General features: G+C 44.6%; 49 protein-coding genes and 2 tRNA genes (1 of these 51 running past the window's edge). 23 read left to right on the forward strand and 28 right to left on the reverse strand.

All coding sequences use genetic code 11. The features are described from left to right. Nucleotides 1–325: 325 nt before the first annotated feature. The 16 genes from KWJ01_RS19795 to KWJ01_RS19870 form a co-directional block, all read right to left on the reverse strand. Nucleotides 326–1,411, reverse strand: a complete 1,086-nt coding sequence (locus KWJ01_RS19795; RefSeq protein WP_224998844.1) for a DegT/DnrJ/EryC1/StrS aminotransferase family protein — start codon at nt 1,409–1,411, stop codon at nt 326–328. Nucleotides 1,412–1,630: 219 nt separating this feature from the next. After that, nucleotides 1,631–2,584: a glycosyltransferase family A protein gene (locus tag KWJ01_RS19800; RefSeq protein ID WP_224998845.1), complete on the reverse strand. Its 954-nt coding sequence runs from the start codon at nt 2,582–2,584 to the stop codon at nt 1,631–1,633. A 131-nt stretch (nt 2,585–2,715) separates the two neighbouring features. After that, nucleotides 2,716–2,907 carry a hypothetical protein gene (locus KWJ01_RS19805; RefSeq protein ID WP_224998846.1) on the reverse strand — a complete coding sequence of 64 codons (192 nt, stop codon included), beginning with the start codon at nt 2,905–2,907 and terminating at the stop codon, nt 2,716–2,718. Nucleotides 2,908–3,142: 235 nt separating this feature from the next. Next, nucleotides 3,143–4,024 carry a glycosyltransferase family 2 protein gene (locus KWJ01_RS19810; RefSeq protein ID WP_224998848.1) on the reverse strand — a complete coding sequence of 294 codons (882 nt, stop codon included), beginning with the start codon at nt 4,022–4,024 and terminating at the stop codon, nt 3,143–3,145. Further along, on the reverse strand, nt 3,978–4,967 hold the full coding sequence (locus KWJ01_RS19815) for a glycosyltransferase (RefSeq protein ID WP_224998849.1): 990 nt from the start codon (nt 4,965–4,967) through the stop codon (nt 3,978–3,980). The genes KWJ01_RS19810 and KWJ01_RS19815 overlap by 47 nt, the downstream gene beginning before the upstream one ends. Next, a complete protein-coding gene (locus KWJ01_RS19820) occupies nt 4,951–6,081 on the reverse strand; it encodes a glycosyltransferase (RefSeq protein ID WP_224998850.1) in 1,131 nt (376 codons plus the stop codon). The genes KWJ01_RS19815 and KWJ01_RS19820 overlap by 17 nt, the downstream gene beginning before the upstream one ends. Nucleotides 6,082–6,089: 8 nt before the next feature. Next, on the reverse strand, nt 6,090–7,037 hold the full coding sequence (locus KWJ01_RS19825; RefSeq protein WP_370634736.1) for a sulfotransferase: 948 nt from the start codon (nt 7,035–7,037) through the stop codon (nt 6,090–6,092). Continuing rightward, nucleotides 7,019–8,299: an ABC transporter ATP-binding protein gene (locus KWJ01_RS19830; protein WP_224998852.1), complete on the reverse strand. Its 1,281-nt coding sequence runs from the start codon at nt 8,297–8,299 to the stop codon at nt 7,019–7,021. The genes KWJ01_RS19825 and KWJ01_RS19830 overlap by 19 nt, the downstream gene beginning before the upstream one ends. Nucleotides 8,300–8,693: 394 nt before the next feature. Then, a complete protein-coding gene (locus KWJ01_RS19835) occupies nt 8,694–9,497 on the reverse strand; it encodes a glycosyltransferase (protein ID WP_224998854.1) in 804 nt (267 codons plus the stop codon). Continuing rightward, nucleotides 9,494–10,450, reverse strand: a complete 957-nt coding sequence (locus tag KWJ01_RS19840) for a glycosyltransferase family 2 protein (RefSeq protein ID WP_370634737.1) — start codon at nt 10,448–10,450, stop codon at nt 9,494–9,496. Before KWJ01_RS19840 ends, KWJ01_RS19835 begins: the two co-directional genes overlap by 4 nt. A 15-nt stretch (nt 10,451–10,465) precedes the next feature. Then, nucleotides 10,466–11,755: an ABC transporter ATP-binding protein gene (locus KWJ01_RS19845; protein ID WP_224998855.1), complete on the reverse strand. Its 1,290-nt coding sequence runs from the start codon at nt 11,753–11,755 to the stop codon at nt 10,466–10,468. Nucleotides 11,756–11,868: 113 nt separating this feature from the next. Beyond that, nucleotides 11,869–12,789 (reverse strand): ABC transporter permease, encoded by a 921-nt coding sequence (locus tag KWJ01_RS19850; protein ID WP_224998856.1) that lies wholly within the window; start codon nt 12,787–12,789, stop codon nt 11,869–11,871. After that, the gene (locus tag KWJ01_RS19855) at nt 12,734–15,127 is read right to left on the reverse strand and encodes a tyrosine-protein kinase family protein (protein WP_224998857.1); all 2,394 of its coding nucleotides are present in this window, start codon (nt 15,125–15,127) and stop codon (nt 12,734–12,736) included. The genes KWJ01_RS19850 and KWJ01_RS19855 overlap by 56 nt, the downstream gene beginning before the upstream one ends. An 8-nt stretch (nt 15,128–15,135) precedes the next feature. Next, entirely contained in the window at nt 15,136–16,245 is a 1,110-nt protein-coding gene (gmd, locus tag KWJ01_RS19860; protein WP_224998858.1) for a GDP-mannose 4,6-dehydratase, read from the reverse strand. A gap of 183 nt (nt 16,246–16,428) precedes the next feature. Then, nucleotides 16,429–17,214, reverse strand: coding sequence for a polysaccharide biosynthesis/export family protein (locus tag KWJ01_RS19865; protein WP_224998859.1), 786 nt, complete (start codon nt 17,212–17,214; stop codon nt 16,429–16,431). Nucleotides 17,215–17,266: 52 nt separating this feature from the next. Continuing rightward, nucleotides 17,267–17,725, reverse strand: coding sequence for an MgtC/SapB family protein (locus tag KWJ01_RS19870; protein WP_224998860.1), 459 nt, complete (start codon nt 17,723–17,725; stop codon nt 17,267–17,269). A 169-nt stretch (nt 17,726–17,894) separates the two neighbouring features. Between KWJ01_RS19870 and KWJ01_RS19875 the strand changes: the two genes are divergently transcribed. The 5 genes from KWJ01_RS19875 (at nt 17,895) to KWJ01_RS19895 (ending at nt 22,218) form a co-directional block, all read left to right on the forward strand. Then, nucleotides 17,895–19,184 carry a citrate synthase gene (locus KWJ01_RS19875; RefSeq protein ID WP_224998861.1) on the forward strand — a complete coding sequence of 430 codons (1,290 nt, stop codon included), beginning with the start codon at nt 17,895–17,897 and terminating at the stop codon, nt 19,182–19,184. An 83-nt stretch (nt 19,185–19,267) separates the two neighbouring features. Next, the gene (locus KWJ01_RS19880) at nt 19,268–19,558 is read left to right on the forward strand and encodes an acyl-CoA-binding protein (protein WP_224998862.1); all 291 of its coding nucleotides are present in this window, start codon (nt 19,268–19,270) and stop codon (nt 19,556–19,558) included. 73 nt (nt 19,559–19,631) lie between these two features. Beyond that, nucleotides 19,632–20,336 carry a 16S rRNA (uracil(1498)-N(3))-methyltransferase gene (locus tag KWJ01_RS19885; protein WP_224998864.1) on the forward strand — a complete coding sequence of 235 codons (705 nt, stop codon included), beginning with the start codon at nt 19,632–19,634 and terminating at the stop codon, nt 20,334–20,336. A gap of 53 nt (nt 20,337–20,389) precedes the next feature. Continuing rightward, entirely contained in the window at nt 20,390–21,646 is a 1,257-nt protein-coding gene (locus KWJ01_RS19890; protein ID WP_224998866.1) for a nucleoside recognition domain-containing protein, read from the forward strand. A 137-nt stretch (nt 21,647–21,783) separates the two neighbouring features. After that, complete coding sequence (locus KWJ01_RS19895; protein WP_224998868.1) at nt 21,784–22,218, forward strand: hypothetical protein; 435 nt, start codon at nt 21,784–21,786, stop codon at nt 22,216–22,218. A gap of 96 nt (nt 22,219–22,314) precedes the next feature. Here KWJ01_RS19895 and KWJ01_RS19900 read toward each other — a convergent pair whose 3' ends face one another. The 4 genes from KWJ01_RS19900 to KWJ01_RS19915 form a co-directional block, all read right to left on the reverse strand. Further along, nucleotides 22,315–24,603 carry a Tex family protein gene (locus KWJ01_RS19900; protein WP_224998869.1) on the reverse strand — a complete coding sequence of 763 codons (2,289 nt, stop codon included), beginning with the start codon at nt 24,601–24,603 and terminating at the stop codon, nt 22,315–22,317. 122 nt (nt 24,604–24,725) lie between these two features. After that, a complete protein-coding gene (locus KWJ01_RS19905; RefSeq protein ID WP_224998870.1) occupies nt 24,726–25,316 on the reverse strand; it encodes a hypothetical protein in 591 nt (196 codons plus the stop codon). A gap of 286 nt (nt 25,317–25,602) precedes the next feature. Next, on the reverse strand, nt 25,603–26,676 hold the full coding sequence (locus tag KWJ01_RS19910) for an agmatinase family protein (protein WP_224998871.1): 1,074 nt from the start codon (nt 26,674–26,676) through the stop codon (nt 25,603–25,605). Nucleotides 26,677–26,689: 13 nt separating this feature from the next. Continuing rightward, nucleotides 26,690–27,199 (reverse strand): histidine phosphatase family protein, encoded by a 510-nt coding sequence (locus KWJ01_RS19915; RefSeq protein ID WP_224998872.1) that lies wholly within the window; start codon nt 27,197–27,199, stop codon nt 26,690–26,692. A gap of 122 nt (nt 27,200–27,321) precedes the next feature. Here KWJ01_RS19915 and topA point away from each other — a divergent pair, with 122 nt between their 5' ends. The 3 genes from topA (at nt 27,322) to KWJ01_RS19930 (ending at nt 33,077) form a co-directional block, all read left to right on the forward strand. Further along, entirely contained in the window at nt 27,322–29,673 is a 2,352-nt protein-coding gene (gene topA / locus KWJ01_RS19920) for a type I DNA topoisomerase (RefSeq protein ID WP_224998873.1), read from the forward strand. A 197-nt stretch (nt 29,674–29,870) separates the two neighbouring features. Then, nucleotides 29,871–32,261, forward strand: coding sequence for a GAF domain-containing protein (locus KWJ01_RS19925; RefSeq protein ID WP_224998874.1), 2,391 nt, complete (start codon nt 29,871–29,873; stop codon nt 32,259–32,261). 108 nt (nt 32,262–32,369) lie between these two features. Further along, entirely contained in the window at nt 32,370–33,077 is a 708-nt protein-coding gene (locus KWJ01_RS19930; RefSeq protein WP_224998875.1) for an NAD-dependent deacylase, read from the forward strand. Nucleotides 33,078–33,081: 4 nt separating this feature from the next. On the opposite strand, the gene KWJ01_RS19935 is transcribed toward KWJ01_RS19930, so the two are convergent. After that, the gene (locus KWJ01_RS19935) at nt 33,082–34,155 is read right to left on the reverse strand and encodes an o-succinylbenzoate synthase (protein ID WP_224998876.1); all 1,074 of its coding nucleotides are present in this window, start codon (nt 34,153–34,155) and stop codon (nt 33,082–33,084) included. Between the two features lie 88 nt (nt 34,156–34,243). Here KWJ01_RS19935 and KWJ01_RS19940 point away from each other — a divergent pair, with 88 nt between their 5' ends. The 6 genes from KWJ01_RS19940 (at nt 34,244) to KWJ01_RS19965 (ending at nt 40,041) form a co-directional block, all read left to right on the forward strand. Next, on the forward strand, nt 34,244–34,768 hold the full coding sequence (locus KWJ01_RS19940) for an inorganic diphosphatase (RefSeq protein ID WP_224998877.1): 525 nt from the start codon (nt 34,244–34,246) through the stop codon (nt 34,766–34,768). A gap of 38 nt (nt 34,769–34,806) precedes the next feature. Next, nucleotides 34,807–36,048, forward strand: coding sequence for an S-adenosylmethionine:tRNA ribosyltransferase-isomerase (locus tag KWJ01_RS19945; RefSeq protein ID WP_224998878.1), 1,242 nt, complete (start codon nt 34,807–34,809; stop codon nt 36,046–36,048). 38 nt (nt 36,049–36,086) lie between these two features. After that, nucleotides 36,087–36,965: a mechanosensitive ion channel family protein gene (locus tag KWJ01_RS19950; RefSeq protein ID WP_224998879.1), complete on the forward strand. Its 879-nt coding sequence runs from the start codon at nt 36,087–36,089 to the stop codon at nt 36,963–36,965. A gap of 189 nt (nt 36,966–37,154) precedes the next feature. Continuing rightward, a complete protein-coding gene (locus tag KWJ01_RS19955; RefSeq protein WP_224998880.1) occupies nt 37,155–37,604 on the forward strand; it encodes a PA2169 family four-helix-bundle protein in 450 nt (149 codons plus the stop codon). A gap of 139 nt (nt 37,605–37,743) precedes the next feature. Further along, nucleotides 37,744–39,015 carry a tyrosine--tRNA ligase gene (gene tyrS, locus KWJ01_RS19960; protein WP_224998881.1) on the forward strand — a complete coding sequence of 424 codons (1,272 nt, stop codon included), beginning with the start codon at nt 37,744–37,746 and terminating at the stop codon, nt 39,013–39,015. Between the two features lie 99 nt (nt 39,016–39,114). Further along, nucleotides 39,115–40,041, forward strand: coding sequence for a diacylglycerol kinase family protein (locus KWJ01_RS19965; protein ID WP_224998882.1), 927 nt, complete (start codon nt 39,115–39,117; stop codon nt 40,039–40,041). On the opposite strand, the gene KWJ01_RS19970 is transcribed toward KWJ01_RS19965, so the two are convergent. From KWJ01_RS19970 to KWJ01_RS19985, 4 genes are all read right to left on the reverse strand, one after another. Further along, the gene (locus KWJ01_RS19970; protein WP_224998883.1) at nt 40,038–40,658 is read right to left on the reverse strand and encodes a 1-acyl-sn-glycerol-3-phosphate acyltransferase; all 621 of its coding nucleotides are present in this window, start codon (nt 40,656–40,658) and stop codon (nt 40,038–40,040) included. The genes KWJ01_RS19965 and KWJ01_RS19970 overlap by 4 nt on opposite strands. A gap of 53 nt (nt 40,659–40,711) precedes the next feature. Continuing rightward, on the reverse strand, nt 40,712–41,479 hold the full coding sequence (locus KWJ01_RS19975; protein ID WP_224998884.1) for a patatin-like phospholipase family protein: 768 nt from the start codon (nt 41,477–41,479) through the stop codon (nt 40,712–40,714). Between the two features lies 1 nt (nt 41,480). After that, a complete protein-coding gene (locus KWJ01_RS19980) occupies nt 41,481–42,326 on the reverse strand; it encodes an MBL fold metallo-hydrolase (RefSeq protein ID WP_224998885.1) in 846 nt (281 codons plus the stop codon). Nucleotides 42,327–42,387: 61 nt separating this feature from the next. Continuing rightward, the gene (locus KWJ01_RS19985) at nt 42,388–43,335 is read right to left on the reverse strand and encodes an acetyl-CoA carboxylase carboxyltransferase subunit alpha (protein WP_224998886.1); all 948 of its coding nucleotides are present in this window, start codon (nt 43,333–43,335) and stop codon (nt 42,388–42,390) included. A gap of 220 nt (nt 43,336–43,555) precedes the next feature. On the opposite strand from KWJ01_RS19985, the gene KWJ01_RS19990 reads away from it, so the two are divergent. The 3 genes from KWJ01_RS19990 to KWJ01_RS20000 all read left to right on the forward strand — a co-directional run bounded on the left by KWJ01_RS19990 (nt 43,556) and on the right by KWJ01_RS20000 (nt 44,560). Next, a tRNA-Asp gene (locus KWJ01_RS19990) sits at nt 43,556–43,629 on the forward strand. A gap of 25 nt (nt 43,630–43,654) precedes the next feature. Next, a tRNA-Asp gene (locus KWJ01_RS19995) sits at nt 43,655–43,728 on the forward strand. Nucleotides 43,729–43,852: 124 nt separating this feature from the next. Next, entirely contained in the window at nt 43,853–44,560 is a 708-nt protein-coding gene (locus KWJ01_RS20000) for a tetratricopeptide repeat protein (protein ID WP_224998887.1), read from the forward strand. Nucleotides 44,561–44,570: 10 nt separating this feature from the next. Here KWJ01_RS20000 and KWJ01_RS20005 read toward each other — a convergent pair whose 3' ends face one another. Further along, nucleotides 44,571–47,609 carry a PAS domain-containing sensor histidine kinase gene (locus tag KWJ01_RS20005; RefSeq protein ID WP_224998888.1) on the reverse strand — a complete coding sequence of 1,013 codons (3,039 nt, stop codon included), beginning with the start codon at nt 47,607–47,609 and terminating at the stop codon, nt 44,571–44,573. A 428-nt stretch (nt 47,610–48,037) separates the two neighbouring features. Between KWJ01_RS20005 and KWJ01_RS20010 the strand changes: the two genes are divergently transcribed. From KWJ01_RS20010 to ureG, 6 genes are all read left to right on the forward strand, one after another. Next, nucleotides 48,038–50,323: a S9 family peptidase gene (locus KWJ01_RS20010; protein ID WP_224998889.1), complete on the forward strand. Its 2,286-nt coding sequence runs from the start codon at nt 48,038–48,040 to the stop codon at nt 50,321–50,323. A 147-nt stretch (nt 50,324–50,470) separates the two neighbouring features. Further along, nucleotides 50,471–51,070: an urease accessory protein gene (locus KWJ01_RS20015; RefSeq protein ID WP_224998890.1), complete on the forward strand. Its 600-nt coding sequence runs from the start codon at nt 50,471–50,473 to the stop codon at nt 51,068–51,070. Nucleotides 51,071–51,445: 375 nt separating this feature from the next. Continuing rightward, the gene (ureA, locus tag KWJ01_RS20020) at nt 51,446–52,207 is read left to right on the forward strand and encodes an urease subunit gamma (protein ID WP_224998891.1); all 762 of its coding nucleotides are present in this window, start codon (nt 51,446–51,448) and stop codon (nt 52,205–52,207) included. A gap of 32 nt (nt 52,208–52,239) precedes the next feature. Next, nucleotides 52,240–53,961, forward strand: a complete 1,722-nt coding sequence (gene ureC, locus KWJ01_RS20025) for an urease subunit alpha (RefSeq protein ID WP_224998892.1) — start codon at nt 52,240–52,242, stop codon at nt 53,959–53,961. After that, a complete protein-coding gene (locus tag KWJ01_RS20030; RefSeq protein ID WP_224998893.1) occupies nt 53,961–54,641 on the forward strand; it encodes an urease accessory protein UreF in 681 nt (226 codons plus the stop codon). Before ureC ends, KWJ01_RS20030 begins: the two co-directional genes overlap by 1 nt. 3 nt (nt 54,642–54,644) lie before the next feature. After that, on the forward strand, nt 54,645–55,397 hold the full coding sequence (gene ureG / locus KWJ01_RS20035) for an urease accessory protein UreG (RefSeq protein ID WP_224998894.1): 753 nt from the start codon (nt 54,645–54,647) through the stop codon (nt 55,395–55,397). A 34-nt stretch (nt 55,398–55,431) separates the two neighbouring features. Here ureG and KWJ01_RS20040 read toward each other — a convergent pair whose 3' ends face one another. Then, on the reverse strand, nt 55,432–56,289 hold the full coding sequence (locus tag KWJ01_RS20040; protein WP_224998895.1) for an urease accessory protein UreD: 858 nt from the start codon (nt 56,287–56,289) through the stop codon (nt 55,432–55,434). Nucleotides 56,290–56,416: 127 nt separating this feature from the next. After that, nucleotides 56,417–57,671, reverse strand: partial view of an OmpA family protein gene (locus tag KWJ01_RS20045; RefSeq protein WP_224998896.1) — the 3' portion only. It continues 374 nt past the right edge of the window; only the last 1,255 of its 1,629 coding nucleotides appear in the window; its start codon lies beyond the right edge, outside the window; it ends in the stop codon at nt 56,417–56,419.

The raw sequence follows: 57,671 nt of genomic DNA on the forward strand, positions 1-57,671 counted from the left end.
AGGTACTAAATCGCGGGTTGGATCTTATCCAGCGGCGGCCATAGTTCACCTAAGCCGGTATGTTTTAAAGATACTACTGCTCTTCTTAGTTTTGTACTAACACCCAAAGCTAAAGGCGGCGGCCGCTTATCTAATAGCGTCTCATGAAATCTTTTTACTTCAAAAATATAAAACACTATAAATCATTCATTTATAAACTTATTTGTCAACACGGCCTAGTGAAATGAAGGGCATGATAGTTAGTCCTATCCAGAATAAAGCACCCTGCTTTTCGTACACAATTATCCGCACCTCCTTGTATATCTACCTGTACTTTTGACTTGCATTACCCGTACTTTAATGTTCTAAGAATGTAACGGCTAATCATGTCTATTTCAGCCTTATTCAATGAATAATACAAAGGAAGACAAAGCACACGTGCAGCAACATCTACTGTAACAAGCACTTCTGAAGCTTTCACATAAGGCAAGGTGGTAAGGCTGGGATAAAAATACCTGCGGGTGAAGATGCCATTTACCTCTAGAGATTTATGTACCTTTAGCAGTTGCTCTTCTGTTTCAAAGACAAGTGTATAATATGAATAATTATATACTGAGCCATCGGTGATCTTTGGTCTTCTGACCGGAATTTTTCCCAGCAGCATGTCATCATATTGCAGGCTATCTTCTCTGCGCTTGCGCAATATGTCATTGGCATAAGGTAAATTAGCCAATCCCATAGCTGCATGAAACTCTGAATTTTTACCATTGATGCCTACTGAAGCAAAGGTGTACGGACCGTTAAATCCAAAATTCCGTAGTAACGACATTTTCTTCAGAAGCTCTGCAGAAGGTGTAACAACAGCACCACCTTCCGTAGTATGATAAAGCTTAGTGGCATGAAAGCTGATCGTGCTTACATCGCCGTAAGTCAACACACTTTTACCTTTATACTTTGTTCCAAAACAGTGGGCGGCATCATAGATTACCTTAAGCTTATGACGTGCCGCAATTTTTGCAATAGCATCTATATCACAAGGATTGCCATATACATGGGTAGCCAGTATAGCCGTTGTTTTTTCTGTTATAGCCCCCTCTATTTTCCTTGGATCCAGATTAAGGGTTTCTTCATCTATGTCTACAAAAACAGGTTTACAGTGTTCCCACACAATTGATGAAGTAGTAGCCACAAAAGAAAAGGGTGTGGTAATGATCTCCCCCTGAAGTTCCAGTACTTTAATAGCAAGTTGTATGGCTATGGTACCATTAGTGAGGTAAAGTAAATGATCCAGCTGCAGATAATCTTTTAATTGCAGCTCTAACTCATTCACCAGTGGACCGTTGTTGGTAAGCCATTTACGCGACCAGATCTGATCTATGTATTTTTCATACTCTTCCCGCTTTGGAAGAAACGGTTCGGTTACATTTATCATACTTTAAGCAGTTCATTATCAAGGGTTGCTGCAGCCTTCATCTAGTGCCATCAGCTTAGTTTTTATACAGTAAAGCTACATACATTTTTTTTGCATCCGTTAATTAGTATTCTGATCTTCTATCTGTATGTTTTAACATTGTCCATCTATTGCCAGTAAGATGTAACAATACCACCCTAGCATAATAGGGTTAGAACAACTTAGATAACTTGATCCCGCTCAGTACTTGTGTTGTATCAGCGCTTTCAAACGGAGTGCATTTTTAAACCCGAGCACTATGGCCATTTTTTTAAATTGCGCCCCCCCAACAGGCCATTTATGTTTAAAACCCAACTGCTGAAAGGCTTCCTCTGCTTGGTAGCTTAAATCAGGAAACAGCTGGTGGTATTGGTAGATGAATAGCAAGAGGTTATTACCCAGGGCTTTTAGAATATTTTCATTAGTTAAATAGATGGCTACATTGCTTATATAGAGCTTATAGCTATCCAGCAATGATGCAGCTTTTGCCCTAGAAAACTTCCCCCCCTGGCTTTGACTCTGCGGATTGCTTTTTCGATAATAAACTGCTGTTTCTGGACAATATTTTATTGCACTGGCACCAGATAAGACCCTGCTAAAAAATTCCCCATCCTGGTTCAGGAGCAACGACTCGTTCCAGGGGCCCGCCTGGGCAATTAACTTCCTTGGAGTCAGCCATACATGATAGGGAAACATGCCTTTTCCCATCCATGCATCTGCCAGCCAGTTGAGCGGGTTATCATAGTTTTTATATAGGGTAGTACACCTTTCCTCTACTACCTGCTTATCTTCATACAAGCTTGCCCAGCGACAACTGAGTACTTCTCCGGACGCATCGGCGGGTAAGGCAGCAATCTGTTGTTCTATTTTATCAGGTGCCAGCAGGTCATCAGCATCTAAATACTGTATATACTCGCCAGTAGAGTGTTCATAAGCAAGGTTTCTGGCAGCGCAGGCTCCTTTGTTAGGCTGGGAAAAGACGTGTACGTTCTCGCTGCTTAATTTTTCTGCAAGCTGCAGGCTGTTATCAGTTGAGCCATCGTCTACAACAATAATTTCTATATTGGGGTAGGTTTGTGCCAGAGCAGATGCAATGGTTTCCTCAACATAAGGTGCTGCATTATAAAGTGGGATGAGTATGGATACCCGTTTCATGTAAGTCTTTGATTTTCTTAGCCGGAATTCCAGCGTTAAGTGTGTACGGCCCTATATCTTTGGTAACAACAGCACCGGCAGCAACAATAACTCCAGTACCAATCCGGGCACCTGGTAACATTAGTAACCACCTAGGCCCCTTTTTCGATAACCACCCCTTTTCTGGTAATTGGCCCCTTCCAGGGAATCTCCCTATTTTGCAGATAGGCGTGATCGTGGGTATAGATTACTCCATTTGGCCCTAGTGCTACATCATCTTCAATACAGATATCCGCACTTACATCCAAAATGGAGTTACAGCCAATGTTTACCCTGTTTCCCACCTGCAGTTGCCCCGCAGGGCCAGGCTCCCGTGCAAAGACGGAACACTTCGTAGAAAAGAAGATAAAAGAAGCTATATACAACTACTGTTTGCATAAAGAGCGAAGCACTGACTTATTTTTACTTTTCATTCTAATTTATACACCAAGTAACAATTGAGCTGGCCTTGAAAAATCAAGAATGTAGAGCTTAAACCAACATCACAGGTTTAATTGGCTGAAGCTATCGAAAGTTTAACTAGCTCCGTGGTAAAATATTTTTAATTGCCTGCAAAAATGTAATTCCTGCTTCCTTGCTCATTTTCTTTGCCATAGAAAACTGTTTATTTTTTATACCTCCCAAAATTGCTCTCGACTGCCAGTATTTTATTTTTGATATTGCTTGCTGCTTGTGCTCATCCGTAAGTGGGCATGCTCCTGAAGTTAAATACTTCATACTGGTAAGGGTATATTTAAACGGTTCATATGGATTATGCCTATACAAAAAACTTTCCTGCTCGTCATGCTCCCTGTACCAGATTAGGCCCTGTGGCATAAGCAACACTGAGTACTTCAGCGAAAGCCGGTGCCACATTTCAAAATCGCCTAACAAGCGTTCTCCACTAAAACCCCCTTCTGCTTCAAAAACTTCTCTTCTTAAAATTGAGGATAAAGGAGCCCTTGTAAAAATACCATACTGAAAGTAATGTGTATAATAAGCTTCCTGAGGCTTTAACAAAAAAGGATATATCCTTTGTTTATCAGGCGAGATCGTACATAAGCCGTAGCCCGCTTCGGGATTGGCTTCCATCATGCGCACCAGTACCTCCAGACCGTGGGGATAGATCAGATCATCGGCATCCAGGTACTTGAGGTAGTTACCCTTGGCATAGGAGGCTGCCCTATTTCTATTGGGGTAGTCTCCCAGGTTTTTTTCATTTACATACACCCGGATACGCGCATCCTGAGCTGCAAATGCCTGGGCAATGGCTACCGTGCTGTCTTTCGACTGATCATCTACGATAATCAGCTCCCATTGCTGATAGGTAGATGCCTGCAAACTTTCAATTGCGGCTGCAATGTACTTCTCCCGGTTATAGGAGGTCATCAATACACTCACTAAAGGGGTAATATTTTTCATATCGTAGGGCTGCAGCCTGTGGGGCCTGCTGGCAATGGGTACTGTGTAATAGTTCAAGGGCCGCTTCTCCCTGCTTTAGCGCATCGTAAAAATCCTGCTGCGCTTTCAGTGTGGCCCGTCTTCTATTAATGTTGTACGTGATCCATCTGGCAGGTACTCCCCATTTCACATTCCTATATACTATCTTCATTACATCTACTGGCCGTGCGCTAACAGCAGGTAACAGCCCAAAGAACTTATACACAAAAAAGAAAACGGTTAAACTTCTCCGGTACTGGTATGTGAAATCTACATGGTGGTAATGATAAACTTTAGAGGCCGGCGTATACACTAATGAAAAACCCGCCAGAAGTGCTTCTCTGGCCCACAGCATATCTTCCCCAAAGACCACCTCCTCAAAAGGAAGTGCCAGCAGCACCTCTCTTCTGTACATGGCATTTACATCATCCCAGGAGCACGCCCGTTTTTTTGCGGCAGGTAACAAGGCCTTAAATTCATCTGGAGAAAACGCTATCTTTCTTGCTTTTGGGAGCGAAACAGGCCTGAACCACTCATGCGGATTTTTATCGGCATGATGCGGCACTACCTGCAGGCCGCATACCCCTGCTACTTGTGGGTCTTTAAAATGCTCCAGCATTCGCTCCAGCCAATAAGCATCTGCAGCCCGAGCATCCTGAACTGTCATTACAACTAACTCTCCCCTTGCAAGCTGAACACCCATATTACGAGTTGCCCCATGATTGAAATACTCAGAAGCAATTGAATGAACCTGTACCTCAGGATATTTTTTGAGTAAAGCTAAAGTGCCATCAGTAGAACCTGAATCTATTACCAGTACCTCTACAACACAGAACAATGTTTGCATCCGTATGCCCTCTAAGCAAGCCTCTAATGTAGCAGCACCGTTTTTAACCGGTATAACTATACTAACTTTCGGTTCCATGGTTCTCCAGACTGTTTATAAATGTAGATACCCTAGACTGCCAAGTGGCAGAAACTAAAAAGGATACTACCTCTTCTTTTTGCAGATAGAAAGTAGACTCAATTTGTTGATCTAACATTTCCAGAAATTCATCATAAGTGTCTGCTATCGAAAGCAAACCATTATAATCATCTGCAATATTCTCATGATATCTTGTGGCTACTACTGGCAATCCTGCTGCCAAATATTCATAAATTTTCATGCTATCTGCATCCATTCCAGCATGTTTCCGATAGAGACTCAATCCTACCTTCATATTATGCATAAGTGCTGGAACCTTTTCGGCAGATTGCTTACCCAACCATTCTACATTAGGTTTTTGCGCTATCTGTTCCGAAAGTGTTGTTTGAAAATCTGCTCCTACAAGCGTAAATGTATACTCGGGTCGAGCATTGATTATATAGAACAACAAATCTGTGTCTATCCATCGGGAAAGTATTCCTACATAACCCACTCTTTTTGCCACTGAAGTTGTAGACCTACTTGCGGAAGTGAATCTGTCTACATCAACACCATTGCGCAATCGATATACTTTTTTTGCTCCTTTATTTAGGAACCATGTGTTCATGCTTCGAGAGGCAGATACAACAACATCTGCTTGTCGTGCAATAATTTCTAAAGATTTAATCAAAGCATCTTGCTTCTCCGTTGCCAGGTTAGGATCATCTATAAGATTGTGGTCAGCATCAAAGATAATCTCGCCGCTAAGTCCAAGCTCTTGCATCTGTTCATAAGCCCTAGGCCAATAGCACCAGCGAAGAGTTCGTTCTTTATGTGACTTAGTTTGTAAATTAATAAGAATGCGGAATATGCCTTTATTTAGCGCTCCAGAGCCTACTATCCAAGTGGGCACCAAGGGAGCATACAATACATCTACAACTTTCTCCTGCTTTCTTTTCTGCTTTATATGCGCCAATAAAGTAGCCGCACTCACCCGTCTTACGTTATAGACCTGGATAATCCTGCTTTCTTCTGCCAGTGCTTTAAGAATACAGGTATTTCTTCTATTAAAGCCAAGCTTTTGAAGGTTCTCCCAAGTATGATCAGCACCAAAATAATATACTACCATATTCATGGAGGTACTTATGCAATATTCTTGCTATAACGTTTACTAATCTTGTATTTGTCGTAGTACCTGTAAAAGGTATTGCGTATTTTAAAATAGAAGAATTCACTAACTGACAATTTCTGACTGGGGTTTTCGAACATGGGTTCGTACTTCATTCTTCTGAGCATTGAACCTGCAACAGATTCAAATAACTCTATTTCTCTAGGCGTTAGGCTTTTCTTCCATGCAGCTGAACGCTTACTTTCAACGCCTTTACCAATAAGGTTGTGCTGATTTTTTGTGTAGGAAGGTGTAAAAAAGCCATTTGCTTTCAGCATTTCCGGAGTGTAAGCGTGATGAGTGAAGGCACAAATCTTCTGCAATGTTTGTTCAGGGCGCTCCACCAAATCTTCGTAGTGCACGCGAAGTACTCGGTCTCCCAGGGCTTTTTCAATATTCAAATCCCTGATGAGGGTATCACGCCACAAGCGGCCAATCATGATTAAATCATGAAATCCCCAATCAAGTTTCTTTACAGAAGCAGCAAATCCTCTCCCATCTCTTACAATATGAATAAACTTAGCTTCGCTGAAGTGCAGGTTTAATACTGGAGCATGTTCTATATTACCAGGCGTATGGTCAATCCAGCTATCAACAGTAGCTACTCCATGCTGCTTTGCGTAATGCAAGGCCAGTGTATCCATTATCACCGAGAGGCTTACTCTATTCTGCATAAGTTTTAAGGGTTCTGAACAACACCAGATGCGATAACGAGGGTGGGTGCTAATATAGCTAATCACATCCCTGGAAAAAAACAACCCATGATCATCCGGAATCAGCTTTTGCAGCAGGCTTACTTTGAAATGCGATTCAGGTATCACAAAAGTGCCAGGAGCTGCACCCAGCATAGATGCCAGTAATGTAGTTCCGCTTCTACTACATCCTCCTATAAACAACGGAGCTTTCATGCTAGTACCTGCCATTGATGGTCCACCAAAAATTTACCGTTTTCTTTGTCAGGCAGCTTTCCTGATGCAAAAAAATCACCATCTATCACATTAAGCACAAAGGCAGCATCTATCCATATCTCAGTTAAGGCATTTTTTATGGACATGTTGACGAAATACTTTCCTGGAAGCAGAGGCAGTTTTGGAATGGTGCAGGAAAAAGCTCCTTCTTTAGGTAAGTTTACATTACGGGTGAGAGACTGCTTTGTGTTGCATACAAAAAGCGGATTCTGCATATCATCATGAAAGGAAAAGCGAAGCTGCACATTACTTAACCCATCATAGTTTTTAAGCTTATAACGAATGCTGAGTGACATATTCTGCCCCGACATGATATGGCTTAACTGGGTAGAAGAGGCTAAATCTGCAGCTGTAGTACTGAAATGCAGGTAGTCGAATTGCGGATTGGAACCTTCTAGTGCTTTCACTCCCTTTTTACCTGAAGGATCTTCGCTCAGATAAAGGTTAATCATCTCGGCTGTGTCTCCACTAGTAAGTACAGTACCATTTGCCATGATCATAGTCTTGGAACACAGGGCCTGCACTGAACTTAGCTGGTGACTTACAAAGAGCACTGTTCTGCCTCCGCCCTTAGCTACGTCCTGCATTTTACCGATGGCTTTGTTTTGAAACTCAGCATCTCCCACGGCCAACACCTCGTCTACGATAAGAATTTCAGGCTCCAGGTGAGCAGCCACAGCAAAGGCAAGACGTACCCTCATACCGCTGCTGTACCGTTTTACTGGAGTTTCTACATAGCGGGCAGTTCCGCTAAAATCAATTATTTCATCTAGTTTCTGATTAATTTCAGCTCTGCTCATACCCAAAATAGCACCATTGAGGTAGATGTTCTCCCTGCCGGTTAATTCAGGATGAAAACCTGTACCTACCTCCAAGAGAGAAGCCACTCTGCCTTTTATCTTTATATCTCCAAGAGTCGGAGCAGTAACTCTGCTTAAAAGCTTTAAGAGTGTTGATTTTCCGGCTCCATTTTTACCAATGATACCTAAAACTTCTCCCTCCTTCACTTCGAAATTGATGCCTTTCAGCGCCCACACATAGTCGCTTTCGCCTATTTTAGTTCTATCGTTACTTTCACCTATTTTCAGATAAGGATCTTCCTTCCCTCGCACTTTATGCCACCAGCGGTTCAGGTCATGAGATAATGTACCTGTTCCTACCTGACCTAATCTGTATTGCTTTGAAAGATCTTTAACTTTTATGGCGATGTCTGACATGTGGCTAACAATCTCTTTAGAAGGCACTTTGGTAATAAGTGCTATTTTAATAGTCAACTCTATTTTACCTATGACAAATATACACAGAATGGATTAGTACAAATACTATAAGTAAGACTCTTCGTCATTTTTTATGAATTATCCCAAAAACCTTAACGTACAGTTACTAATAAAATTAATTTCAAAATATATTTTAGTCAGCGCTCTCCTAAAAAAACACAACTTGGGGTTTATTTTCATTGACGTCCTCACGGAATTAGAGCCGCTGTAAAATCAAGAAACCAAGCCTAATTGTCGTCTTTCAATAGCCTCTTCCGGGGTTAAATCTTCCAAGGAATATTTGAAGCGTTTGTTCCATTACACAAGCATTACCGGAACTTCCTGAAAGTTGCTTTCACTGATTAGTGTCTTTTTGCTCTTCTCTCAACTGAATCCTGTACAGCCGGTCTAGGGATGCAGTTGAATACCACATCCAGAAGAGACTAAGGAGAAAGCCTGATATTTTATCTCTATAGCCTTCTTTATCCAAAAAGCTTAATTTGAAAGCCAGGAATGGGTGTATTGCCAGCTGTCTCAAAGTTGTTCTATGGCCAAGGGCATATCGTGTAGGCCCCTCCAATGCCAGATAGCGACGATGCTTTTCTATAAGTTGCTTAACATTTTGCATCCAGTAGTGATGAAGCACATTAGTATTTCTGTAAGTGATGCTTAGCTCAGTATACCCTTCTTTTAGTATTAGACCGTTGTGTACATAGCTATTCAGCTGAACCCGATCTTTATGAAATATAAGCCTTTTTTCTTTGATGCCTCCCCAAATTGTACCCTTTAGTGGTTTACCAGCAAGATAGAATTGCCAGGGAACATGTAAAACGCCTACATTTCGGGCAATACCTCTCTCGAAAAGCCTTTCTATATCCAGTCTTAATTCCTTGTCAATGGCTTCATCAGGATCTATGCATAGAATCCAATCATGTTCAAGCTGCTGATAATATTTTGCGCGAATAATTTCTACAACCGGAACTACCTCATGATGGATAACTTGCACGCCTTTCGATTGTGCCAACTGAACAGAATTATCTGAAGACCCCAGATCAACCAACACTATCTCATCGCAAAAGTAAATGGAGTCAAGGCAATCTCCTAGTAGTTTGCCTTCATTTAAGCTTACCACTAATGCAGATATTGGGAGCTTATTCATATAATGGCAAATGTAGGCCTGAAGCACTTTCCGGTATACCGAAAGAACATTCTCGTGGAACAAAGTAAATCTGTTCTTGCAGCAGCTATCATCACTTTTAACAGGCTAAGCAGCCGGATCTTTCTGTTCAGGTATGCATACAGGGCTTTCACTATTAAATATTTAATTTTCTGTTGGGTTACAGGTTCTTTTAACAGAGGGTTGTTAAGGGAAATTAAGTTTAAGATATTCTCGAAACCTTCCAGCAATTGAATTTCAGTAGTGTTACTGGAATGCTGCTGCGGATGTGTCCGAAAAAAGTTAAGCTCCTCTGCAACATAAAACAAATCTGTATGCAGCAACATTTCCAGCCATAACATGGTATCGCCGGCGTATTTGAATTCAGTGAAAGCAAGGGAAACTTTATCGAAAACTTCTTTTCTGAATAAAACAGCACTGGCATTGTACATACCTGTTGTATAAATAGCAAACGCTTTCAAGGCCAGTTTTCCATCCAGCATAAAATCCTGCTTCCATCTGGGGTCATCTGACCACCGTTTGCAGGAAAAAAGTATTTCGTCATTTTCATTCACCAGCCATGATTGCGTGAAGGCTAAACCAACATTGGGTTGTGCCTCTAAAATATGGACCAGCTTTTCCAGAAAATGCTCATTGGCATAATCATCGCTCTCGGCAATCCACAGGTATTTGCCTTGTGCAAGCCTAATACCCTTCAACCACTGATGAAAGGTTAAACCAGAATTCTGCTCATTCAGCACAACCTTCGTTACTTTCTGGTGCTTGCTGTATTCCTGTATAATTGCAGTGCTGCCGTCCGTTGAATGGTCATCCAATATGATGAGTTCAAAATCCTGAAATGTCTGGCACAAGATGCTTTCAATGCGCCTGTGCAGAAATGGAGCATGATTATAATTTGGTAGGATAACTGAAACTAGGGGATTATGACTCATCATGCGCAATCCTGAATTTTAAGATTCCTGCTTTTTTTGTACAACCCAGGGTGCATCAATATGGATCAAGCCGCTTGGCTCACCGGGTACAATCCTGCCATACTGGTGAAAATCCAACTCTGAAATCCGGAACTGCAGGGCTTCAAATGAAGGTACAATCACCTGTTCTGTTGGCACATCCACTCTTAGGCGAAGGAGATAATGTCCTATATTAAGAAGCTTTCCTGGTATACAGCAACTAGCTTCAAATTTTCCTGTTGTATGATAATCAGCGCTACCCGCTGCATGACTGGTACTGGTTAGTACCTCTACACCCCTGGCGCTTATGACAGACAAGACCAAGCGAAGATTGGGAATAGGTTGATGCAGGGTGTAGGAAATCCTGATGATGAGATTACTTGTATTTGATAAAGAACCTGAGACTGTTCCCTGGCTGTCCTCAATCCGTAATGAATGTAGTCTGATGCCATCTCCCAGCGGTGCATTATTTTCATTCCAGCTAACCTGGCGTCCCTCCGAAATGCCTGCGGTTAAATATCGGGCGATCACTGCATCAACAGAAGACTGCATCTCAATTCTGCCTCCATTCAGCAGCACACTACTGGTGCATAAAGCCCTGACAGCACTCATATCATGACTGACAAAAAGTACTGTTTTGGGGCTGTTACACACGATATTCTGCATTTTGCCGATGGCTTTTTTCTGGAATTCTGCATCACCAACTGCCAATACCTCATCTACGATCAGGATATCTGCCTCTAAATGAGCGGCAACAGCAAAAGCAAGGCGAACCCACATGCCACTGCTGTAGCGTTTAACAGGGGTATCTATAAACTGGCTTATGCCACTGAATGCTACGATTTCATCAAATTTTTTCCTGATTTCTGCCCTGGACATTCCCAGGATCGCTCCATTCAGAAAAATATTTTCTCTGCCGGTTAATTCTGGTTGAAAGCCGGTACCGACTTCCAGAAGAGAAGAAATCCTGCCATGAATTTTAATAATACCTGAAGTAGGACTGGTGACCCTGCTTAGCAATTTTAAAAAGGTAGACTTGCCGGCACCATTCCTGCCGATGATCCCCAGTACTTCTCCTTTCCGTATTTCAAGATCTACATCCTGAAGTGCCCACACATACTGATTCCCAGCGATATGTTTGTGTGAGTCATCAATGCTTAGGTTGGGATCTTCCTTTCCTCTTAACTGATACCACCAGCGGTTCAGGTCGTGCGACAGAGTACCTGTACCCACCACCCCTAAGCGATAACGCTTCGATAGCTGCTCTACCTTAATGGCAATATCTGACATTGATCATCAGTATGTTGTATGAGCGAAACAAAGGCTATAACATATGTTAATTTACAGTTCAATGAAGCTCATTATTCAGTTTGAATTATCACCATCAATAAAGCAATCAGCGATTAAACTGTATCCATAAAAGAACGCTGCACTTTGTTAAAAATGAGTGTGCCTAAATATAAAGCCACTAAACTAAAACCTGCACTATACCCAAGCAATGCCCAGCTAAAAGTCCCCTCACCCAGAAAACCATACCGGAAGGTTTCTATAATGGCACTCATGGGGTTCGCCAGGATCAGCATCCTGATGTCTCCATCCAGGGAAGAAATTGGATAGATCACAGGTGAGGCATACATGGCCAGCTGAACACCAAAGGTGATCAGAAAGGTAAGGTCACGGTATTTTGTGGTCAGAGAAGAAATGATCATGCCCAGGCCTAAACCTAATGCCGCCATGATCAGGATCAATACAGGGAATAAAAGCGCATAGGCATTTATTGTAATCTGGGCTCCCTTTGCAAAAAAGTATACCCACACCCCAACAAAGAGAAGCAGCTGGACACCTAAGCGCAACAGATTACTCACAACGATCGACAGGGGCAAAACAATGCGGGGAAAGTATACCTTGCCAAAAAGGTTTGCATTTTGTGTAAACGTTCCTGATGTTTTATTGACACATTCTGCAAAATAATTCCACAGCACAATTCCGCTAAGATAGAAAACCACATGCGGTATACCATCTGTAGACAGATTGGCAACCCTGCCAAACACAAAGGTAAAGATTACCGTGGTCAGGATGGGTTGCAGGAAAAACCACAGCGGGCCCAGGATGGTCTGCTTGTAAAATGTCACAAAATCCCTGCGTACAAACAACAGCATCAGGTCTCGGTACCGCCACACCTCTGCCAGTTGAAGATCGAACAGACTTGATTGTGGCTTTATGATCAGGGTCCAGTCTTCCTGCTGGAGCTCAGGATTCTGGTGCTTGTTATCTTCTGAAACTGAATAGTCCGGCAAGGCCTTTTCTTCTAGTATTGTCTTCATCTTCTTCGTAATATCCATAACCGTACCCATAGCCATAACCATACCCCTGCCTGGATACTTTTACATCGTTTAGCAGTATGCTTATGTTTTTTAAGCGGCCGTTGGCATAATCAGCTTCTACATTCTTTAACAGGGTTGTGGTGGTGTAATTTTGTCGCACCACAAAAATAGTATGATCCACAGCTGGCATTAGCAACAGGGAATCTGTTACAAGGCCATGGGGTGGACTATCGATGATCACGATATCGAATTCAGCTCTAAGTTGCTGCATCAGCGCAGCCATTCTTTCACCCTGCAGGAGTTCTGCCGGGTTGGGAGGAATGATGCCTCCGGAAATAACATATAGATTTTTTATGTGGGTTGGCTGAATAATCTCCTTCAATTTGCTGACTCCTGCCAGGTAGTTGCTCAGTCCAACATCGTTGGTCAGATTAAAGTCCTGGAATATTTTTGGCTTGCGCATGTCCGCTCCTACAATCACTGTTTTTAACCCACTATAAGTAAAAACAGAAGCCAGGTTGATGGAGCAAAAGGTCTTGCCTTCGCCACTGATGGAAGAAGTTAGTAGAAATATCTTGCCACTGCTGCCATTTGTAGAGGAAGTGAAGAAATTAAGGTTTGACCTTACGCCTCTGAACGACTCTGCAATGGCCGATTTAGGTTTTGTGGTAACGATCAGATTATTATTGGCAGGATTATGCCCCACTACTCCTAAGAGCGGAATACTGGTATATTTAGCCAGATCCTCTTTTGACTGTACCTTGTTGTTGAAATAAAACAGCAGAAAAAGAAAACCCAACGGCAGGCCTAAACCAAAAATTGCTGATTTAGTGTAGTTACCCTTTACATCTGGTGTGATGGCACCACTCACCTGCTTGGGTGGATTCACAATGGAGATATCAGAGGTGGCAGAAGCTTTGGTAATACTGGCTTCAGCACGCTTTTCAAGGAGATAATTATATAAGCTCTCGCTAAGCTTGTACACCCGCTGGATGTTGATGAATTCACGCTCCGATCTTGGCAGCTGCCTGATATCCCTTTCAACAAGATTGATTTCTCTGTTGATGGATTTTCGGGAGATATCGATGCTTCCCCGTTGGGCTTCTATGCTTTTCAGCAGGTTCTGCTTTAGATCACTAATACGTTCATCAAGGGTGATGAGGATTGGATTTGATGCTTGAGTACTCCTCTTTAGCTCTTCCTTTTGTAGTTGAAGGTTTACTAATTGTTCTATTAGGCTATTAAGTACTGGATCACTAATATCCAAAGATGATGGCACTATAAAATCAGTGGTTTCTACGCCTTTAGCTATATGATCACTGATGTAATCAAAGTATTTTTCCTTAAGTACTGTCAGGTTTTTTTCCTGCTCTAGGCCCTGTAGTTTAGAGAAAAGTACATTGGCACGATCTCCCAAACCTACACCTATGTTCTCCTGCTTAAAAGTTTGTAGTCTCCGCTCAATAAGATCTAATGAATCGCCAATTTGTGCCAGCTGATCTGAAATGAACCCAATCGTATTGGAGGCATTTTGATTTTTCCTCGTAAGATCTTTTTCTATATAGGTTTTTGCAAGCGCCTGCAGAAAGCGAATTTCTTTTTCAGGAATTTCACCAATGGTACTTAGTGATAAAACAGCAGCCCCTTCCTCTACCCATTTAATATTTAGTTTTGAAGCGTACTCTGCAGCTATACTGCCTGGATTGTTGAAGCGTACTATATAAGCCTGGTGGTAAGCCTCCGGGCTTGTAAATCCTGGCCTTTTATTTACTTGTAGGGTTTGATCCTTTAATTTGATCCAGTCTCCAAACTCATAAACAGGCTCTGCACCAGAAAACAAAGGTTCATCTTCAACGTAATCCTTAATCTGGAACTGGCGGCTATTCAGTATCTGAAACCAAAAAGTACTTCCATAAGGAAGAACGAATCCATTTGTAGTATCGGCAATGAATTCAAGCGGAAGTCCGGGATAAATTTCAGTGGTTTTGATGTTTCCCTGCAAGTAATAACTAGTAGTGAAGCCTAGCTTTTGCACCACCTCTCCTAACAGTGGATCTGCCTTCAGGAGGTAGGGCTCATTGTAGTAGTTGATGTTTGGTTTGATCAGGGAGTTGCTAAACAACATGGCCGCAGAATTCTCCTGGCCCTGGTTCTCTTTAATGAGCAGGGTCATGGCCACCTGATAGGTCCTGGGAGAATACTTGTTTTTATAATAAGCCCAAGCCAGGAACAGGAGCAGACTAATCAGCACCACATACCAGTATCTTAATACCAGAAAAAGGTACCTCTTATAGTCAAGCTGCTGTCCGGTGCTGTTCACTTGAGTCTGTTGAGCCACTGCTATTTTTACTCGTAATAATTGTAAGTCTTAAACCCGTTATTAACCAGGTGCTCGTCTTTCTTCATGAGCTCCATGTCGGAATTTACCATGTCTTTCACCAAATCCTGCAGCGAGTGTTTTGGTTCCCAGCCTAGCTGCTTTTTCGCTTTTGACGGATCTCCAATAAGCAAATCTACTTCGGTGGGACGAAAATAACGAGGATCAATACAAACTACTTCCTTGCCTGCTGGTAATTGGTAGCGTCCATCCGTGCTGGATATATACCCCTTCTCATTAACACCTTTCCCTTTGAATTCTAAGGCAACACCCAGCTCAGCAAAAGTCATTCGTACAAAATCACGTACCGATGTGGTTCTGCCAGTGGCAATTACATAGTCTTCTGGTTTCTCCTGCTGGAGGATGAGGTACATTGCCTCTACATAGTCTTTGGCATGGCCCCAGTCACGTTTTGCATCCAGGTTACCTAAAAACAATTTATCCTGTGCGCCAAGAGCAATTCTGGCTGCGGCCCGGGTGATTTTACGGGTTACGAAGGTTTCACCCCGCACAGGAGACTCATGGTTGAACAGGATGCCATTGCAGGCATACATATTGTAGGCCTCGCGGTAGTTAACGGTAATCCAGTAGGCATACATCTTGGCAACCGCATAGGGAGAGCGTGGATAGAAAGGCGTTCTTTCTGACTGGGGCACCTCCTGTACCTTGCCGTATAGTTCTGAGGTAGAGGCCTGGTAAATTCTTGTTTTCTCGCTAAGTCCAAGAAGGCGCACGGCTTCCAGGATCCTTAAAGTACCAAGTCCATCGGCATTACCAGTATATTCCGGGGTATCAAAGCTTACCTGCACATGGCTCATGGCAGCCAGGTTATAAATCTCATCCGGCTGTACCTCCTGGATGATGCGGATCAGGTTGGTGGAATCGGTTAAGTCCCCATAATGGAGCTTTAACCGAACGTTCTTTTCATGCGGGTCCTGATACAGATGATCTATTCTATCGGTGTTGAATAAGGACGAACGGCGTTTAATGCCATGCACCATATAACCCTTCTCCAATAATAGTTCTGCTAAATAGGAGCCGTCCTGCCCTGTTATACCTGTTATTAATGCTGTTTTCATTACTTATTTAATGACCCACCGGAGAATATACAATTGAAAGCTAAATTTAAGGCTTCTTCTTTTAATCATAACTATTTGATAGCTAGAATGTAGCCCTCATGTACTTTTTTGGCTTTAACTACATAATTCTACATAAAGTCCTGTTAAAGCTTTATATATTCTTGAATGATGCCATTGAACTTTCTAAAATCTTAGATAGAGGATACTAAGGATTGATATTACAGAAAGTCCCAGGGATATGTTCCTGGCAGTGAAGTTGTTAAAGGTCTTTGCTTTAAGGGGGCGCACCACCACCACATCATCAGGACGGAGGTAGAAATAAGGTGAAGTGATCACATCATCGTCCAACAGATTTACAAATGCGATCTCTACTTCTTCGCCAATTTTACGCACAACCTTTACATTGGCCCTGTCGGCAAATTCTGATAAGCCCCCTGCCCTGCCCACAGCCTGTAAGATGTTGAGCCTTGGATCATACGTAGTAAAGGTGCCCTGTGTATTCACTTCCCCCAGTAAGGTGTAGTTGAAGTTTAACAGCTTGATGTGCACAGTAGGGTTTTTTAGATATTGGGCTACCTGCTGCTGGAGATGCTGGTTTGCTTCTATGATAGATAAGCCGGCAATGGCAACAGAACCGACAACCGGTAGTTGAATGGCACCCTCTTCAGAGATAACATAACCAGATAACAGTGGGTCTTGCTGCCCGTTTTGTGATGCTCCCGGATTACTCTTCTGAAAAAAATCCCACTCTTCAGGGGTTAAACTTGTGATTCTCACCGAAACCACATCCCCAGGCTGCAACTTGTAAATGTACTCTTCTGCGGTGAATTTTTTTACAACAGTATCCTTAGGATAATGCTGTAACTCATTTCTGCGTTCCTGCAGATAGGTTTGTTTCCGTACCGGAACACAGGCGCTGAATAGCATTCCTCCCAGCAAAAGAACAAACACTACAATTCTTGTAAGCATTTATGCATGGCTTAAGCTGTAAAGATAATACAATTGTGCCTACTGCCCAATATCAGTCTGATGACCTGCCTGTATGATTTTCCCATTTTCTGATCCCATAGTTGATCGTGAGGATCAAACCTACGACCAGTAACGATAATAAATAACGTTCAAGGGCTACAGCAATGCCTATGCCTGCAGAAATTAAAATGGTAGCTGCGCTGGTGAGGTAACGGATCTTTTCTTTATCGGCTACTTTTAATATAGTACCACCGCCTATAAAACCAACCCCAACGATGATGGCCTGTACCACACGCAGAGGATCGTACTGCAGTGATGCACCAGCATCCATGGTGTCGTAAAACTCAACCATCATATGACCTAATATCACCAGCAATGCAGCACTTACGCCTACAATCATGTTAGTTCTTAAACCTGCAGGCATATTTCGCTGCTCACGTTCCCAGCCTATTGCCCCTGTTAGCAGTGCAGCTACCAACACGTTCATAAACTGATTTAACTCCTCTATCATATTTTAATGTTCAGCTTGCAGAACCCTTTTTGTTGAACGCAGTTTAATAATAATGTAAAAAGATTACATTTTTTAGCCATTCCGTTAAACAGATTCGCGTTCCCCGGATTTTGTATTATATTCGCTACCGTAAATTTTACGTTGTATACAACCAAAACTATACTTAGGCATGTCCAATAATTTTGCTACCCTTCAGTATAATGGCCAGACTTATCAACTGCCAGTTGTTGAAGGTACTGAAAACGAACGGGCTATTGATATCAGTACTCTGCGTTCAGAAAGTGGCCTTATAACCCTTGATCCGGGCTATAAAAATACAGGTGCCACCAAAAGTGCCATTACTTTTTTAGATGGTGAAGAGGGTATTCTCCGTTACCGAGGTTATAACATAGAAGACCTGGCTGAAAAATCTACATTCCTTGAAGTTGCTTACCTGCTAATCTATGGTGAGCTGCCAAAGCAACAGGAGTTTGAAAGATTTAAACAGGATATAACTTACCATACACTGGTGCATGAGGATATCAAGAAGATCCTTGATGGCTTTCCTTCCAATGCCCACCCAATGGGTGTACTGGCTTCACTGGTGTGCACGCTTACAGCCTTCTACCCACGTTCACTAGACCCTAACAGGAGTATCGACGAGGTTAATCTTAGCATCATTCGTATTCTTGCAAAAATGCCGACTTTTGCGGCATGGTGCTATAAAAATGAAATGGGGCACCCGGTAATCTATCCTAATAACCAGATGGATTACTGCAGTAACTTTTTGCGTATGATGTTTTGCCTGCCGGCTGAAGATTATACACCAGATCCTGTTGTTGCCAGGGCACTGGATACTTTACTGATCCTGCATGCCGACCATGAGCAGAACTGCTCTACCTCTACTGTAAGAATAGTTGGCTCATCACAGGCCAGTCTTTACTCTTCAATTTCTGCGGGTATCAATGCGCTCTGGGGACCATTGCATGGCGGTGCCAACCAGGCTGTAATTGAAATGCTGGAGCAGATCAAAGCAGATGGTGGTGATGCTAATAAATACCTAGAGAAGGCAAAAGATAAAAACGATCCTTTCCGCCTCATGGGCTTCGGACACCGGGTTTACAAAAACTTTGATCCGCGAGCCAGAATCATCAAAAAAGCTGCCGATGATGTGTTAACCAAAATGGGTATCCATGATCCGGTGCTGGAAATTGCGAAGAAGCTGGAAGAAGCTGCTCTGAAAGACGATTATTTTGTTGAGCGTAAGCTGTATCCTAATGTAGACTTCTACAGTGGCATTATTTACCGCGCCATGGGCATCCCTACAGAAATGTTCACTGTAATGTTTGCCCTGGGTCGTTTGCCAGGCTGGATTGCGCAATGGAAAGAAATGCGTGAAAACCGCGAGCCTATTGGTCGTCCGCGCCAGGTGTATACAGGTGCTACCCAGCGTCCTTATGTGCCTATGGACAACAGGTAAGCTGGAAATATTAATGATAGAATCCTAAGCCCCGGAAATTTCCGGGGCTTTTTTGTATGCATACCTACAATTTATTTGTATGTATGCATACTATTTTTTACGTTAGTCCTATGATTAAAGAACAGGAATTTCAGGATGCTGTAGCGCAATCCAAACAGCTTAGCAAGCGCCCCTCTAACGACGAACTACTTCAGTTATATGCACTTTATAAGCAAGCCACTGAAGGAGATGTACAGGGTGAACGTCCCAATGGGTTTGATTTCAAAGGCATTGCCAAATATGCTGCCTGGGAAGAACAAAAAGGAAAACCGCAGGATCAGGCAAAAAGTGAGTACGTTGCCTTGGTAAAACGGCTGCAACAGACGAATGGATAAAAAAATCATACATAGATAAAATCCTGCCAGTAACGGCAGGATTTTTTTGTTTTGGATCACCTATCTTTACAAAATGCAAGTATTCTATCAGCCGGAAACACCAGGGCATCTTTACTTAACCGAAGAGGAAAGCAAGCATTGCGTAAGGGTACTGCGTCACAGGGCAGGTGATTCCATATGGGTTACCAATGGCAAAAACCAGCTATTTGAGTGCAGACTAACGGATGCAGATCCTGCACACTGTACTTTTACGATACTGGCGGAGAAAGAGCAGCCTGCACGTACCTACAGGGTTCACCTGGCTATAGCGCCTACTAAAAATACAGACCGGCTGGAGTGGATGCTTGAGAAATGTGTGGAACTGGGCGTTGATGAAGTGAGCCTGCTTGTGTGTAAGCACAGTGAACGGTTTAAGATAAACCCTGACCGCCTCTACAAAAAAGCAGTAAGTGCCATGAAGCAGTCCCTGAACTTTCAGATGCCCATGATTCATGAGCCTGTTCATTATAAAGATTTTATAGCTGGCCCTGCAGTTGAAAACACGACAAATTTTATAGCCTATGTAGATGATGAGCCTCGTGCGCACCTGATGCAGGCTGCAGCTAAGAATAGTAATAATTGTATATTGATAGGACCAGAAGGAGATTTCTCCAAAGAAGAAATTGAAATGGCTTTGGAAAATGGTTTCCAGCCGGTAAGCCTTGGCCCCAGCAGATTGCGTACCGAAACTGCTGGTCTTGCGGCCTGTCATATATTAAACCTGCTTAACCAGGTGTAGTCCTGCTAGTATATCCTTTTTCGAAACCTCTATTTTCCGAAAATTTTCCCTCCATGGTCTTAAATTATATCTGGATTGCCTTTTTCCTGATTGCCTTTGTTGTTGCACTCTTCAAGCTTCTTATCCTGGGAGATACTGCAGTATTCCCTGCCATTGTAGAATCAACATTTGAAATGGCAAAAACCGGTTTTGAGCTTTCCCTGTTCCTGACTGGTGTGCTGGCCCTGTGGATGGGACTCATGCGCCTTGGCGAACAGGGAGGCGTGGTAGAGGGTATTTATAAAATTACAGGTCCTTTTTTCAAAAGGATCTTTCCTGGTGTACCCCCTCACCATCCTGTTTATGGACCCATGGTGATGAACTTTTCGGCAAATATGCTGGGCCTGGATAATGCAGCAACACCACTGGGCCTGAAAACCATGGAGGAGCTTCAGACCCTCAACCCCAAGCCAGATACTGCCACAGATGCACAGATCATGTTTCTGGTGCTTAACACCTCGGGCTTAACCATCATACCGGTAAGTATTATGGCCTACCGGGCACAGCAGGGTGCTGCAAATCCGGCTGATATATTTATTCCGACCCTGTTAGCGACTTATTTTTCTACCATTGCAGGCCTGATTGCCGTATCTTTTTTCCAGAAGATCAATCTGTTAAACCGGGTGGTGCTGTTCTACCTAGGCTCCCTTACGCTGTTTATTGGTGGATTGATCGCTTATTTCAGCACCCTAAGTTCTGATGAAATATCAGTTGCCTCCAGCCTTATCAGCAGCATTATCATCTTTAGTATCATCATCATTTTTATTTTGATGGCCTGGCGTAAAAAGGTAAATGCCTATGAAGCATTTATTGAGGGTGCTAAAGAAGGATTTACGGTAGCAGTAAAAATCATTCCTTACCTGGTGGCCATACTGGTGGCAATTGGCATATTTCGCACAAGTGGTGCACTGCCAATGCTCATTGAGGGTATTGCCAGCCTGGTTCAAATTGCTGGCCTGGATACCCGGTTTGTACCAGCCCTGCCCACTGCTTTCATTAAGCCCTTCAGTGGGGGTGGTGCCAGGGGCATGATGGTGGAAGCCATGCAAAATTATGGTGCCGATTCGTTTCCGGGCACACTGGTAAGCATTATGCAGGGTTCTACAGAAACAACTTTTTATGTACTGGCTTTATATTTTGGTTCAGTAAATATTACCAAAACAAGGTATGCTGTTGCCTGCGGACTGATTGCGGATATCGTTGGTATTATTGCCGCAATTCTGCTTTGCTATTTCTTCTTCGGTGACAGGCCACTTTCCACCATTCCTTAGAATATATTACATGTTCTTTATTGATTGCCAATTAATTCGGTACTTTGGCGTGTACTCTTCTACTTATCATCAAAGTATCTAAGTACTTACACCCTCACCCTATAATGGAACCCCAAAAGAACAGTAAAGCATCGCCTTTGGATAAGAATATTTACGATAATGCCAAGAACCATTTCCTGGGTAATTTCCCGGAATCCCTGCCCATTGAACAGGCCTACGTTCATATAGGGATGTACCTGGGATGGATCATCGAAAATGAGCTATACTCTGAGTATTTTGAAGATGAGGCCGGCATCCAGATCTTCCGTTTTCACAGAAAAGAAATTAGCTGCACCATTCTAAGTGAGTTGTGGGATGGGTACCTGGGGTATGAACTCTTCAACAGCAAGGGCAACCTGTTTACTTACTTCTACTATGGTGGTGGCATTTACAAAAAAGACTATACAGATTTGCTGGCGGGCAGCCTGCCATCCATCTATCATGTGCAGGATACCTGGGATAACTATGAAAAAATGAAAGTAAAAATAGCTGAGCGCTTTGCCCAGTGGAAAGAACTTGTTGGTGAGGAATAACAATTCCTCTCTCCTCCTCAGGAAGCGGTTCATAGCATGGACCGCTTTTTATGTTTAATAAAAAATGCCTGCCAATAACTGGCAGGCATTTTTTATTTAGTTGCGAAATTTATTTTTAAGGCTTTGCAGCATTGCATTCATATCCTGAGGCTCCTCCTCTTTTTTATTAGGTCTGCCTCCCTCCTGTCGCTTACCGCCTTTTTTACTGTCATCTGATTTGCCCCTGGGCTCTTTGGGTTCTGCTGCGCCAAAGGGATCTTTTTTCATGCTTAGAGCAATGCGCCTGCGGGCAACATCAACCTCCATCACAGTAACTTCAACCTTTTGCTGTACACTCACCACATCTGCCGGATTGCCAACATAGCGGTCTGCCAGGTGGCTGATGTGCACCAGGCCATCCTGGTGTACGCCAATATCAACGAAGGCACCAAAATTGGTCACATTCGTTACAATACCAGGCAGTTTCATGCCTACTTTCAGGTCATCGATTTCATGCACCTCATCAGCAAATGAAAATGCTTCATATTCTTTGCGCGGGTCCCTGCCAGGTTTCTCCAGCTCGCTAAGGATGTCCTGCAGGGTTGGCAAACCTACTTCATTGCTTACATATTTCTTAAGATCAATGGCCTGCCGTTTTTCTTTATTCTGCATCAGCTCATCAATGGTGCAGTTAACATCTGCAGCCATTCTGGATACAATGTTGTACCGCTCGGGGTGTACTGCACTTTTATCCAGCGGATTCTTTGCATTCTGAATGCGCAGGAAGCCTGCTGCCTGTTCGAAAGCTTTGGCACCAAGCCTGGGCACTTTTTTCAGGGAGTCCCTGTCTCTGAAAGGCCCATTTTCGTTCCGGAAATCTATAATGTTTTGCGCCAGCTGCGGACCTAAGCCCGAGACATAGGTAAGCAACTGCTTGCTGGCAGTATTAAGCTCTACGCCTACGCGGTTTACACAGCTCATCACGGTTTCATCCAGGCTGTTCTTAAGCTGCGACTGGTCCACATCGTGCTGATACTGACCTACACCAATGGACTTTGCATCTATTTTTACCAGCTCGGCCAGGGGATCCATCAAGCGGCGGCCAATAGACACTGCACCACGCACCGTAATATCCTGTGTAGGAAATTCCTCACGGGCTACATCAGATGCTGAATAGATAGAAGCGCCGCTTTCGTTTACCATTACAACCAGCGGATTATTTGGCAGCTTCAGGCTACGCACAAAACGTTCTGTCTCGCGGCTGGCTGTACCGTTACCAATAGCGATGGCTTCTATATTCCATTTTTCACAAAGCTCATACAGCAATGCTGCAGATTCGCCTATTTTGCGCTGAGGTTCATTTGGATAGATGGTTTCGTTCTGGAGCAGCTTTCCCTGCTCATCCAGGCATACCAGCTTACAGCCGGTTCTAAATCCAGGATCCAGTGCCAGTACACGTTTCTGCCCCAGCGGAGAGGCCAGCAACAGCTCACGCAGGTTATCGGCAAATACCCTGATTGCCTCTTCGTCGGCCTGTTTTTTGGTGTGCAGCCTTACCTCTGTTTCCATGCTTGGTTTCAGCAGGCGTTTATAAGCATCTCTTACCGCAATTTTTACCTGCTCTGCAGCTGCATTAGAGGCTGTTACAAACTGATCGTCCAGCAGGTTTATAGCAGAAACCTCATCAGGTGCAATGTCCAGCATCAGGATCATTTCTTTTTCGCCGCGGCGCATGGCCAGCATACGGTGAGAAGGTACCTTGGTGATGGGTTCTTCCCAATCAAAATAGTCGCGGTACTTGCTGCCTTCCTCTTCTTTGCCTGTAATAACGCGGGAGCGCACAATGGCTTCTTTCAGGAACAGCTGGCGCACTTTACTGCGCACCTCGGCATTTTCGTTCACCCACTCTGCTATAATATGGCGGGCACCTTCCAGTGCTTCTTCGGTAGAAGCAACACCTTTTTCTGCATCAATAAATGCCTCTGCAGCAGCTTGAGGGTTCTTTTCCTTTTGTTCGAAAATAAGGGTGGCCAAAGGCTCCAGCCCTTTTTCCCGGGCAATGGTAGCTTTGGTTCTTCGCTTTGGTTTATACGGAAGGTAAATATCTTCCAGGCGGGACATGGTTTCGGCATTCTCAACCTTTTCTTTCAGCTCCGGAGTAAGCACACCCTGCTCTTCGAGAGATTTAAGAATGCTTTCTCTGCGTTTATCGAGCTCCTCCAGTTGTGTTGCCCTGTCTCTGATGGTAGCAATGGCAACCTCATCTAGTGAACCGGTTACTTCTTTACGGTAACGGGCTATGAACGGAACCGTAGCCCCCTCCTGTAACAAGCTTAGGGTAGCAGCTACCTGTTTTAAATTAAAGCCTGTTTCTCCTGCAATTATTCCTGCGTATACTTCAGCCATATCTTTAAACTTGGGCTGCAAAAGTACGAAAAGCCCGCTAGCCCTGCCTAGCCTATCAGTACTTTTAACACAAAAAAAACCGGCCCTAAAAAAGAGCCGGTTTAATATTAAAATATGTCAACCTATATACCATAGCCGAGTACTTCTAAGTCAATACTCTTTGCAAATGCCTTTAAATCAGTGCTTTCTTTAACTTTTCCTTTTTTAAGCAATGTCATGATAAATTCATGACGGGTGTGATCATCCTTCAACAGTGCAATCAGCTTGTCCTGTTTTGCTGTGATCAGTTCATGCTCCGCCAGTCTCATTACAATTATTTTGCGGCATTCCAGCGCATCTGCTGTTGAGTTCAGGCCTTTGTTTACAAATTTATCCAGTGCAACAGCATGTTTTGCATGAGCTTCCTCAACCATTTGGGTGAGTAGCTGTACATCACGAACCTTCTCCACTTTTGCCAGGTACTGCTTTACTTCCTTATCCTGTGCTACAACCAGTGCCTTTGTTTCCATATCCAGGGTTTCCAGGTAGTTATCGTACCTTTCTTCCAGTATTCGGATCGTGCGTTCATTTTCGCGGATCGCTGCCTTATTGGTGTTGTAGTTAGAAAATAAGTAGCGTTCTACTTTTTGTTGTACTTCTGTTTGTGCCTGCGCAAAACCAATGGTGAGAACACCGACAAGCAGGAATAAAGCCGTGTTGCGTAAGATTTGCATAATTGAGAAGCAGTTAATCAGCGAGTAAGTTTTATAATCATATGTCAACCTTACAAAGGTATGAAAGCATCACGATTAATACAAAAAAAATGTTAATATAATACAATAAATAATGTTCGTGCTAAGATATATATAAGTTAATCAGTGATTTATACCTTTTGCTCTGCCATGCTTGTGCTTTAAAAATTGCTCTTTGTTTATGGGCATGGTGTAAGGTCGTTGCCTTAAAATAAAAAAAAAGCACAGTGTACTAAGACTGTGCCTCTTCTCTTTCTTACAATAAATTTTACTCCAGCTTTAGCAGACCCTGTGATACTCCTGCCAGATTTGCCATTCTGTACAACACTCTAGCCCCCACATTTCCATTCCATTCACTTTCGCCGGGCGCCACTTCACATAAATCGAAGCCTACAATGGTTCTGCCACTTCTCACTACAGCTTCTATCAGGTACATGGCTTCTTCGTATTCAAATCCGCCGGGTACTGGTGTTCCGGTACCGGGGCAAAGTTTAGGGTCCAGTCCGTCAATATCAAAGCTGATATATACCTTATCAGGCAACTGCTCTATAATTTCTGAAACCAGGTTATGCCAGCTTTTACCTTTATAAGCTTCCTGCTTCAGGTAGCGGTCATAGAATATGCTTACTCGGGTGCTGTTTTTTCTTGCAACCTCCACCTCTTCTCCGCAAATGTCGCGTATGCCAACCTGCACCAGTTTATTTACTCCTTCTATCTGTAATGCATTATACATAATGGAAGCATGCGAATAGCTGAAACCTTCGTATGCTATCCTTAGGTCGGCATGGGCATCTAGCTGTAGTATGCCAAATCCATCTTTATGATAAGCTGCCAGTGCCCGCATCAAACCTAATGGGGTGCTGTGGTCACCACCTAACACTGCAGGGATTTTTCCCGCTTCCAACAGCTGCTCTGCCTGTGCCTGTACCCAGTCACACATCTCGCCGGAGGCCGCATTCACCAGGGTGGGCACCTGCTGTACTTCTGTTGGCTGCTCTGCTACGTTCTGGTTTTCGAGTGCTTCTATATACAGTTCAGACTTTTCCCTTAAGGAGGTACTTCTCTCCAGCAACTGCTCTGGTATGGGCAGCATGCTGATCCCCATCTGCCAGGCGTCGGCTATGTCGGGCTGGTAAAGGTCTAGTTGCGGACTGGCCTGCAAAACTGCTTCCGGTCCCTGTGCTGTTCCGGCACCATAAGAAACAGTAACCTCCCAGGGTACGGGTATAACTACAATGCTGGCATGTTCGGGGCTGAATGGTAAACCAAACAGGCTGCCCAAAGCACCTACTCCGTTAGGATTAAATTGCTGTATTACTTCTTCCTTTGTTCTGGATTTCATATTATATAAAGTATCAGGCCTGCACAAAATTAGCAGGAGACATGTATTCTTTCAAGGTCATGGTTCCGGCCGATAGCTGCGACCATTTATTGAGCTCATCAGAAGTTGTTAACAATAAAACACCACATGGTTCTAACTCTTCTACGATACTTCCTGTTAGGTATTCAGCCAGGTAGGTAAGTATGGGGTTATGCCCAACTATGTATACCCGTTCAAGATTTTCTTCCAGGTTTGTAAGGAGCGAAAACATAATTCTTACCGATGATTCATAGATATCATCAGAAAAAATTATTTCTTGCTGCGGTTTTAATATTTTCTCTCCCAGAAGTTCAGCAGTTTGCCTGCCTCTTGCACTTGTACTACTAAATAAAGCATCGGCAGTTAAGTTCCTGGACTTTAAATGATTAGCCAGCTGCATGGCACGCACGGCGCCGCTCTCTGTCAGTTCTCTGTCTGCATCCGTCTGACCACGATAAGCAGGGTTGGCCTCAGAGTGGCGAATGAGTAATAGTTCTTTATTCATTTCGGTAAATGGAAATAATTTTCAGAAGTTTGGGTTTATTGTCTGTAGCAGTGCCTACCGACAGTACTTGCAAATAAGTGTATAAGTTAGATATTTGAAGAATCGTAAGAATATTTTTTACTATGGCCAAAAATTTAGTGATTGTAGAGTCACCGGCGAAAGCCAAAACTATAGAAGGATACTTAGGTAATGAATTCAAGGTTGCCTCCAGCTATGGGCATGTTCGAGACCTGCCTAAAGATGACATGGCCATTGATATTGCCAATGGATTTAATCCTACCTATGAGATAAGTAATGATAAAAAGGACATAATCAAGCAGTTAAAGAAGCTGGCCAAAGAAGCAGAAAACATATTCCTGGCAAGTGACGATGACCGCGAAGGTGAAGCCATCAGCTGGCACCTGAAGGAAACCCTGGATCTGAAAGATCAGAACACCAAACGTATTGTGTTTCATGAGATTACCAAAAAAGCCATTCAACAGGCTCTTAGTAATCCACGCACCATTGACCTGGACCTGGTTAATGCACAGCAGGCACGCCGTATTCTGGACAGGCTGGTTGGTTTTGAGCTATCGCCTGTATTATGGAAAAAAGTACGGAAAGGTTTATCAGCAGGCCGGGTACAATCGGTTGCTGTACGCCTGGTGGTAGACAGGGAGCGTGAAATCGATAAACACCAGAGCACCTCTAACTACAGAGTAACAGCTCTTTTCAGCTTGCCAGAGGGCAAAACACTTTCGGCAGAACTGAATGATCGCTTCAATACCCTGGAAGAGGCACGTGCGTTTCTGGATAGCTGTAAGGGTGCCGCTTACCAGATAGATAAGCTGGAGAAAAAGCCTGTTAAAAAGTCGCCGGCTGCACCCTTTACCACCTCTACCCTTCAGCAGGAAGCTTCGCGCAAGCTTGGCTATTCTGTTAGCAGAACCATGTCGCTGGCGCAGCGCCTGTACGAGTCAGGTAAAATCTCCTATATGCGTACCGACTCTACGAGTTTATCTGAAGAAGCACAACAAAATGCTTCTGCCGTGATCCGCAGTGAGTGGGGAGATAAATACTCTCATACCAGGCAGTACAAAACCAAGAGCCAGTCGGCGCAGGAGGCACACGAAGCCATTCGCCCTACAGATTTCAGCCAGCAGGTGGCCAGCAGCGATAATGCGGAGCAGCGCCTGTATGAACTGATCTGGAAAAGAGCCATAGCCTCTCAGATGGCCGATGCACAACTGGAGCGTACTAATGTTCGCATTGCCATCCAGACAGCTGCCGGTAAAACCCTGGCATCAGCCAATTCGGCAGGATCTTATTTCACAGCTACCGGCGAGGTAGTTAAGTTTGATGGTTTCCTGAAGGTTTATATAGAATCTACCGACGAGGAAGCTGAAGACGGTGAACAAAAAGGTGTGTTACCTCCCCTGAATGAAGGGCAGATGCTAAGCTCACGCCACCTGAAGGCACGAGAAACGTTTAGCAGGCCACCTGCAAGATATACTGAAGCCTCTCTGGTTAAAAAACTGGAGGAGATGGGGATTGGCAGGCCTTCTACTTACGCACCTACCATTTCTACCATTCAAAAGCGTGAGTACGTAATTAAGGAAGAGCGCCCGGGCAAGGAAAGAGAGTACCAGGAGCTTTACCTTGAAAAGGATAATTTACGCCAGGAGAGTAAAACAGAGATAACGGGGGCAGAAAAAAATAAACTTTTCCCTACCAACCTGGCTATGGTTGTAAATGATTTCCTGGTTACCAATTTTCCTAATGTAATTGACTACTCTTTTACTGCCCGTGTAGAAAAAGAGTTTGATGAGATTGCCCAGGGCAATGAGGAATGGAGCAAGATGATTGGCCGTTTCTATGGAAACTTCCATCAGAAGGTAGAAAACACTGAAAACATAGAACGTGCTTCTGTTAATACGTTACGCGAACTGGGAACAGATCCAAAAACCGGCCTTACAGTGTACGCTCGCTTAGGCAAGTTTGGCCCAATTGTACAGCTGGGCGAAGCCACTGAGGAAGAAAAGCCGCAGTATGCAAGTCTTCGAAAAGGCCAGTACCTGGAGAGCATTTCGCTGGATGAAGCACTTGAGCTGTTTAAACTTCCCAGAACAGTAGGCGAACTTGAAGGGAAAACCATTACTGCTGCCATAGGCCGCTTTGGACCTTACCTACGCCACAACAATAAGTTCTACAGTTTAGGTAAGAATATGGATCCTTTAACTGTAGATGAGGAAACAGCTATAAACCTGATTAAGGAAAAACAGGAGGCTGATGCTAAAAAAGTAATCAAGCTTTTTGAAGAAAACGCCGAAGTACAGGTACTGCAGGGGCGTTATGGGCCATACATTAAAGTAGGATCTAAAAATGTGAAGATCCCTAAAGACAGAGAGCCTGAAAGTCTCACCTTACATGACTGCCTTACACTGGCAGAGCAGACACCGGAGAAAAAAGGCCGTAAATTTGCGAAGAAGAAATAGACTTGATAAAGCCTCTGCTAAACAGCAGAGGCTTTTTTTAATCATATTTGTGAGGCGCTAAAATCCAAAAAAACGCTAACTTATAATATAACTTTTTCTTTAAATTAATTCATTTTATTACTCCTGCCAGCTTCCAGAGCATTAAAATGTTTAATATAGGTGCATAAGTTTAGTTATCACGCTTAACGCCTCCTCCCATGTTATCATTTTTGAAAACTGTTCTGCGCCTGAACAGCATCAAGGGCAATATAGTACTTGCCCTTATAGCTATGGGTTCCATTACCCTGTTACTGATTGGATTTAATTTTTGGATTTCAGAACAGCTCAACAATTCACGCTTAGTACTCCATCAGCAGCTACAGCCCCTTAAATCATCTGTTGCGCGTATAAATTCAAATCTGAACAAAAGCATGCTGCTCATCAGTGTCTCACTCGCAACAGAAAGTTCAGAAACAACAAATGACTGGAGAGAACTTTGGGAATATAATCTCCAGCCTGACATTGAAGAGATTAATGTATGTTGTAACCATACCGTTAATGCAAAGCTGAGTAATGACATCAATTTACTTAGTGAGCAGATAAAAGAGATCTATGATGCACAGCATCAATTTTTGACTAAACTACAACAGCGAAATTCAATAATCTCTCCGGCAGATGCTACTCCGGTTCTTACTGGCAATAATGGAGTTAAGGCTTTGAATTACCAGGAGATGAGCCAGTTGAACTCACGTGCAGAGGCGCTAATGTCGCTCCTCACTACCAACACAGACCAGCAGATAGAAGATGAACAGCAAAAGCAACAAGAGTACCTAGATTACCTTTCTTATGTGTCACTCTCACTTTTAGCCCTCTGTTTTTTGGCTGGTGTGGGTTTAGCCTATTATTTAGTAGCCCAGGTTACGCGCAGCCTCTACAGGATCAGGCGATCTGTTAAAGAACTTAGCGCAGGCAACATACCAGCAGTTATTGAGCAAAGCCGCAATGAGACCAGCCAGATTACCCATGAATTAAGCAAGTTAACCGAACACCTGAGGGCAGTACAGGAATTTGCAGTACAGGTTGGCCAGGGAAAGTTCGATAATGAGGTAGAAGTATTTAACAGGCAGGGCGAACTGGGTAAAAGCCTTGCTGGCATGCGCGATAGTTTATTTAAAGTAGCTAAAGAAGATCAGCAACGCAATTGGGTGAACGAAGGCTTTACGCTCTTCGGAGACATTTTAAGAACCCACAACAGTTCCATCAATGCACTATGTGATGCTTTTATCTCAAATCTTGTAAAATATGTAGGTGCTAACCATGGGGCCATCTTTGTAACTGCTAGGAGTGAAACCCAACAGCAGGATGTACTCACCATGGTATCCAGCTATGCCTATGACCGAAAAAAATATCTGCAAAAAGAGATATTATTGGGAGAAGGATTGTGTGGGCAGGCCTGGCAGGAACAAAGTATTATTCATATTGATGATGTTCCCGAAGAATATGTACAGGTGCGCTCGGGTTTGGGTGGCGCTAACCCAACAGAAGTGCTGGTGGTGCCTCTTATCACTAATGAACAGGTTCAGGGCGTATTGGAAATGGCATCATTCAAAAGTCTTGAACCTCATCAGGTTGAATTTATCAGTAAGATAGCAGAGAACCTGGCTGCTGCTGTTGCATCTACCAGGACGAATGAGAAAACACATCTGTTGCTGGAGAAATTTCAGGAGATGACCGAAGAGCTACGGGCACAGGAAGAAGAGATGCGGCAGAATATGGAGGAACTACAGGCTACCCAGGAGGAAATGAGCCGTGCTAAATCAGAAATAGAAAGAAAAGAGCATAACCTGAACTCAGTGATCAACAATACACCTGATACTATATTTGCCCTGGATGAGGAGTATAGGATTACAGTTGTAAACAAAGTACTCTCTGATAAATACAGGGGTATGGGCATAATTCTGGAGGAAGGCACCCTTATCAAAGATGTATTGCCTAAATCGGCCTGGGAGGTTTGGAAGCCCCGCTATGACCGTGCGCTTGCCGGAGAGCAGTACTCTATCGTTCAGGAAAGCTCTGGCGCAGTGGGTAAACGTTACTCCCAAACATACCATAACCCTATCAGAAATGAGAACGGAAATATAGTTGGGGTGTCTGTTATTTCCAGAGATGTAACAGATACGGTTCTGGCGCAGCAGGAGGCAGATTTTAAGCGCTTTATTGTTAACAGCCTCATAGATAATACTGATGATACCTATTTTGCCATTGACTGCAGTTACAAAATACTGATAGCAAATAAAACCCTAAGGGAACGTTATGCCCAGTCGAATATAAGCCTGGAGGAAGGCGATAATATATTTGATAAACTTCCTGCCGATCAGCATGCAAGCTGGAAGGATCGCTACGACAGGGCATTAGCAGGTGAATCCTTCGTGATGGTTACTGAACGCCCCCTGAAAGACAAAGTGCTTACTATTGAAGTACATCATCAGCCTATCATCGATGCCGGTGGGAAAGTGATCGGGGCTATTGTTTCTTCTAAAGATATTACCCGCTGGAAAGCGGCCCTGGCAGGAAAAGATGAAACAAAGCAGCAGGACCTAGGGAAGTGATGCTGGCCGGTTGGCGATTGAAGGCTAAACAGCTGAAGAAGTGATGATTCGTCCGTAACAAATAGCTGGTTTTCTTAAACCTCCCTGTCCCGGGGAGGTTTTTTATTTATGGATAAGAAAAAAGTTGTTGTACTCACAGGCGCTGGCATAAGTGCTGAAAGCGGCATTCCTACTTTCAGAGATGCAAACGGACTTTGGGAAGGCCACAATGTAGAAGACGTTGCCACACCACAGGCCTGGACCCGGGATCCGGAACTGGTGCTTGAATTTTATAACCAGAGACGCAAAGCAGCCAGGGATGTAAAGCCAAATGAAGGGCATAAAGCGCTGGCTGAGCTGGAAAAACATTTCCAGGTGACCATCATCACCCAAAACATAGATAACCTGCATGAAAAAGCCGGAAGCAGCCGTGTACTCCATTTGCACGGAGAGCTTTTCAAGAGCAGAAGCACTGCAGATGAATCGCTGCTCTATGATATGGACAGCTGGGAGCTGAACATGGGCGATTGTTGTGAAAAGGGCTCACAACTTCGTCCGCACGTGGTGTGGTTTGGCGAGGCTGTGCCAATGATGGAGCCTGCTATAGCGGAAACAGCTGAAGCTGACATTTTTATGGTAGTGGGCACCTCCATGCAGGTATATCCGGCTGCCAGCCTGTTGTACTATGTAGAGGATCATGTTCCTAAATACATCATCGACCCGAAGCTACCTTTGGTTCACCAGCGCCCCAATCTGCATATGGTAGAGGCAAAGGCATCTGTAGGTGTGCCAAAGGTATGCAGGGAGTTAATAGAAAAGCATGCAGGAAAAGGCTGATGCATTACCACGCCAGGAGTGATAAATCCCAGCCTCGCTCCTGCCTGTAACTCAGGTAGCCCCGCTCAACTTCAAGGGGTGCTGGCAGGTTATTTGTGTAAAGTTTTCCTGTTCCCAGCCCCTGTGGCAAATCAGGAGCATATTGGGCAGTAAATTGTGCAATGGCATTAAGCCCTATATTTGATTCCAGTGCTGAGGTGATCCACCAGCCAATATTACGCTCCTCTGCCAGCTGTATCCATTCACGGGTAGCAGCCAGTCCGCCAAGCAGGCTGGGTTTTAATATGATGTAAGGGGGCCTAAGTATATCCAGAAGTTCCTGTTTTTTCTGAAAAGCGGTAATGCCGATCAGTTCCTCATCGAGCGCAACAGGTACAGGCGAGCTTTTGCACAGACTCTGCATGGCTGCATATTGCCCCTGCCGGATCGGTTGTTCAATAGAATGTAAATCCCATGCAGCCAGCTGCTCCAGTTTGCTTTGTGCTTCCGACGGACTAAAGGCACCATTGGCATCAACCCTTATCACCAGCTCTTCTGCTCCATACTGGCTCCTGATGTACTCCAGCAGGCTTAGCTCTTCTCTAAAATCGATGGCACCTATCTTTAGCTTCAGGCATCTGTAGCCCTCCTGCATTTTATCATCGATTCTTTCTTTCATGGTGGCCCTGTCGGCCATCCAGATAAGACCATTGATAGGTATAGAGCTGTTTCCGGCAGAAAAGCTGTTCCTGAACAAAATTTTTTCGCCCCCACCCAGCCAGTCGAGGTAGGCAGTTTCCAGTGCAAAGCGGATAGAAGCAACACCCTCTGCAGCAAGCTCTGCCAGTCTGTAGGCTTCCTCCTGGTTTTGTGGCATTGGTTTGGATTCCAGGTTTTTAAGTACCTGTGGCCAGTATTGATCCAGATCTGTACCTTCGGGACTTAACCCTGCCAAAGGACCCGCCTCTCCTATGCCTGATGTACCATTTGCATCCACGCGGATAAACCAGGAATCTTTAAAATGTAAAACTCCGCGTGAAGTTCCTGCTGAGAAATAGAATTGAAGCTTGTGTTTTCTTACTTTTGCAGAAATTTGCATAGGGGTAATTGAATATAAAGGTTGAGAAGCCTCAACCAGATTGCCATCTATCAGTTATACAAAGGTTATATTAATTAAATAAAAACAGATGGATCAACAGAAAGACTTTACCATTGATGTAATGGTTGAAATTCCAAAAGGTAGCAGAAATAAATACGAATATGATTATGAGCGTAAAATGATCCGCTACGACCGGATGATTTTTTCATCAATGCACTACCCTAGTGACTATGGTTTCTTTCTGGAGACTTTGGGCGAAGATGGTGATGCCCTGGATGCCCTGGTGCTGGTATCAGAACCAACATTTCCGGGTTGTGTGATTGAGGTGCGTCCCATTGGTGTTTTCTATATGACAGATGAAAAGGGTCCGGATGCCAAGATTCTTTGCGTACCAAAAAGCGATCCTATCTGGAATAAATTTTTCTCACTTGAAGAAATAAACGTTCACCTCAAGAATGAGATCGAACATTTCTTCCAGGTGTACAAAGACCTGGAAAAGAAAAAAGTAGGTATCGAGGGCTGGGGCAACAAAGAAGAGGCGCTAAGCCTGATCAAACAGGCTCAGGATCGTTATTATAATCAGCAAAAGTCTGATCAAAAAAGACCAGCTTAATTTTAGCTGGTATAAACGCTGTGCATCAACTTTATGAAATGCTAAATAAAGAGCAAAATATCTTTGATCTGGTTCAGCTGGATGATTACCGATACGAGTTACCAGATGAAAGAATAGCCCGACACCCCCTGCCCGAAAGAGACAAGAGCAAGCTGTTGTTTTATAGCGCAGGAGACATTGAGCACAGGCGTTTTTTTGAATTGCCCCGGCTTTTGCCAGCCAACAGCCTGCTGGTATTTAATAATACCAAAGTTATACCCGCCAGGCTTGGCTTTAAAAAAGAAACCGGAGCACAAATAGAAATATTTCTATTACAGCCGCTTGCCCCCACTACAGATATACAATTGGCTATGGGGGCAAGTGGTTTTTCCAGCTGGCAGTGCATTATTGGTAACAGAAAGCGCTGGCGCGATGGTAAGCCCTTACAGTTAACACTTACTATTGCCGATCAGGAGGTAGTGCTGGAAGCAAGCCATAAAAGTGCTGAAGATACAATTGTAGATTTTAGCTGGTGGCCTGCTACTTACAGTTTTGCGGAAATTGTTGAAGCTGCAGGCGAAATACCACTGCCCCCCTACCTCAAGCGCAAAGCAGAAAATGAAGACCGGGAGCGCTACCAGACAGTTTACAGCAAAGCCAGGGGTGCTGTAGCTGCCCCTACTGCCGGGCTTCATTTTACAGCAGGGGTGCTGGAGCAAATAGAGGCAGCCGGGCACCAGACTGAGCAGCTAACCCTGCATGTTGGGGCCGGTACTTTTCAGCCTATCAAGGAAAAGAAGCTCTCGTTACACCCCATGCACCGTGAGCAGGTAGTTGTTTCCGAAGCTAATGTGCAGCACCTCATAAGCCACGAAGGTCCTGTTATCGCTGTAGGAACTACAAGCATGCGTACTTTAGAAAGCCTCTACTGGTTTGGTGTAAAGCTGATGCAAAACCCGGAGGAAGCCTTCTTTATCAGTAAAAACGAAAGTTACCGGTATTCTGAAGAGGAGCTGCCATCATACAAAGAGGCTTTAGCTGCGGTACTGAATAGAATACAGGCCAGTCCTGAAAAACAAATAACAGGCGAAACAGAAATATTTATCATTCCTGGATATATATTCAGGATTTGTAAGGGATTGATCACAAATTTTCATCAACCAGAAAGCACACTAATGTTATTAGTGGCCGCCTTTGTTGGCCCTGACTGGAAGCAGATATACCAGCAGGCGCTGTCAGAAAACTACCGCTTTTTGAGTTATGGAGATTCCTCACTTTTATTACCTGCTCCACGTAAATAAACTATAGTAGATAATCTGTAAAGGAAGAGAAGAGTCTTTTGAATAACATATGGATTGAAATAAAGCAATGGTTCAAGGATGCTTATGATTTACTAAGCACCCCTTTTGGTAATATCGGCAGTACCGAAATCAGCATAACTTTTTTACTGTATCTGATCATCAGCATACTGCTGGTGATGTTTATAGCTAAAAAGGCTAAGCAGATCCTGGTAACCCGCATCTTAAGCCGCACAAAAATGGATGCAGGGGTTACCCAGTCTATTGGTACCATTGTTCGCTATGTTATTATTGTATTAGGCCTTGTTATCATTTTTCAGTCTGCCGGTTTAGATCTAAGTGCCCTAAGTGTACTGGCCGGAGCTCTGGGTGTTGGTATTGGTTTTGGTCTGCAGAACATATTCAACAACTTTGTATCAGGGCTTATTATTCTTTTTGAGCGCCCTATTAAAGTAGGCGATCGGGTGCAGGTTGAGGATATATCTGGAGATGTGGTACGTATTGCAGCACGGGCAACCACCATCATCACCAATGACAACATCTCCATCATCATACCTAATTCAGAGTTTGTTTCAAGCCGGGTTATTAACTGGAGCCATAACGACCGGATGGTAAGGTTCAGGATTCCGGTAGGTGTTGCGTACAAGGAAGATCCGGAGCAGATCCGCAAGCTGTTGCTGGAAGTAGCTGCCAATAATCAGAATGTATTGAAAAGCCCCGCTGCTGATGTGATCTTTACTGAATTTGGCGAAAGCTCCCTGAACTTTGAGCTCTGGGTCTGGACCATCAAACTGATCAACAGACCAAGTGTGCTACAAAGCCAGTTGTATTATGCCATCTTTAAAAAGTTCAAAGATCATAATATCGAAATTCCTTTCCCGCAGCGTGACCTGCACATCAAGAATAACTTACCTCTGTAGATAAAGCAGAAGGTACTGGCTATTACTGCTCTAAAACCCTTGGCGGAGATTCCCGTTTAAATACAGAAATGGTTAGGCAATTATGCTGCCTCAAGACTTTATGCTCTACCAACTGCATAAGGTATACAGCCAGGGGCATCATGCATTACCTAAACTTCATTTTTTAAGTTGAACTAAATTTTTAAAACTATGGAATCTACAAACAAAGAAGCAGTGAATCTTTTGAATGATTTGCTGGAGAGAAACTATGATGCAGAGAAAGGCTATAAGAAGGCTGCAGAGGATTCAAAGAGTCCTGTGCTGAAAGACTTTTTCCGTGATTACGCCAGCCAGCGCTATGATTTTGGCCATGAGCTGAAAAGTGAAATTCGCAGGCTGGGTGGTGACCCTGAAAAAGGCACTTCTACTGCCAGCTCCCTGCACCGTACCTGGATAGACATCAAAACTGCCCTTTCTTCTGATAAGGACGAGACGGTGGTTGAAGAATGTATCCGCGGTGAAAAGGCAGCTCTTGATGATTATGAGGATGTGCTGAAAAAGAATGAATTGCCAATCTCAAGCAGGGAAGTGATTCAGCGTCAGCATGATAAAATACAGGCTGCTGTAAACCGTCTGAACCAGATAGAACGTACGCTTTAATATAAAGCAGTACAGCACATAGTACCGCTACAGGTACATTAAAAAGATCCGGTCAATGTAGATCGGATCTTTTCTTTTTCAGTCAAAATGCTGCTCTTTTAGTATATTTGCCCAGCACTTTGCCATACTATACATACTAATGAAAGACCTGATAGCCGAACTCCGCTGGCGTGGCATGATCCATGACATGACACCTGGTACCGAAGAGCAACTGCAAAAAGAAATGACCGCAGCCTATATTGGCTTCGATCCTACTGCTTCTTCCCTGCACATAGGTAACCTGGCAACCGTTATGTTGCTGGTACACCTGCAGCAGGCAGGTCATAAACCTTATGCGCTTGTAGGTGGTGCAACGGGTATGGTTGGCGACCCCTCTTTCAAGAACGAAGAGCGCGGACTATTGGATGAGGAAACCCTGGCCACTAATCAGGCGGGTATCAAAAAGCAGCTGGAAAACTTCCTTGATTTCAGCAGTGGAAATAATTCTGCTGTAATGCTTAATAATTATGACTGGTTTAAAGATTTCAGTTTTCTGCACTTCATCCGGGATGTAGGCAAACACATGACCATCAATTATATGATGTCGAAAGACTCTGTGAAGAAGCGCCTGGAGACGGGCATCTCCTTTACGGAATTTTCTTACCAGTTACTGCAGGGTTACGATTTTTACCACCTGAACAAAACCCTTGGCGTTAAACTGCAAATGGGAGGCTCAGACCAGTGGGGAAATATAACTACCGGTACAGAGCTGATCAGACGTATGGGAGGTGGCGATGCTTTTGCTCTTACAGCCCCACTTGTTACCAAGGCCGATGGTACTAAATTTGGCAAGTCAGAATCGGGCAATGTGTGGCTGGATGCTGAATTTACCTCTCCCTACCAGTTTTACCAGTTCTGGCTTAATGTACGTGATGAAGATCTGCCACGCTTGTTAAGGGTGTTTACGCTGCTTGATGAGGCTACCATTCAGGATCTGGAAAGCAGGCAAAATCCGAATGAGGCTAAACGTGCACTGGCAGAAGATGTAACCACCAGGGTACATGGCAGCAGGGAACTGGATAAAGCCATAAAGGCTTCTAACATTCTGTTTGGCAAATCTGCGCTGGAAGACCTGCGAGAGATAGATGAACGTACCTTACTACAGGTATTTGAAGGGGTGCCGCAAACCAGTATCAGTCGCGATGCGCTTGGTGCGGCTGCAGATGTGGCAGAACTACTTTCGGCCACCACTGGTAATCTTGTTTTTACCTCTAAGGGCGAAGCCAGGCGCATGATACAGGGTGGCGGCGTAAGCATTAACAAAGTAAAGGTAGAGGATGCAGCCGGGCCCAACGAGTGGGAGCTCTTACAGAATAAGTACCTGTTGGTGCAAAAAGGTAAAAAAAGCTATTTTCTAATTTCTGTTCAATAATCCCGTCGTGTACGGGATTTTTTTTGAACAAATAGCTGCAGGGTACATTAAACAAATTTTTAAAATGCCGTATTATATATCATAAGCGCCCTTTGGCATATGAATGATACAAAAGAGCTCAGGATACAGGAAGAAAAGCAGCTACATAAATTAAAAAAGTACCTTTTTGTAATTAACCCGATTTCCGGTGAGGTAGACAAATCAGATCTGGCAGAGTTGCTGGACGATTTTGCTATTACCTATAAATGGGACTATAAAGTTTATAATACCAACGGACTCGATGATAAAAAGCAGCTCACAGGCCTTCTGCAGGAATATAAGCCGGAAATAGTAGTGGCAGCCGGAGGAGATGGTACAGTTAGTCTTGTAGCGCAGCTTATACAAGGTACAGACATGGTGCTTGGTATAATACCGGCAGGCTCTGGCAATGGTTTTTCAAAAGATTTAGGTATTCCGCAGAACAACTTCAGTGCTTCTTTGCAGGCACTTATTCATGGACGCATTGCCAGGATGGATACCCTGCTTGCCAATGAGTTCTTTTTTATGCACCTGGCAGATATTGGCTTCAATGCCCACATTGTTAAGCTATTCAATAAAAGCTCCAGCAGAGGGCTGGTTACTTATATGCGCTTTGTGCTGCGCGAGTTTTTTAAATACCCAACCAATTACTACCGTATTGTAACCGATAATGGCGAGTTCAGGGGAAATGCTTTTATGGTTACAGTAGCCAACTCAAATCAATACGGCAGTAACCTTACCATAAATCCCGATGGTCACTGGGGCGATGGTAAGTTTGAGGTGATCATCATAAAACGTTTTGCAAAAAAAGAAGCACTAAGAATCTTTTATCGGCTTCTCACCAAAAAGATTAATTTTTCTCCGCACTGCATCATCATTCAGTGTACCAGGGCAACTGTTTTCTGCGAGAAGAAGAAAACTTTGCAGTATGATGGGGAGCTGGCCCGAAAGGTGCGTAAAGTAGAATTTGGCATCAAGCCGGGCAATCTGCAGGTAATTGTGCCTTAGCTGGCTTTTGCTGCTCCTGGTTCCGGGTAGTCCATATCCATTCTGGATGGATCAACGCCGTGTTCTGGAAATTTGGCCGTAATGCCGGCATAAAACCCAAGTATCTTATCCATGTCTTCCTGCAGGTTACCGCTGGGGTATATGGTAGGGCCAATGCCGGCATGTTTCTTTTTGTAATCCAGGTAGCCCAGTACAATGGGTACTCCTGCCCGTAAGGCAGTGTAGTAGAAGCCGGTTTTCCATTTTGAAACAAACTTGCGTGTGCCCTCCGGGGTAACCATTATCACCAGCTGTTCATGTTCATCGAACAGCTTTACCATGCCATACACCAGGCTGCTCTGGCCCAATTTTCTGGCACGCTCGCGGTTGCGTTCTACTGGTATGGCACCTAATTTCTTTAGCAGCCAGCCAAGTGGTGCCACCTTCATCATTTCTTTTTTGATGGTATACCGCAGCGGTACGCCCATAATGAAAAATGCTGCCCTGGCATACACAAAATCCCAGTTACTGGTATGTGGTGCAGCAATCATAACACTTTTTGGCACATTAGCGGGGTAGCTTCCTTCTACTTTCCAGCCCGTGATCCAAAACAATATATGTGCAAGAAATTTACCCATAACGCATAACTATCCTATTCCTAAGACAAGTATACAGGCTAAATTGTGACAAATTATCCTGCTGCTTTAAGAATTTCTTCCGTTAACGCAGGCATCTGCGGCTTTAGCCATTCTATGGTTCTGGTGTAGATCTCTTCGGTGCGTTTCCATTCGAACACTTTTACATCTTTCAGTACTTCGGGTTCAAGAAATGAATGGCAAACAGCTTTATTACCCTTAACATTGCCATTTATGGCCAGTAAAAAGGTTCGCTCCAGTATTGCTTTCACAGATGTACCTCTATAATCATGTGCAACCGGATTGGTATGAACACCCATGATGTAGTTACTTTTGCCAATGAGTGCATCTGCAGGCAGGTTGTTGACCACACCCCCATCAATGTATAAATCACTGCCGATTTGTATAGGACAAAAGAAAACAGGCATGCAGCAGGAAGCCAGGACTGGTTTTACCAGCTCTCCTGATGAAAATACATCACATACGCCAGTTCGTACATTGGTGGCAGTAACCATTACAGGCACCGACAGATCTTCAAACTTAGGAGGTAAATGGCTGGTAAAGCTCTTCAGGGCTCCTGCAACATCTATAAGACCCTGGCTGCTGAACTTTGGTTTAAGCAGGCCAAGCACGCTAATTTCTTTTACCAGTGTTAATATTTCTTGCGGGCTTTTTCCTGCTGCCAGTAAGGATGCAATCAGCGCACCACCGCTTGTGCCTGAATAATGAGAAGGGCTGACCCCCCACTCCTGCAGGCATTGTACCACTGCCAGGTGAGCTACACACCTGATTCCACCCCCTGACAAAGCCAAGCCTAATGACATATTAAATATCCTTCAGTCGAAATGTTTCGTCCAGCCTTACTCCTTTTTCTGTATTCTTTAGCGTACAGCACTCATGCAGAGGATCGTGCTCCAGGAAGAGTATCCATTGTTCATCTGCTGCCTGCTGCAGAATAGTTTTCTTTTCTTCCATCGTAAGCAGGGGGCGCGTATCGTAACCCATTACATAGGGCAAAGGTATGTGCCCTGTAGATGGCAGGAGATCTGCCATAAAGACAAGGGTTCTGCCCATATATTGCAGTTTAGGCAACATTTGTTTGTCTGTGTGTCCATCCACAAACAGCAAGTCAATATTTGGTAGTGGAGAAGGACCACTTAAGGGTACAAAATTTAACTGGCCACTTTCCTGTATGGGCAGAATATTTTCCTTTAGGAATGATGCTTTTTCGCGCACGTTTGGCTCAGTTGCCCATTTCCAGTGTGCTTCATTGCTCCAGTAGCGGGCATTTTTAAAGGTTAGTGTTGTGAGTCCTTTCTCACGGTCTGCCCACTGAACACTACCGCCACAGTGGTCAAAATGCAGGTGTGTCAGGAACATATCTGTAACCTCATCTGCAGAAAATCCAGCCTGCTTTAAAGAACTGTCCAGGTTTTGGCCGCCGTGCAGGTAATAATGGCTGAAGAACTTTTCATCCTGCTTATCACCAATGCCATTGTCTATGAGAATGAGTCTGCCATTATCTTCAATCAGCAGGCAGCGCATGGCCCAGGTGCACAAGTTATTTTCGTCGGCGGGGTTTGTACGTTGCCAGAGGCTTTTAGGAACAACGCCAAACATGGCCCCGCCATCCAGCTTAAAAAATCCAGTGTTGATGGTGTGTAATTGCATATCTATAAAATAAAAAACCACATAAACGGGTTTATGTGGTTCTGGTAAAAAGTTAATCAGATTACTCCTGGTATACGCCCATGGAGCAGAATTTATCTATTCTTTGCTGAATAAGTGTATCAGTATCTATTTCTTTAAGTTCGTTGTAGTGCCTGAAAATCTGCGTTCTCACCTCGGCATACATTGCTTCAGGGTCAGCATGGGCACCTCCGAGTGGCTCCTGAACAATACCATCCACCATTTTAAAGTGGTACATATCCTGGGCTGTAAGCCTTAATGCTTCTGCAGCCTGCTCTTTATACTCCCAGCTATGCCAGAGTATAGAGGAGCAGCTTTCAGGAGAAATAACAGAATACCAGGTATTTTCCAGCATCAGTACCCGGTCTCCTACTGCAATGCCTAAAGCGCCGCCGGAGGCACCTTCACCAATGATAAAGCAGATCACCGGCACCTTCAGCATAAACATATCCCTGATGTTTCTTGCAATGGCCTCGCCCTGTCCTCTTTCTTCAGCTTCCATTCCTGGAAAAGCACCTGGCGTATCGATAAAAATAACGATGGGCTTATTGAACTTTTCAGCCAGCTTCATCAGCCGAAGCGCTTTCCGGTAACCTTCCGGGTTGGCCATACCAAAGTTGCGCACCTGGCGCTGTTTGGTGTTGCGCCCTTTCTGATGACCTATAAACATAAAGGTCTGTCCCTTTATCTGGCCAAAGCCTCCAACCATGGCTTTATCATCGCCAAAGTTCCTGTCGCCGTGCAGTTCTATAAACTCATCGGTGAGGCTATAGATATAATCCAGTGTATACGGGCGGTTGGCATGACGAGAGAGTTGTACACGCTGCCAGCGGGTCAGGTTGCTGAAAGTATCAACCTTTAGTTGCCTTATTTTATCTTCAAGGCTTTTTACAGCATCACTTACATCCACATTACTTTCGGAGGCAAGGTCTTTCATTTCCTTTAGCTTTGACTCCAGTTCGGCAATGGGTTTTTCAAATTCCAATAGCATGAGCTCCCTTTGATTCTATAAAATTGCTGTGTAAAGTTAGAAAAAAGCGCTTAAACATCGCTTCCTAGTATAAAATAAATGCGATTAGCAAGTTTTTTAGATCTGAGAATCAACCCCTTAGTTTTTTAGTATAAAAAATGTGCTTACCAACATTTGCGTAGTTGGGTAAACTACATTACTTTTGCATCACGTTTTTACTCAACAGGAGCAAAAACAAAAAGGAGCGGTAGTTCAGTTGGTTAGAATACCTGCCTGTCACGCAGGGGGTCGCGGGTTCGAGTCCCGTCCGTTCCGCATAGTTAGTACTGCTTAAGACCCTGGAGTGGTAGTTCAGTTGGTTAGAATACCTGCCTGTCACGCAGGGGGTCGCGGGTTCGAGTCCCGTCCATTCCGCTTAGAAGCCTCTAGATTCATTTCTAGGGGCTTTTTTGTTGGCCCTGTTAGTTAGAATACTAGATTTATATCAGTTGCCAAACATCTCTCAGGTGCAGGAGTTTTAGGATTGAAGTAAACCGAAATGAACAAGAGCGAGCAAATCAATCTGCTGATCCAGCAGGAAAAATACCAGGAAGCCCTGGGGTTACTCAAGCAGCAAGCCAAAGCAGGTGCCGATGCTGCTCTTCTTTCTACGATGGCCCATTGCAACTATAGGCTCGGTAATTTTCAGCAGAGTGCGGATGAATTAACAGAGGCGCTTGCAATGGCACCAGATAAGGCACAGCTTTATAGCGACAGGGGTATCTCCTATTTTATGTTGGGTGATCGTGAGAAATCATTACGTGATTTCAACAAGGCCCAGGAGCTGGAGCCACAAAATCCTTACAGGTACAGCAGCAGAGCGTATGTAAAAGATGCATTCAGAGATACAAAAGGAGCAATTGATGATTACCAGAAGGCTTTGGAAATAGATCCTGAAGATGCCATCTCTTATAATAACCTGGGCCTGCTACTGGAGAAACTGGGATATCAGAAACAGGCGCAGCAGCATTTTGCAAAAGCTGATCAGATTGAAGGAAGAAAACCCGGCAATGCTGCGGCACAACCGGTATCAGGCATTGAAAAACAAAGTACAGCAACCAATAACAAACCTGTGGCAAATGAACCGGTACCAAAAACAAAAATGACAGCAGGTTATTTAGGAAACACTATCAAAAGTATTTTCACCACCCGTAAAGGATTCCAGGAGTTTATGCAGTACTGGCTCGGGAAGCGTTCAGATCATTAACGTACACCTATTAAAGGGATGGCAGCTCTATTTTAAAAGTGGTGCCTTTGTAAGGAATGCTAAGTAAGCTGATGCGGCCGCCTAGCTTTTCTACTGCATTTTTTAAGATGTAGAGTCCCAGGCCCGGCCCCTTTGAGCGGTCAGTACCTCTAAAAAACATATTGTAGATTTTATGCTGCAGTTTGCTGTCAATGCCAATGCCATTATCAGCCACTTTGATAGTAACCCAGCCTGGCTCCCTAGATGCTAATATTTCCAGATGAGCAAAAGATTCCACCTCACTGCGCCTGTAGCGAATAGAGTTCTCTACAAGGTTATATAAAACAGTTTCCAGAAGCTGTGCATCGCTCTTAAAATCTTTGATTGCTTCTATGCTCTCCTGCAGTACTACTTCTGTGCTTTCGGGTAGCATGGCAATATTGGTTTTTATGCTGCGCCAGAGTGCTTTAAAATCTACTTTAGAAACCTGGCATTTCCGGTCCTTGATTTTTGTAAGCTCAATCAGCGAAACAGTAATGTTGTGCAAACGCACGATCTGGCTGTTGAAAAGTTCAAAATATTTAAGGGCAGCAGGGTCGTCAACTTCATATTTCACAATCTGGTTCAGGCCCATCATGGTTGCTATGGGTCCGCGTAAATCGTGCGATGCCCTGTAGATAAAGGTGTCCAGCTCGTTGTTTTTGAAAAGAAGATCCTGTTCTATCTTTTTCTGTGCTGTCATGTCGCGCAAAATAGTTGAATAGCACTGCACATGCCCTTCCGGATCTTTATGTGAAATAACTACCTGCGACACATGTATTTCTCTGCCATCGTAGCGCAGATAGCTGTTCTGTCCACTCCATGTGCCATACCTATCTGCATGCTTAAGCGCTCTGCGGCTTATTGCTTTTGTAAACCTGGCAGTTTTAAAGCTGAATATTGATTTTTGCTGAAGTGGTTCTTCTTTCCTGATGCCAAAGAAATCCCTGCCTGCTTTATTCAAATATAAGAGGGTGCCATCTGTTGCTGCAATGCTTACAATATCAGATGTTGCCTCTATGATGGCTGTTAGCCGGTCCTTTTCATGTTCCGTTAGCCTGATTGATGAAATATCCTGCAGGGTGCCATAGTACTTGATGAAGTTCCTGGTTTTGGCAATTTTGATGCTTACGTACAGGTGCCGTACTTCTCCATCACCTCTTCTGATACGCAGTTCAAGGTGGTCTGAAAAAGAATCATTATCTGAGTTTACTGTCCGCTCAACAATTTTCAGGTATTTTTCACGATCGTCGGGATAAATGCTTTCCCGCATACGTGAAACTGCAATCATGTTTCCGCCTTCTTTTGCCCGGCTGGTTCCCATGATCTCCAGTACAGTATCGCTAACCAGGAAGCAATCAGCAACAGGATCAAACTCCCAGGTGCCCAGGTTTGCAAGCCGCAGTGCATCCGCTAATTTTTCTTCGCTTTTTCGCAGTTCTTCTGTACGGGTTGCTACCAGCTGCTCAAGTCCTGTGCGATATTCCTCAAGCTCCTGTTCGGTAAGTCGTAGCTGGGTAATGTCCTGAGCTGTGCCAAATGCATGCACAATTTCGCCGGTATGGCTTATCTCCAGCCTAATGCTGCTAAGCACATGTATGATTGTGCCATCAGTACGCTTAATTCTGTAATCAACAACTTCTTTAAAGCAACTCTGGCTAAACTCTACAGCTGTCCGCAGCAGGTAGCTTAGCTTCCCCAGTTCTTCAGGCAGTAAAAATTTTTCGCAAAACTGCTCCCCTGGCAATGCTTCCAGGGGTTCCGGTATGCCAAGCAGGTCTCTTAGCGGCTGATTCAGGAGCAGGCACTCATCAGCAATTGAATACTCCCAGCTGCATAGTTTGGTAACTTCAAAGGCATCTTTCAGTTTTTGCTGGCTTTTCTGTAGCTCAAGTGTTGTTCGTTTCTGTTCTGTGATGTCTCTTGCAGTTGTTACAACCGACTCTACTTCTCCAGTAGCGTTAAATTCCGGAATCAACACCCAGTCAACCCAGGTGCTGTCTGGCAGTTCAAGATCGAGCTGCAGCCGTTGCCCTGAAGAAAATACCTGCTCCAGTGCATTGTGGCAAACAGAGGTAAAGGACTCAGGAAATCCCATTTCAGCTTGTGTTTTTCCAAGAAAATCCTCTGCCTGGTAAGGTAAATAGTTTTGTACCTGTGAATTGACAAATGTATGCCGGTGTTGCCGGTCGAACTGCATGATGATGTCCGGGCTGTACTCCGCCAGGACCCTGTACTTGTCCGTGCGATTGCCCGATTCCTCCTCTGTTAGCTTCAGATGCTTATTATCCTGTTTCAAACATTCCAGTGCCGGTCTGTTAATGTTGGTTAGAGCTTGTTTGTCAGGAACAGCACTAAGCAGGATTCGTAAAACATCCTCCTGTTCTTTAAAAGCTGCCTGCAGGTTTATAACAGCGTTACTCCCGGGGCTTATGGAGGGCTGAACAGTGGCTGTATTTGTCTGCTCCCTACTGCCTGGCTGTATGGCTACCTTTGATGCATTTTGCAAGATCTCCTGTAATGCAATGCCATTCAATAATTCCCTGGGCTCATAGCCCAGCCAGCTACAAAGGGTTTTATTTGCCTGTAATATTTCTCCCACACTGTTAACCCTTAGTAAATCCAAACTTTCAGCTCCAGCATCATGCTGTAGCTGGATTGTCTGTGGTTCCTGTGCTGGTACTTCTGCATGCACAGGCAGCCATTTTGTGCAGAAGTAAGTGTGGCCTCCGTCAGGATCTTTTTCCGGTACAACTAATAAATTGGCATAGAATGTACTATTATCTGCCCTGCGGCATTGCACTTTATTTTTGATGAAACCTTCCTGCAGTGATTGTGAAAGAAGCATCAGTAGGCATTCTGATGCGCTCATGCTATTTGGTTGGCTCAATAATAAACTGGCTGGAGTCTGGGCTAAAAGTTGTTGCTCATGCTGGTAAGCAAACAGGCGTACGGCAGCCTTATTGCATTGTAGCAATGTGGTTCCGGTAAATATTACTACTGCATCGGCCGATTCCAACCAATTTGCCATAACCAGCAATTATCAGAGAGTGAGTACCCGTATTTTTATCATGCCCGGGATGTGTGGCCCTGATCCTGGATGTAAGTTAAAATAAATAAATGACATCAATAAAATAATTTTGATAAATTAATGATGTTTTAATCTGCAATATTCCGATACTTTGTAGAACATCTATTCATTAAATTCCTTAAATATTCAATTTTTAGAGTAAATTCTTCTAAAATCATGTTTGAGCAATAAGGTAATATTTGCGTACCTTTTGAATATGATTTCTTCCTTAGATTAAAGCTGCCAGTTTGTATCTATGTATTCTGGAAATAGATTAGCTGTTTCTATTTATTAAAAGCTTCATGGTTCAAAAATTATTCTGTTTAGTTTCTTTAACGTTCACACTACAAGTTGCTGCTCAGGAGCAACAGCTTACAGTGCAGCAAATCATGCAGGAGCCTGCCCGGTGGATAGGCACCTCGCCTTCCGATCCTGTCTGGGAGGATAATAGCAGACAAGTTTTTTTTAAGTGGAATCCCGACGTTGCACCTGGCGATTCTCTGTATATGTATGACCTGCGATCTGGCAACATACAAAAAGCTTCCAGGAGGGTTACCGGTATACCCGATGCTAACCCATACTTTAACGTGCAGAAAGCAAAGAAGCTCTACCTTCAGAATGGAGATCTGTATGAAGAGGAAGTGAAAAATGGAAAGGCATTACAACTAACCCGTAATATCAGCGGCATCAGCAATATTAGTTATGCCGCAAACGGATCTGACATATACTTTACCCTGAATGATAATCTTGTTTTGCTCGACAGGAAAACTGGCACCCTTCAGCAATTAACAGATTTCAAAAAGGGAAACAAGCCTTCAGAAATTGAACCTACTCAACAGAACAAGTGGCTGCAGCAGGATCAGCTTGCATTCTTCGAGGTTCTTGAGCAGCGTAAGCAAAAGCAGGAACAAGCAGAGCTGGCCAGGGCCAGGGATCAGCAAAGACGCCCGCAGCCAATCTACATCAGCGATGCGCGGGTAGATAACCAGACTGCAAGTCCCGATGGCAGGTACATCACTTTCAGGCTGATCTCCGCTCCTGGTGATGAAGGCACAAAAGTGCCCTCTTTTGTAACAGAAAGTGGTTATACCGAACTACTGGATGCACGTGCTAAAGTGGGCAGCAGACAGATCTCCAGCAGGATGGGCATTTATGATACCAGGAGAGATACTGTTTACTTCCTACAGACAAAAGATTTGCCTGGCCTGGATAAGTTGCCGGATTTTGCAAAAGATTATCCTGATAAAGAGTTTAAAAGAAATACAGATGTTGTGATACATGGCCCCTTCTATCCGGAAAATGGAAGCAGCTCTGCCCTGCTGGAAGTGAGAAGCCTTGACAACAAAGACCGCTGGATTGGCCTGGCCGATCTGGCAACAGGAAAAATGGAGGTGCTGGATCACCAGCGGGACGAGGCCTGGATCGGTGGTCCCGGCATAGGCTGGCTCTTTAGTCCCGGCGCAATTGGCTGGTTACCCGGTGGCAGCAAGTTTTGGTTCCAGTCTGAGGAATCTGGCTATGCCCACCTGTATACCTACGATGTTGGCAGCAAACAGAAAAAGCAGCTAACCAGTGGCAATTATGAAGTTTATGATCCACAAATAAGCCGGAATGGCCGGTATTGGTATTTCCATTCCAATATGGTGCACCCGGGCGTAAGGCATTTTTACCGCATGCCAATTGAGGGCGGTAAAATGGAGCAGCTTACCAGCGGAGATGGCAGATGGGATGCCACCCTCTCTCCGGATGAGAAAACACTGGCCCTGCTCTTTTCTACTGGTAACACCCCACCAGAGCTGTACCTGCAGCCAAACCGCAGCGGTGGGTCTCCAAAAAAAATAACAAGTAGCTTAACAGAAGAGTGGCAGGCTTATCCCTGGCGCATGCCCGAATATGTAAGCTTTAAGGCAAGCGATGGTGCATCAGTACCTGCCAGGTTGTACCGCCCGGCCAATGGCAGCCAAAATGGGCCTGCAGTAATATTTGTACATGGAGCCGGCTACCTGCAAAATGCTCATAAATGGTGGAGCAGTTATTTCCGTGAGTATATGTTCCATAACCTGCTTGCCGATAAAGGATACACCGTGCTTGATATCGATTACCGGGGCAGTGCAGGCTATGGCCGCGACTGGCGCACAGGTATCTACAGGCATATGGGCGGCAAAGACCTAAGCGACCATGTAGATGGTGCCCGCTGGCTCGTGGAAGAGCTGGGTGTAGACAGCAGCAGGCTAGGCATCTATGGTGGATCTTATGGTGGTTTCATTACACTTATGGCTATGTTCACTGAGCCTGGTGTTTTCAAAGCTGGTGCAGCCCTTCGCTCCGTTACTGACTGGGCGCATTACAATCATCCCTATACCGCTAACATACTTAATGAGCCCTATACCGATAGCCTAGCCTATGCCCGCAGCTCCCCCATATATTATGCCGAAGGTTTAAAAGGCCACCTGCTCATAGCACATGGCATGATAGATACCAATGTACATTTTCAGGATGTTGTGCGGCTTTCCCAAAGGCTCATTGAGCTGGGCAAAGAAGACTGGGAGCTGGCAGTCTATCCGCTGGAAGATCATGGCTTTGTTGAACCCAGCAGCTGGACGGACGAATACAGGAGAATTCTGAAGCTGTTTGATGAAACCATAGGTTCTGACAGAAATAAGCCTGCAGAATAGTAAGCTTATGCTGCTACATTAATTTTTAAGGCTGTTTCTGCAGATTCAGCAAGAAAATTAGTGCAGCAGCATATTTTTTTATGCTGATTTTCAATTTCGCTCCTTAAATTTACACTTACCCCTGTTATTCCTGATGATTTAAGGAGCATGGAAGAAGTATTACCAATTCTGTTTGCAGCTGTAGTGGGCATGGGACATGCTTTCGAAGCAGACCATTTGATAGCCATGAGTGCCATCGTGAACAAGCGCGACAGCATGTTACTGGCTGCCCGTGATGGGCTTTACTGGGGACTTGGCCACACCACCACCATAGTAGTGGTGGGTGCTGTTATTATGCTAAGTAAAACATTGGTGTTTAATTCAGGCTATTTCGAAGCTGCGATTGGTGTAATGCTGATCCTGGTAGGAATATTGAGGTTAAGCAGTAATAAAAAACAACGCTACAGTCCTGGTCGCTCTAAATACAGCTATGCCTATATGATTGGTCTGGCCCATGGCTTAGCCGGTAGTGGTGCTTTGGTGTTACTGGTTATGAGCGAAATTGCTGATGTTTACTTAGGCATTTTGTACCTGCTGATCTTTGGCATAGGTTCCATTGCAGGCATGCTCATTGCAGCCAGTCTGTTCAGCATTCCATTTACTCCACGCATGAAAATCAACCAGAAGATACGTGAACTGGCAGTTGGGCTGTCTTCACTGCTATGCATCATTTACGGAGGCTGGATGATCTATGTAAATATAGGATAAGCAGGATAGGCAACAGAAACAATCATATACCTCTTGATAAATTCCCTGGCTAAACCTTATTTCCATTATACTTTATCCGCAGGAAGGGTTGTGTGTAGAGAGAAGTATTCCTTGACAGACAGGTTTGAGAGGTGTAGCAGATATCTCTCTTCCTGCAGCCTTCACTCCTGTTGATTTATCCATTTTTTTTATTTTAGTAGTTTATAATTAGGGCTGCTTTAAGTGTAAAATGTTTTTTTATCTAATAATTGCCTTAAATTAGGAGCAGTATCTGCACCTAAACTGGTTTCTGGCAATATTGGGCCCAGCTGTTTTGCAGATCATCAATGGCTATACTGCTGCTGAAGCTCCTTTTATTAGCACATACTGTTTCTTATGCATCTCTCCCCAAAAGATATTGATAAACTGGTGCTCCACAATGCCGGTTTCCTTGCACAAAAACGTTATGCCCGTGGTTTGCGCCTCAACTATCCCGAGGCAGTTGCCCTTATTGCCGCACAACTGCTGGAGTTTATCCGCGATGGTGAAAGTGTGGCAACACTGATGGACAAGGGTAAAAAAATCCTCGGTCATGATGATGTAATGGAAGGCGTAGCCGGACTTATCTATGAAGTTCAGGTAGAGGGTACTTTTCCTGATGGCACCAAGCTGGTAACGGTACATCATCCTGTCTGCAGGCAGAAGGGATCTGCTGAGTTGGCATTATATGGCTCCGGTTTAAGCCTTACACCTGCCAAAACACCTGCACCCGATAATATCATCAATACCAATCCCGGTGCTTACGAACTACAGGATACAGCCCTGGAGTTAAACAGCGGCAGAAAAGTAATTTCTATTGATGTAACCAATATGGGCGACAGGCCTGTGCAGGTGGGTTCCCATTATCCTTTTTTCGAAACCAATCCAATGCTAAGCTTTAACAGGGCTATGGCTTTCGGCTTTCGGCTAAACATTCCAGCCGGTACTGCAGTACGCTTTGAGCCCGGGGAGCGCAAAACAGTAGCACTGGTAGCCCTGGCAGGCGAACAGAAAGTCTATGGTGGCAATGGCCTTACAGATGGCGCTGTTGATGACAGCAATAAGGCCAGAGCAGTTCAGGCCATGAAAGATCAGAACTTTCTGTATACAGAGCAGTAGCATTATCTCTTCACCCTACATTTTCCCAAAAAATGAGCTATAGAATAGACCGCAGGGCATACGCCGATATGTACGGACCCACCACCGGCGATAAGGTTCGCCTGGGCGATACCAGCCTGTTTGTGGAAGTGGAAAAAGATTATGCCGTATATGGCGAGGAGTGCAAATTTGGTGGTGGCAAAGTGCTGCGCGATGGTATGGGCCAGGCAACGGGAATTGCCCAGGCAGATGCACTTGATCTTATCATCACCAATGCCCTGGTGATAGATTATACAGGCATCTATAAAGCTGATATCGGCATCAAAGACGGCTATATCTGTGGCATAGGCAAAGGCGGAAACCCTCACATTATGCCAGGTATATCACCGAACATGATAGTTGGCGTTACCACTGAAGTAGTGGCAGGCGAAGGCTTGATTTTAACAGCAGGAGCACTGGATACGCACATTCACTTCATTAGTCCGCAGCAAATACCGGAGGCGCTGGCGTCTGGCATTACCACCATGCTGGGCGGTGGCACGGGCCCTGCAGCCGGCTCTAATGCTACTACCTGCACTCCCGGAGCATTTTATATTGAAATGATGCTGAAGTCTACAGAAGAATACCCGCTGAATTTTGGGTTTTTGGGCAAAGGCAATTCTTCCAAGCCGGAGGGGCTCATTGAACAGATTGAAGCCGGCGCGCTGGGATTAAAGCTTCATGAAGACTGGGGCACTACTCCCGCAGCCATAGACAACTGCCTGGCTATAGCCGATCAGTACGATGTGCAGGTGTGTATTCATACCGACACCCTTAACGAGAGCGGCTTTGTTGAAACCTCGGCTAAAGCATTCAAAGGCAGAACAATTCATACTTACCACACAGAAGGTGCCGGGGGTGGCCATGCACCTGACATCATCAAAATTTGTGGTGAGCCCAATGTTATCCCCTCCTCTACCAATCCTACCAGGCCTTTTACCATCAACACCATCGATGAACACCTCGATATGCTGATGGTGTGCCACCACCTCGATAAAAACATTCCCGAAGATGTGGCCTTTGCAGAAAGCCGCATCAGGGGAGAAACCATTGCAGCAGAAGACATACTGCACGACCTGGGAGCACTTTCCATTATGGCTTCGGATTCGCAGGCGATGGGCCGTGTGGGCGAAGTTATTACCCGCACCTGGCAAACAGCGCATAAAATGAAAGAACAGAGAGGGCTTCTGCCGGAAGATGCTGCATCCTCAGCACAAGCCGATAACTATAGGGTTAAGCGCTATGTTGCCAAGTATACCATCAACCCTGCCCGCGCACATGGTTTATCAGAAGTGGTAGGCTCTGTGGAAGTGGGCAAGCTCGCAGACCTGGTGCTGTGGAAACCAGCTTTCTTTGGCTCCAGACCAGAGATGATTATCAAAGGAGGCATAATTGTGCAATCGCAAATGGGAGATGCAAATGCATCTATCCCAACCCCGCAGCCCTACATCTCAAGGCCAATGTTTGGTGCTTTGGGTAGTGCCGTTGGTAAAAGCTCTGTTGCCTTTGTCTCGCAGGCCTCATTAGAGCGGGTAAAAAAGCAGTACGGCCTTACTAAAAAGGTGATGCCGGTAAAGGGCTGCCGCAACATTGGTAAAAAAGATATGGCCCTGAACGACTACCTGCCCAACATAGCCGTAGATCCTGAAACTTACCAGGTAACTGTAGATGGTGTACACCTCAGCTGTAAGCCTGCCACTAAACTTCCGCTGGCACAGTTATATAATTTGTTCTGATGACAAAGTTTGCACGCCTGATGCACCTGGTCGATTCTTCCATTCCAACAGGTTCTTTTGCCTATTCCTATGGCCTGGAAAGCAGCATAACTTTTGGCCTCATCAGGAATCAATATGAGCTGCGTAACTATCTTTATGCTTATCTGCAGCAGATTGCCAGCATGGAGATACCCTTTATTAACTCCTGCTATCAGCAGCCGTTTCCTTATAAAGGTTTGGAGTTGCAGCAGCTTGTAGAAACCTACGATGCCATGATGCTGGTGCCTACAGTTAGCAAAGCCAGCCTGGCACAGGGAAAGAACTGGATCAGCCTGCTGCATACCTTCTACCCTGCTGAGGATCTGGATGCAATACAGGAGTGGTTTATTTTAAGAAGGCTGCCCCTGCATTTTATTCCTGTTTATGCACTGGCACTAAAGCAACTCCAGTTTTCACCAGACGAAATCAGGAGCATGTACCTGCACATGGCCCTGCGCGACCAGGTAAGTGCTGCCATCCGTTTAGGGTTTATTGGCTCTATGGAAGGAAATGCACTGCAGCACCAGTTTTATACTGTTTTTGAAGACCTGATCAGTATGCATAGCCACAAAACGTACAAAGATGCCTGTCGCTCTGCATTCCTCTTAGATACTGCCCAGGTTTTTCATGAAAATGTTTACTCCAAATTATTCCAGAACTAGCATATGCCTTTGATCGACAAGCTGGCCCTGCTGTTGCACGGCCATAGCCATGAGCAGTATGAATCTCCCGGCGACTATAACGAAAGGGAAACCCGTAAGCTGCCCTCTTACCGCAACTTCAGGAAGAGGGCCTTTACCGTTGGCATTGGCGGACCGGTTGGCACCGGTAAAACAGCACTACTGAAAGCCCTTTGCGAAAGAATGCGCAATGAACATCAGCTGGGGGTGGTAACCAATGATATCTTTACCCGTGAAGATGCAGAATTCCTGATCAGGAACAGCGCCCTTAGCGAAGACAGAATTGTTGGTGTTGAAACCGGTGGATGCCCGCATGCTGCCATTCGTGAAGATATTTCACTGAACATGAATGCCCTGGAAGAGCTGATGGTCCGCTTTGACTATAAGCTGGATTTCCTTTTTGTAGAGAGCGGGGGCGACAACCTGGCTGCACACTTCAGCAGGGAGCTGGTAGATTATTCCATCTATGTCATAGATGTATCTGGCGGCGATAAAATTCCTCGCAAAGGCGGGCCTGGCATCACCCAGTCAGACCTGCTGGTGATCAACAAAATAGACCTGAAGGACCTTGTGCGGGCTGATTTGGGTGTTATGGAGAGAGATGCAAGGAAAATGCGTGGCGATGGCCCTTTTCTTTTCGCTCGTGCCCTGGATGGTTACGGCCTGGATGAGATTATTGGCCACATTAAATCTGCCAGGGAAAAAGCCCTGATGTCGGTGCGCGAAAACAGAAGATAATATCGGCTTACGCAGCATACATCAGCTACTTAGACTAAAATTTTCTGCTGAAGGGATTATAACCCAGGATGCTTTCTGCAGCCAGCAGGTTCATCATGGCCTCTATAACAGGCTGCATGGCGGTACGGCTTTTTGCACCTGCTCTTAATACATACACGCCCTCCCGGGCTTTTGTAAAAGAGAGCAGGTAATCTTTTTGTGCCAGATCTGCACCCAGGCCGGGTTGTTCTTTTTCTTTTAATCTATTCAAGCCTGCTGATAACTGTTCGAACCGCATATCGGCAGTGCTGCCTACCAGGTATGCGGAAAGCACTGTTTGATATCGTCCAAAATTGGCAGGAGCCCCTGCTATATGCTCTTCGGGGCTGAAAGCAAACCGATCCAGCAACACAAGTTTCTCCCCCTGCCTGACCTCCATTTCTGACAGATAGCTGCTAAATTTGTATTGCTCCCCCACATCGGCACGACCAGAGCTAAGCCAGTCAACTACAAACAAAAGGGCATCAGGCGCAATATGCCAACGCTGGTATTGCCTGTAGCGGCTCTTTTCCTGCAGTACCACCGGATCAGAAAAAACTACGGCTACACCTTTTTCTTCCAGGCTACCATCAATCTCCTGTGTGGCAACTGCACCATTCAGCGATTTAAATATCCTTGAATTTGCCTGTGTGGTCATCACAAAGTGTGTATTGGCACCGCAGCTGAGCTTCAGTTTAATGGCATCTCCTGCCACCATGCCTCCACCATAATTCGACAGAACAACATGGCAGCATGTTGAATGGCTTTCAGGATTGAGAATTTTCAAAGGCTGCAGGCTTTTGCTGCTTACCAGTACAGTTCTGTTCTGCACGCTTTCGGCCTCGATAATACTCCAGTCAGCTTCCTGAATCATATAATCTATGGTATTGCTATACTTTACTTTGTTCAATGATTTGTATGCGGTCCCTAAAGAAAAGCAAAAGCCACAGAAAAATCTGCGGCTTTTGCTGATATTAAGGCTGCTGATGCAGAAAGCTGTTCTATTCTTTCAGGATTGTGAACTCTACCCGCCTGTTCAGCTGACGGCTTTCTGGATTTGCGTTGCTGGCAATTGGTCTGGTGCCTCCATAACCTTTACCCTGGATGCGTTTTGCATCAATGCCGCGGCTTACCAGGTAGCTTTTTACAGCATCTACCCGCTCCTGCGAGAGCCTGATATTAGCCCTGCTGCTCCCCTGGTTATCGGTATGGCCGGTTAGCATAATTTCCATGCTGGGGTTTTCTCTTAGCATTTGTACTACCTTATCGAGCGAAGCTGCACTTTCTTCTACAAGTACGGCAGTGCTCTGCTGGAACATTACGTTATCCATGCGAACGGTAGTACCAACGGCAAGTGGCCTTAACTTAATGTTCAGCTGATTGCTGTTGGCACTAAGGTTTACCACTGTATCAACCGTGAGATAGCCCTTTGCCTTTGCCTGAATGGCATACTCTCCTGAAGCAGGCAGTGCCATATAATAGGTGCTGGCAGCAGACACAGAATCAAGGAAATTATCCCTGCTCACAATAAGCCTTGCAAATGGTGTTTTGCCATCTGCACCACTTACCTGTCCATTTAAAGTGACTTTTACTTCTGGCTGCTGCTCTTCCATCAGTTCGGTAACTTCATTATTGATCTCGGCAGCAGTTGCTGGCTGGGGCTGCAATGGAACTGTAGCTGTTACTACCTCAGGGGTGGTTTCGAGCGCTGGTGGTGTTGGCGGCTCAGGCTTCCTGATGCGGCGCACATCTCCGAAACCCTCGCTGTTCTGGGTAGAGGTATAATATGACCATTGGCCTGCGTCAGGCTCGTAGTAATACATTTCAGATCCGGGTGTATTGATGCTGCTTACATTCTGCGGTTTGCTCCAGCGTTTCCAGCTGTTGTCAAGGCGGGTGCTCACCCATATATCCATACTGCCCTTACCTCCTGTACGGTTACTGGTAAAGTATAAAGTACGTCCGTCTGCAGACAGAAAAGCACTCATCTCCTGCATAGCTGTATTAATTTCCGGCCCCAGGTTTTGAGGCTCTCCCCAGTTTCCATCGGAGCCACGGAAACTCACATAAAGATCTTCCAGACCGTAGGTGCTGTAAGACTCCATCGAGATGAGCATAGTTTCGCCATCCGGAGAGATGCTGATATCCTGGTGCTTTGCCTTGTTCAGGAAGTATTTTACAGTAACAGTCCTGGCAGTACCGCTGCCATCGGCATTCATCAGATACAATCCGGCATCTCCCTTATGAGCACTTTCG

This window comes from Cesiribacter sp. SM1 (assembly GCF_020178975.1).
GTDB lineage: Bacteria > Bacteroidota > Bacteroidia > Cytophagales > Cyclobacteriaceae > Cesiribacter.

Bases quoted from the DNA above. Each gene is read 5' to 3' on its own strand.
- KWJ01_RS19795 (WP_224998844.1), bottom strand. From the start codon at position 1,411: ATGATAAATGTAACCGAACCGTTTCTTCCAAAGCGGGAAGAGTATGAA.
- KWJ01_RS19800 (WP_224998845.1), bottom strand. From the start codon at position 2,584: ATGAAACGGGTATCCATACTCATCCCACTTTATAATGCAGCACCTTAT.
- KWJ01_RS19810 (WP_224998848.1), bottom strand. From the start codon at position 4,024: ATGAAAAATATTACCCCTTTAGTGAGTGTATTGATGACCTCCTATAAC.
- KWJ01_RS19815 (WP_224998849.1), bottom strand. From the start codon at position 4,967: ATGGAACCGAAAGTTAGTATAGTTATACCGGTTAAAAACGGTGCTGCT.
- KWJ01_RS19820 (WP_224998850.1), bottom strand. From the start codon at position 6,081: ATGAATATGGTAGTATATTATTTTGGTGCTGATCATACTTGGGAGAAC.
- KWJ01_RS19825 (WP_370634736.1), bottom strand. From the start codon at position 7,037: ATGGCAGGTACTAGCATGAAAGCTCCGTTGTTTATAGGAGGATGTAGT.
- KWJ01_RS19830 (WP_224998852.1), bottom strand. From the start codon at position 8,299: ATGTCAGACATCGCCATAAAAGTTAAAGATCTTTCAAAGCAATACAGA.
- KWJ01_RS19835 (WP_224998854.1), bottom strand. From the start codon at position 9,497: ATGAATAAGCTCCCAATATCTGCATTAGTGGTAAGCTTAAATGAAGGC.
- KWJ01_RS19840 (WP_370634737.1), bottom strand. From the start codon at position 10,450: ATGATGAGTCATAATCCCCTAGTTTCAGTTATCCTACCAAATTATAAT.
- KWJ01_RS19845 (WP_224998855.1), bottom strand. From the start codon at position 11,755: ATGTCAGATATTGCCATTAAGGTAGAGCAGCTATCGAAGCGTTATCGC.
- KWJ01_RS19850 (WP_224998856.1), bottom strand. From the start codon at position 12,789: ATGAAGACAATACTAGAAGAAAAGGCCTTGCCGGACTATTCAGTTTCA.
- gmd (WP_224998858.1), bottom strand. From the start codon at position 16,245: ATGAAAACAGCATTAATAACAGGTATAACAGGGCAGGACGGCTCCTAT.
- KWJ01_RS19865 (WP_224998859.1), bottom strand. From the start codon at position 17,214: ATGCTTACAAGAATTGTAGTGTTTGTTCTTTTGCTGGGAGGAATGCTA.
- KWJ01_RS19870 (WP_224998860.1), bottom strand. From the start codon at position 17,725: ATGATAGAGGAGTTAAATCAGTTTATGAACGTGTTGGTAGCTGCACTG.
- KWJ01_RS19875 (WP_224998861.1), top strand. From the start codon at position 17,895: ATGTCCAATAATTTTGCTACCCTTCAGTATAATGGCCAGACTTATCAA.
- KWJ01_RS19880 (WP_224998862.1), top strand. From the start codon at position 19,268: ATGCATACTATTTTTTACGTTAGTCCTATGATTAAAGAACAGGAATTT.
- KWJ01_RS19885 (WP_224998864.1), top strand. From the start codon at position 19,632: ATGCAAGTATTCTATCAGCCGGAAACACCAGGGCATCTTTACTTAACC.
- KWJ01_RS19890 (WP_224998866.1), top strand. From the start codon at position 20,390: ATGGTCTTAAATTATATCTGGATTGCCTTTTTCCTGATTGCCTTTGTT.
- KWJ01_RS19900 (WP_224998869.1), bottom strand. From the start codon at position 24,603: ATGGCTGAAGTATACGCAGGAATAATTGCAGGAGAAACAGGCTTTAAT.
- KWJ01_RS19905 (WP_224998870.1), bottom strand. From the start codon at position 25,316: ATGCAAATCTTACGCAACACGGCTTTATTCCTGCTTGTCGGTGTTCTC.
- KWJ01_RS19910 (WP_224998871.1), bottom strand. From the start codon at position 26,676: ATGAAATCCAGAACAAAGGAAGAAGTAATACAGCAATTTAATCCTAAC.
- KWJ01_RS19915 (WP_224998872.1), bottom strand. From the start codon at position 27,199: ATGAATAAAGAACTATTACTCATTCGCCACTCTGAGGCCAACCCTGCT.
- topA (WP_224998873.1), top strand. From the start codon at position 27,322: ATGGCCAAAAATTTAGTGATTGTAGAGTCACCGGCGAAAGCCAAAACT.
- KWJ01_RS19925 (WP_224998874.1), top strand. From the start codon at position 29,871: ATGTTATCATTTTTGAAAACTGTTCTGCGCCTGAACAGCATCAAGGGC.
- KWJ01_RS19930 (WP_224998875.1), top strand. From the start codon at position 32,370: ATGGATAAGAAAAAAGTTGTTGTACTCACAGGCGCTGGCATAAGTGCT.
- KWJ01_RS19935 (WP_224998876.1), bottom strand. From the start codon at position 34,155: ATGCAAATTTCTGCAAAAGTAAGAAAACACAAGCTTCAATTCTATTTC.
- KWJ01_RS19940 (WP_224998877.1), top strand. From the start codon at position 34,244: ATGGATCAACAGAAAGACTTTACCATTGATGTAATGGTTGAAATTCCA.
- KWJ01_RS19945 (WP_224998878.1), top strand. From the start codon at position 34,807: ATGCTAAATAAAGAGCAAAATATCTTTGATCTGGTTCAGCTGGATGAT.
- KWJ01_RS19955 (WP_224998880.1), top strand. From the start codon at position 37,155: ATGGAATCTACAAACAAAGAAGCAGTGAATCTTTTGAATGATTTGCTG.
- tyrS (WP_224998881.1), top strand. From the start codon at position 37,744: ATGAAAGACCTGATAGCCGAACTCCGCTGGCGTGGCATGATCCATGAC.
- KWJ01_RS19965 (WP_224998882.1), top strand. From the start codon at position 39,115: ATGAATGATACAAAAGAGCTCAGGATACAGGAAGAAAAGCAGCTACAT.
- KWJ01_RS19970 (WP_224998883.1), bottom strand. From the start codon at position 40,658: ATGGGTAAATTTCTTGCACATATATTGTTTTGGATCACGGGCTGGAAA.
- KWJ01_RS19975 (WP_224998884.1), bottom strand. From the start codon at position 41,479: ATGTCATTAGGCTTGGCTTTGTCAGGGGGTGGAATCAGGTGTGTAGCT.
- KWJ01_RS19980 (WP_224998885.1), bottom strand. From the start codon at position 42,326: ATGCAATTACACACCATCAACACTGGATTTTTTAAGCTGGATGGCGGG.
- KWJ01_RS19985 (WP_224998886.1), bottom strand. From the start codon at position 43,335: ATGCTATTGGAATTTGAAAAACCCATTGCCGAACTGGAGTCAAAGCTA.
- KWJ01_RS20000 (WP_224998887.1), top strand. From the start codon at position 43,853: ATGAACAAGAGCGAGCAAATCAATCTGCTGATCCAGCAGGAAAAATAC.
- KWJ01_RS20005 (WP_224998888.1), bottom strand. From the start codon at position 47,609: ATGGCAAATTGGTTGGAATCGGCCGATGCAGTAGTAATATTTACCGGA.
- KWJ01_RS20010 (WP_224998889.1), top strand. From the start codon at position 48,038: ATGCAGGAGCCTGCCCGGTGGATAGGCACCTCGCCTTCCGATCCTGTC.
- KWJ01_RS20015 (WP_224998890.1), top strand. From the start codon at position 50,471: ATGGAAGAAGTATTACCAATTCTGTTTGCAGCTGTAGTGGGCATGGGA.
- ureA (WP_224998891.1), top strand. From the start codon at position 51,446: ATGCATCTCTCCCCAAAAGATATTGATAAACTGGTGCTCCACAATGCC.
- ureC (WP_224998892.1), top strand. From the start codon at position 52,240: ATGAGCTATAGAATAGACCGCAGGGCATACGCCGATATGTACGGACCC.
- KWJ01_RS20030 (WP_224998893.1), top strand. From the start codon at position 53,961: ATGACAAAGTTTGCACGCCTGATGCACCTGGTCGATTCTTCCATTCCA.
- ureG (WP_224998894.1), top strand. From the start codon at position 54,645: ATGCCTTTGATCGACAAGCTGGCCCTGCTGTTGCACGGCCATAGCCAT.
- KWJ01_RS20040 (WP_224998895.1), bottom strand. From the start codon at position 56,289: ATGATTCAGGAAGCTGACTGGAGTATTATCGAGGCCGAAAGCGTGCAG.